Origin of the sequence: Pseudarthrobacter sp. NKDBFgelt (assembly GCF_046097905.1) — a bacterium.
Taxonomy (GTDB): domain Bacteria; phylum Actinomycetota; class Actinomycetes; order Actinomycetales; family Micrococcaceae; genus Arthrobacter; species Arthrobacter polychromogenes.
Window position 1 is genome coordinate 1 of the sequence record NZ_JBJURL010000022.1, and the last position, 51,298, is coordinate 51,298.

Annotated in this window: 46 protein-coding genes; 18 read left to right on the forward strand and 28 right to left on the reverse strand. The window is 66.7% G+C overall.

The window, feature by feature from the left end; genetic code table 11:
- A partial coding sequence (locus tag ACKAE7_RS08025) for a hypothetical protein (protein WP_408978888.1) occupies positions 1–514 on the forward strand: 514 nt, incomplete at its 5' end.
- Between the two features lie 133 nt (positions 515–647).
- Here ACKAE7_RS08025 and ACKAE7_RS08030 read toward each other — a convergent pair.
- Positions 648–2,237, reverse strand: coding sequence for an alkaline phosphatase (locus ACKAE7_RS08030; protein ID WP_188809104.1), 1,590 nt, complete (start codon positions 2,235–2,237; stop codon positions 648–650).
- A gap of 162 nt (positions 2,238–2,399) precedes the next feature.
- On the opposite strand from ACKAE7_RS08030, the gene ACKAE7_RS08035 reads away from it, so the two are divergent.
- Positions 2,400–3,638, forward strand: a complete 1,239-nt coding sequence (locus ACKAE7_RS08035) for a S8 family serine peptidase (RefSeq protein WP_408978889.1) — start codon at positions 2,400–2,402, stop codon at positions 3,636–3,638.
- 20 nt (positions 3,639–3,658) lie between these two features.
- On the opposite strand, the gene ACKAE7_RS08040 is transcribed toward ACKAE7_RS08035, so the two are convergent.
- Positions 3,659–4,078: a hypothetical protein gene (locus tag ACKAE7_RS08040; RefSeq protein ID WP_229666298.1), complete on the reverse strand. Its 420-nt coding sequence runs from the start codon at positions 4,076–4,078 to the stop codon at positions 3,659–3,661.
- Between the two features lie 41 nt (positions 4,079–4,119).
- Complete coding sequence (locus tag ACKAE7_RS08045) at positions 4,120–5,445, reverse strand: GAF domain-containing protein (RefSeq protein ID WP_188809105.1); 1,326 nt, start codon at positions 5,443–5,445, stop codon at positions 4,120–4,122.
- 172 nt (positions 5,446–5,617) lie between these two features.
- Between ACKAE7_RS08045 and ACKAE7_RS08050 the strand changes: the two genes are divergently transcribed.
- The 3 genes from ACKAE7_RS08050 (at position 5,618) to ACKAE7_RS08060 (ending at position 10,394) form a co-directional block, all read left to right on the forward strand.
- A complete protein-coding gene (locus tag ACKAE7_RS08050) occupies positions 5,618–7,417 on the forward strand; it encodes an NAD(P)/FAD-dependent oxidoreductase (RefSeq protein WP_408978890.1) in 1,800 nt (599 codons plus the stop codon).
- A gap of 15 nt (positions 7,418–7,432) precedes the next feature.
- A complete protein-coding gene (locus ACKAE7_RS08055) occupies positions 7,433–8,488 on the forward strand; it encodes a 2,3-butanediol dehydrogenase (RefSeq protein ID WP_408978891.1) in 1,056 nt (351 codons plus the stop codon).
- 70 nt (positions 8,489–8,558) lie between these two features.
- A complete protein-coding gene (locus ACKAE7_RS08060; protein WP_408978892.1) occupies positions 8,559–10,394 on the forward strand; it encodes a gamma-glutamyltransferase family protein in 1,836 nt (611 codons plus the stop codon).
- A 38-nt stretch (positions 10,395–10,432) separates the two neighbouring features.
- On the opposite strand, the gene ACKAE7_RS08065 is transcribed toward ACKAE7_RS08060, so the two are convergent.
- The 10 genes from ACKAE7_RS08065 to ACKAE7_RS08110 form a co-directional block, all read right to left on the reverse strand.
- Positions 10,433–11,902 carry a multicopper oxidase family protein gene (locus ACKAE7_RS08065; protein ID WP_408978893.1) on the reverse strand — a complete coding sequence of 490 codons (1,470 nt, stop codon included), beginning with the start codon at positions 11,900–11,902 and terminating at the stop codon, positions 10,433–10,435.
- On the reverse strand, positions 11,902–12,171 hold the full coding sequence (locus ACKAE7_RS08070; RefSeq protein WP_190610944.1) for an SHOCT domain-containing protein: 270 nt from the start codon (positions 12,169–12,171) through the stop codon (positions 11,902–11,904). Before ACKAE7_RS08070 ends, ACKAE7_RS08065 begins: the two co-directional genes overlap by 1 nt.
- 124 nt (positions 12,172–12,295) lie before the next feature.
- Positions 12,296–13,582, reverse strand: a complete 1,287-nt coding sequence (locus ACKAE7_RS08075; protein WP_190610943.1) for a DUF3322 and DUF2220 domain-containing protein — start codon at positions 13,580–13,582, stop codon at positions 12,296–12,298.
- Positions 13,572–17,009 (reverse strand): ATP-binding protein, encoded by a 3,438-nt coding sequence (locus tag ACKAE7_RS08080; protein ID WP_408978894.1) that lies wholly within the window; start codon positions 17,007–17,009, stop codon positions 13,572–13,574. Before ACKAE7_RS08080 ends, ACKAE7_RS08075 begins: the two co-directional genes overlap by 11 nt.
- Positions 17,006–17,653 (reverse strand): DUF4194 domain-containing protein, encoded by a 648-nt coding sequence (locus tag ACKAE7_RS08085; protein WP_408978895.1) that lies wholly within the window; start codon positions 17,651–17,653, stop codon positions 17,006–17,008. The genes ACKAE7_RS08080 and ACKAE7_RS08085 overlap by 4 nt, the downstream gene beginning before the upstream one ends.
- Positions 17,650–19,092 (reverse strand): DUF3375 domain-containing protein, encoded by a 1,443-nt coding sequence (locus ACKAE7_RS08090; RefSeq protein WP_408978896.1) that lies wholly within the window; start codon positions 19,090–19,092, stop codon positions 17,650–17,652. The genes ACKAE7_RS08085 and ACKAE7_RS08090 overlap by 4 nt, the downstream gene beginning before the upstream one ends.
- Positions 19,093–19,191: 99 nt before the next feature.
- Complete coding sequence (locus ACKAE7_RS08095) at positions 19,192–19,593, reverse strand: type II toxin-antitoxin system VapC family toxin (protein WP_188730513.1); 402 nt, start codon at positions 19,591–19,593, stop codon at positions 19,192–19,194.
- Complete coding sequence (locus ACKAE7_RS08100; protein ID WP_190610935.1) at positions 19,590–19,853, reverse strand: type II toxin-antitoxin system Phd/YefM family antitoxin; 264 nt, start codon at positions 19,851–19,853, stop codon at positions 19,590–19,592. The genes ACKAE7_RS08095 and ACKAE7_RS08100 overlap by 4 nt, the downstream gene beginning before the upstream one ends.
- 49 nt (positions 19,854–19,902) lie before the next feature.
- Positions 19,903–20,670 carry an alpha/beta fold hydrolase gene (locus tag ACKAE7_RS08105; RefSeq protein WP_408978897.1) on the reverse strand — a complete coding sequence of 256 codons (768 nt, stop codon included), beginning with the start codon at positions 20,668–20,670 and terminating at the stop codon, positions 19,903–19,905.
- A 47-nt stretch (positions 20,671–20,717) separates the two neighbouring features.
- Positions 20,718–21,992, reverse strand: coding sequence for a flavin-containing monooxygenase (locus ACKAE7_RS08110; RefSeq protein WP_408978898.1), 1,275 nt, complete (start codon positions 21,990–21,992; stop codon positions 20,718–20,720).
- 315 nt (positions 21,993–22,307) lie between these two features.
- On the opposite strand from ACKAE7_RS08110, the gene ACKAE7_RS08115 reads away from it, so the two are divergent.
- Positions 22,308–22,511 carry a cold-shock protein gene (locus ACKAE7_RS08115; protein WP_066274236.1) on the forward strand — a complete coding sequence of 68 codons (204 nt, stop codon included), beginning with the start codon at positions 22,308–22,310 and terminating at the stop codon, positions 22,509–22,511.
- A 400-nt stretch (positions 22,512–22,911) separates the two neighbouring features.
- Complete coding sequence (locus tag ACKAE7_RS08120; RefSeq protein WP_408978899.1) at positions 22,912–23,760, forward strand: esterase/lipase family protein; 849 nt, start codon at positions 22,912–22,914, stop codon at positions 23,758–23,760.
- A gap of 8 nt (positions 23,761–23,768) precedes the next feature.
- On the opposite strand, the gene ctaD is transcribed toward ACKAE7_RS08120, so the two are convergent.
- Both ctaD and ACKAE7_RS08130 read right to left on the reverse strand, forming a co-directional pair.
- Positions 23,769–25,523 (reverse strand): cytochrome c oxidase subunit I, encoded by a 1,755-nt coding sequence (gene ctaD / locus ACKAE7_RS08125; protein WP_190610926.1) that lies wholly within the window; start codon positions 25,521–25,523, stop codon positions 23,769–23,771.
- 142 nt (positions 25,524–25,665) lie between these two features.
- The gene (locus ACKAE7_RS08130) at positions 25,666–27,495 is read right to left on the reverse strand and encodes an SARP family transcriptional regulator (RefSeq protein WP_408978900.1); all 1,830 of its coding nucleotides are present in this window, start codon (positions 27,493–27,495) and stop codon (positions 25,666–25,668) included.
- Between the two features lie 118 nt (positions 27,496–27,613).
- On the opposite strand from ACKAE7_RS08130, the gene ACKAE7_RS08135 reads away from it, so the two are divergent.
- Complete coding sequence (locus tag ACKAE7_RS08135) at positions 27,614–27,775, forward strand: hypothetical protein (RefSeq protein ID WP_188730503.1); 162 nt, start codon at positions 27,614–27,616, stop codon at positions 27,773–27,775.
- A 157-nt stretch (positions 27,776–27,932) separates the two neighbouring features.
- Here the strand turns inward: ACKAE7_RS08135 and ACKAE7_RS08140 are convergent, their stop codons facing one another.
- A complete protein-coding gene (locus ACKAE7_RS08140; RefSeq protein ID WP_408978901.1) occupies positions 27,933–28,667 on the reverse strand; it encodes a FadR/GntR family transcriptional regulator in 735 nt (244 codons plus the stop codon).
- Between the two features lie 187 nt (positions 28,668–28,854).
- Here ACKAE7_RS08140 and ACKAE7_RS08145 point away from each other — a divergent pair, with 187 nt between their 5' ends.
- Both ACKAE7_RS08145 and ACKAE7_RS08150 read left to right on the forward strand, forming a co-directional pair.
- The gene (locus ACKAE7_RS08145; RefSeq protein WP_188730499.1) at positions 28,855–29,400 is read left to right on the forward strand and encodes a gluconokinase; all 546 of its coding nucleotides are present in this window, start codon (positions 28,855–28,857) and stop codon (positions 29,398–29,400) included.
- A gap of 41 nt (positions 29,401–29,441) precedes the next feature.
- On the forward strand, positions 29,442–30,845 hold the full coding sequence (locus tag ACKAE7_RS08150) for a GntP family permease (protein ID WP_188730497.1): 1,404 nt from the start codon (positions 29,442–29,444) through the stop codon (positions 30,843–30,845).
- 150 nt (positions 30,846–30,995) lie between these two features.
- Here ACKAE7_RS08150 and ACKAE7_RS08155 read toward each other — a convergent pair whose 3' ends face one another.
- On the reverse strand, positions 30,996–31,790 hold the full coding sequence (locus tag ACKAE7_RS08155) for a GAF domain-containing protein (RefSeq protein WP_408978902.1): 795 nt from the start codon (positions 31,788–31,790) through the stop codon (positions 30,996–30,998).
- A gap of 176 nt (positions 31,791–31,966) precedes the next feature.
- Positions 31,967–32,350: a TfoX/Sxy family protein gene (locus ACKAE7_RS08160; protein ID WP_408978903.1), complete on the reverse strand. Its 384-nt coding sequence runs from the start codon at positions 32,348–32,350 to the stop codon at positions 31,967–31,969.
- A 162-nt stretch (positions 32,351–32,512) separates the two neighbouring features.
- On the opposite strand from ACKAE7_RS08160, the gene ACKAE7_RS08165 reads away from it, so the two are divergent.
- Positions 32,513–33,334 carry an SDR family NAD(P)-dependent oxidoreductase gene (locus tag ACKAE7_RS08165; protein WP_408978904.1) on the forward strand — a complete coding sequence of 274 codons (822 nt, stop codon included), beginning with the start codon at positions 32,513–32,515 and terminating at the stop codon, positions 33,332–33,334.
- A 101-nt stretch (positions 33,335–33,435) separates the two neighbouring features.
- Here the strand turns inward: ACKAE7_RS08165 and ACKAE7_RS08170 are convergent, their stop codons facing one another.
- Positions 33,436–34,065 (reverse strand): FMN-binding negative transcriptional regulator, encoded by a 630-nt coding sequence (locus tag ACKAE7_RS08170; protein WP_408978905.1) that lies wholly within the window; start codon positions 34,063–34,065, stop codon positions 33,436–33,438.
- A 9-nt stretch (positions 34,066–34,074) separates the two neighbouring features.
- A complete protein-coding gene (locus tag ACKAE7_RS08175; protein WP_408978906.1) occupies positions 34,075–35,043 on the reverse strand; it encodes a DMT family transporter in 969 nt (322 codons plus the stop codon).
- On the opposite strand from ACKAE7_RS08175, the gene ACKAE7_RS08180 reads away from it, so the two are divergent.
- Positions 35,042–36,454 (forward strand): PLP-dependent aminotransferase family protein, encoded by a 1,413-nt coding sequence (locus ACKAE7_RS08180; RefSeq protein ID WP_408978907.1) that lies wholly within the window; start codon positions 35,042–35,044, stop codon positions 36,452–36,454. The two genes, ACKAE7_RS08175 and ACKAE7_RS08180, sit on opposite strands and share 2 nt — an antisense overlap.
- Here ACKAE7_RS08180 and ACKAE7_RS08185 read toward each other — a convergent pair.
- Entirely contained in the window at positions 36,451–36,954 is a 504-nt protein-coding gene (locus ACKAE7_RS08185) for a hypothetical protein (RefSeq protein ID WP_408978908.1), read from the reverse strand. The genes ACKAE7_RS08180 and ACKAE7_RS08185 overlap by 4 nt on opposite strands.
- A gap of 238 nt (positions 36,955–37,192) precedes the next feature.
- On the opposite strand from ACKAE7_RS08185, the gene ACKAE7_RS08190 reads away from it, so the two are divergent.
- The 3 genes from ACKAE7_RS08190 to ACKAE7_RS08200 all read left to right on the forward strand — a co-directional run bounded on the left by ACKAE7_RS08190 (position 37,193) and on the right by ACKAE7_RS08200 (position 42,706).
- On the forward strand, positions 37,193–40,153 hold the full coding sequence (locus tag ACKAE7_RS08190; protein ID WP_408978909.1) for a BTAD domain-containing putative transcriptional regulator: 2,961 nt from the start codon (positions 37,193–37,195) through the stop codon (positions 40,151–40,153).
- Between the two features lie 191 nt (positions 40,154–40,344).
- Entirely contained in the window at positions 40,345–41,778 is a 1,434-nt protein-coding gene (locus tag ACKAE7_RS08195; protein ID WP_408978910.1) for an amino acid permease, read from the forward strand.
- A 160-nt stretch (positions 41,779–41,938) separates the two neighbouring features.
- The gene (locus ACKAE7_RS08200) at positions 41,939–42,706 is read left to right on the forward strand and encodes an IclR family transcriptional regulator (RefSeq protein WP_408978915.1); all 768 of its coding nucleotides are present in this window, start codon (positions 41,939–41,941) and stop codon (positions 42,704–42,706) included.
- On the opposite strand, the gene ACKAE7_RS08205 is transcribed toward ACKAE7_RS08200, so the two are convergent.
- The 3 genes from ACKAE7_RS08205 to ACKAE7_RS08215 form a co-directional block, all read right to left on the reverse strand.
- A complete protein-coding gene (locus ACKAE7_RS08205; RefSeq protein ID WP_408978911.1) occupies positions 42,703–43,467 on the reverse strand; it encodes an IclR family transcriptional regulator in 765 nt (254 codons plus the stop codon). The two genes, ACKAE7_RS08200 and ACKAE7_RS08205, sit on opposite strands and share 4 nt — an antisense overlap.
- Before the next feature lie 188 nt (positions 43,468–43,655).
- Positions 43,656–44,408, reverse strand: a complete 753-nt coding sequence (locus tag ACKAE7_RS08210) for a cyclase family protein (RefSeq protein ID WP_408978912.1) — start codon at positions 44,406–44,408, stop codon at positions 43,656–43,658.
- Positions 44,405–44,884 carry a hypothetical protein gene (locus ACKAE7_RS08215; protein WP_408978913.1) on the reverse strand — a complete coding sequence of 160 codons (480 nt, stop codon included), beginning with the start codon at positions 44,882–44,884 and terminating at the stop codon, positions 44,405–44,407. The genes ACKAE7_RS08210 and ACKAE7_RS08215 overlap by 4 nt, the downstream gene beginning before the upstream one ends.
- Before the next feature lie 98 nt (positions 44,885–44,982).
- Between ACKAE7_RS08215 and mmuM the strand changes: the two genes are divergently transcribed.
- Positions 44,983–45,948, forward strand: coding sequence for a homocysteine S-methyltransferase (gene mmuM, locus ACKAE7_RS08220; RefSeq protein WP_408978916.1), 966 nt, complete (start codon positions 44,983–44,985; stop codon positions 45,946–45,948).
- A gap of 28 nt (positions 45,949–45,976) precedes the next feature.
- On the opposite strand, the gene ACKAE7_RS08225 is transcribed toward mmuM, so the two are convergent.
- Both ACKAE7_RS08225 and ACKAE7_RS08230 read right to left on the reverse strand, forming a co-directional pair.
- Positions 45,977–46,228: a hypothetical protein gene (locus ACKAE7_RS08225; protein WP_190610890.1), complete on the reverse strand. Its 252-nt coding sequence runs from the start codon at positions 46,226–46,228 to the stop codon at positions 45,977–45,979.
- A 39-nt stretch (positions 46,229–46,267) separates the two neighbouring features.
- Complete coding sequence (locus tag ACKAE7_RS08230) at positions 46,268–46,819, reverse strand: dihydrofolate reductase family protein (protein WP_190610887.1); 552 nt, start codon at positions 46,817–46,819, stop codon at positions 46,268–46,270.
- Between the two features lie 210 nt (positions 46,820–47,029).
- Between ACKAE7_RS08230 and ACKAE7_RS08235 the strand changes: the two genes are divergently transcribed.
- Entirely contained in the window at positions 47,030–47,440 is a 411-nt protein-coding gene (locus ACKAE7_RS08235) for a hypothetical protein (protein WP_188809136.1), read from the forward strand.
- Between the two features lie 23 nt (positions 47,441–47,463).
- Here ACKAE7_RS08235 and ACKAE7_RS08240 read toward each other — a convergent pair whose 3' ends face one another.
- Positions 47,464–49,680, reverse strand: a complete 2,217-nt coding sequence (locus tag ACKAE7_RS08240; RefSeq protein ID WP_408978914.1) for an EAL domain-containing protein — start codon at positions 49,678–49,680, stop codon at positions 47,464–47,466.
- A 173-nt stretch (positions 49,681–49,853) separates the two neighbouring features.
- Positions 49,854–50,123 carry a GlsB/YeaQ/YmgE family stress response membrane protein gene (locus ACKAE7_RS08245; protein ID WP_174175383.1) on the reverse strand — a complete coding sequence of 90 codons (270 nt, stop codon included), beginning with the start codon at positions 50,121–50,123 and terminating at the stop codon, positions 49,854–49,856.
- Between the two features lie 225 nt (positions 50,124–50,348).
- Between ACKAE7_RS08245 and ACKAE7_RS08250 the strand changes: the two genes are divergently transcribed.
- Positions 50,349–51,215, forward strand: coding sequence for an HAD family hydrolase (locus ACKAE7_RS08250; RefSeq protein ID WP_188730466.1), 867 nt, complete (start codon positions 50,349–50,351; stop codon positions 51,213–51,215).
- The last annotated feature ends 83 nt before the right edge of the window (positions 51,216–51,298 follow it).

Below are 51,298 nucleotides of genomic sequence, written 5' to 3' on the forward strand. Positions count from 1 at the left end.
GGCCCCGCCCTCCACAGCCGCCGCCCCGCCGTCGTCCGCCCCCACAAGCCCGCCGCCCACAAGCCCGCCGCCCACCGAGGAACCTGCCCCGGGAGGGCTTCCGGAACAGGTGGCCCCGCTGACCATCTATTACGTTGCCGTGGACGACAACGGCGTCTCCGGTCCCTTGATCGGCTGCGGCGACAGCCTCGTGGCCACCACCACGGCGCCGGTCCGCTTCACGGACCAGGTGCGTCCCAGCGTCGAGGCCCTGCTTTCGAACAAGAGCCGCGACGTCGGCCTCTCGGGGCTTGTGAATGTCCTGTACCAGTCCAGCCTTACCTACGCCGGCGGGGAGCTGGCCGGCAGCACCATCACCATTTACCTCACCGGGCAGTTCATGCTGGGCGGCGTGTGCGACATTCCCCGTGCGAAGGCGCAGCTGGAGTACACGGCCATGGCCGCGGCCGGGGCCACGAGCGCCCAGGTGTTCGTCAACGGCCGCCCCATCGACGAGGTACTGAGCCTCAAGTAATGCCCGCAGAGGGCGCAGGGCGGTGACGCTCACCGGGCAGCCGGCGCAGAAGCCTTCACGCTGACTGCACACAGGCGGCGGGGCGGCCAGCAGAAATGCCGGCCGCCCCGCCGTCGTACGTCCTTCTCAGAGGCTACCCCCGCGCCTGCAGCCCCGGAACCCCGTCCTGGATGGCAAAGGACGCCTTCGTCGAAACCGGTGCGCCCGGCGTCGTGACGTAGTCCAGCGTGCGGAAGTCCGCCGTCATCGAGTCGCGGGTGATGCGCGTGTTCACGTAGCCGCGGTTGTCATTGAAGAACTTCAGGTGCGGGTTCCACGCCATGACCGGATCGGCGGTGGAGCCGGTGCCGTTGCCGGTGGAGGTGATGGACGTGCACACCAGTTCTGAACCCACCACGGGCGAGGCCGGATCCTTGTAGTCCACCTTGAGGTCATTGGCCCAGTTGCGGTGCACATCGCCGGTGAGTACGACGGCGTTGCGCACCTTCGCGTCCAGCCAGCCCTGGGTGATGCGGCGGCGGGAGGCGGCGTACCCGTCCCAGCCGTCCATGGAGACGTCGTCAATCTCCAGCGCCTGCGCGCGGTCACGCTCGGCGAAGAACACCTGCTGGCCCAGGATGTCCCAGCGCTGGGTGGAGTTCCGGAACCCGTCCAGCAGCCACTTCTCCTGCTCCGCGCCGGTGATGGTCCGGTTCTCCGCGAGCCGTTCGGCCACGTTCTTCTTCCAGCCGTCGCCGGCCAGCTGGTCGTCGCGGTACTGCCGGGTGTCCATCATGTGGAAGTTGGCCAGCTGGCCCCACTGGATGGTGCGGTAGATCTTCATGTCGAACCCGGCCGGCACGGAGGACCTCCGCAGCGGCATGTTCTCGTAGTACGCCTGGAACGCGGCGGCGCGGCGCTGGCGGAACCGCTCAGTGGTGTCGTTGAGCTGGCCGGCGTCCCTGTTCTCCGGAATTTCGTCCGCCCAGTTGTTGTCCACCTCGTGGTCATCCCACACCACAAGCCAAGGTGCCACCGCGTGCGCGGCCTGCAGGTCGGCGTCGGACTTGTACTGCGCGTGCCGCTGCCGGTAGCCCTGCAGCGTGGTGGTCTCCGGGCCCTGGTGGTCGCGCGGGTTGCCGCCGCCGATCACGTAGCTGTCCTTCTTGTACTCGTAGAGGTAGTCGCCCAGGTGCAGCACCAGGTCCGGCTGGTCCTCGGCCAGGCGCGTGTAGGCGGTGAAGTAGCCGTGCTCATACTGCGAACAGCTGGCGAACGCCATGGCCAGCGCGGCCGGCGTCTCGTGCGGCGCGGGGCTGGTGAGCGTGCGGCCCACCTGGCTGAGGTGGCGTCCGCTGCGGAAGCGGTAGAAGTACTCGCGGCCGGGCTTGAGGCCCTGGAGCTCCACGTGGACGGAATGGGCGGTTTCAATCCGGGCGTGCTCGACGCCGCGGGCTACTACGGCGCGCATGCCCGCGTCCTCAGCCACTTCCCAGGCCACGGGGACCTGGCGTGCGGGCATGCCGCCGAGGCCGTCCTCGGCCAGCGGGTCCAGTGCGAGGCGCGTCCAGATCACGAAGCCGTCCGGCCACGGCTCGCCCGACGCTATGCCGAGCATGAAGGGATCGGTGCGGAGGCCGGCGTCGTCCGCTGTGGAAACGGCGACGGCGGCACCTGGCAGGGCGGCGACGAGTCCGGCACCCAGGCCGGCGGAAATCAGGGATCTGCGGGAGATGTTGTCCATGCGTTCGAACCTAGGGACGGCGGTTGGACAGGTCCTGAGGGGAATATGAATCAGCGGTTAACTGCGTGGCAAGAGATGTTATTTGTCCGGAATCACTCGGCTTAGTCCACCTCTCCACGAAGGGCCCTATCCAGCCAGGGCTGCGAGGAGCAAACTGACGGGATGAAAAGACTCCTGACGGCAGGTTTCGCAGCGGCCGCGATGGTGCTGGGCGGAATCACCCTGGCAGCCCCCGGCACCGCAGCCGAACCGTCCCACATCGCCGGGCAGATCATGGTCAAGTTCCGGGACCACGCCGCGGCGGCCGCCGTTCTGCGGGGGTACGGACTTAGTAACGGACCTGAAATCGGCGGCACCGGCGCCCGCCTGATCAAGGTCCCTGCGGGCAAGGAACTCCAGCTCATCGAAGCGCTGGACCGCAACCCTGCCGTCGACTACGCCGAGGCAGACGAGATTGTTACGGCCGCGTCAAACGACCAGTACTTCAGCCGCCAGTACGCCCTCAACAACACAGGCCAGTCGTTCACGAACACCGCCGGCACACTGACTATCAGCGCGGGCAAGGCAGACGCTGACGTGGACGCCGTCGAAGCGTGGGGCGTCACCAAGGGCGCCGGCGTCAGGGTTGCCGTCCTCGACTCGGGAGTCGCCAGCGACAACCCGGACATCGCACCGAAGGTTTTGGCACGGGCCAACTTCAGCGGTGCCAGCACCGGCGAGGACAACTACGGCCACGGCACGCACGTGTCCGGAACTGTTGCCGCCACCGCCGGCAACACCATTGGCGTTGCCGGGGTGTGCCCGGGGTGCAGCATCCTGGACGGCAAAGTCCTCAATGACAGCGGCGTCGGTTCGAGCTCAGGCCTCGCGAACGGGATCAACTGGTCCGTCAATAACGGGGCGAAAGTGATCAACATGAGCCTTGGGGTGCGGGCATCACGCACTCTCGAAACAGCCGTCAACAACGCGTGGAACAAGGGCGCCGTGCTGGTGGCCGCTGCCGGGAACGGCGGGAACCAGACCAAGATCTATCCGGCCGGGTATCCCAACGTCATGGCCGTCGCCGCCACGGACAACTTCGACGCCAAGGCATCCTTCTCCACCTACGGGGCAAGCTGGGTGGACATCGCCGCCCCCGGCGTCAACGTCTACTCCACCTTCCCGAACCACAAGTTCTACCTGGGAACACAGAACAACCGCTCGCTGGGCTACGACGTGGGCAACGGCACCTCGATGTCCTCCCCGATTGTGGCTGCCACCGCCGCGCTCGCCTGGAGCGTCAACCCCGGAGCTGACAACAAGGCCATCCGGGAGAAGGTCCAATCAAGCGCCGACAAGATCTCCGGCACCGGCACCTACTGGGCCAACGGCCGCGTGAACGCGAACAACGCAGTCCGGTAAGTGCGCCCGCAGGGTGAAACCTAGGACCCAGTTGCCCGTCCGCGGCGGAGGTTTTTCAGGTGGAGGTAGGCCATCAGCACCAACAGGGGAGTGTGGATGGCCGGCAAGTTGTGGGCGAACCACCGGGGCAGGTAGATGTCCGTGACCGAGCCGGACTCGGCGCCGTACCGCTTGGCCAGGCCAGTGAGGGGGCAGCGGAACCCGTTTCCGGCGAACACCAGGGTCTCGGCGGTGACCACTGCAGCGGCTACGCCCGCACGCTTGTCGGTGCGCCCGGCCAGGCCGGTGATGAGCAGATAAACAACGCACGACTCAATCGACAGCCACGCCAGGGTATGGACTGCCTTGATGGCGACGACGGCAGCATGGTTGGTCTTTGTCCCATTGCCGGCAGCGTCACATTGCCGCAGCCGGAGGCTCCGCCGGGGTGTCCTGCTCACCCCTGCAACTTCCCACGTGATCCCTCGGGTGCGGAAGTGCCTTAGGTCCCGCCCATGGCGAGTTTTGCTTCTGCCGCTGCCGCTCCCGCGCTGAATGACAGATACCGTGCATCGCTCCTGCCCACCAGTTTCCCCAACGCCTCCACCGCCTGCATGTCCGCCGAGCCCATGTCCGTGGACAGCCAGCGGATGATCAGCGCGGGGTCTGTGCTGGCACGAACGGCCGCTCCCAGGGACAGCTCCAGCCGGTCCCGCAGGAGCTGTACCGCCATGTTTCCGGACCGGCTGAGCAGGGGAGCGCGGTAGGCTTCCAGCGCGGCAGCCACGTTGCCCCCGCGGAGCAGCCGCAGCACCTGGCCGGCATCCGATTGCCCGGTGAGCCCCTTATCCATTCGGTAAGGGTTGGACGCTATGGCATCGCCCAGCAGGGACCGGACCCGGAACATTTCCGTCCGGATGGACGCTGCGATACCCGCGTCACCGTGGAGCTCGTAGGCCAGTTCCTCGGCGCTCCAGCCCTGCGTCCGCGAATCCAGCAGCGCCAGGATCTCCGCCCGCCGCAGGGTCAGCGGCACCCGGCTGCCGTTCCGGAACACCGCCGCCGGCTGGTCGCCGAGCAGTTCAAGAGACTCGACTGCCGCCGAAGGCCGCAGTGCGGCCCTCGTCCGGGAAGGCGTCCGGGAAGCAGGAGCCAGGGAAGAGGCACCCAGGGACGCGCCGCCGTCGGACGTCCTCAACAGCGCCTCCGCCATGCTCACCGCGCACCGCACCATGCGCAGCGTGTCCGCAGTAAGGGACTCCAACGGCCCGGAGACGTCCAGCACGCCCAACAGCCTGCCGGTGGAAGGATCGGTGATGGGCGCCGCGGTGCAGGCCCACTCGTGGTGCGTGCGGACTAGGTGCTCGGCGGAGAACAGCTGCACCGGACGGCCGGTGACCAGAGCCTCGCTGATGGCGTTGGTGCCGATTCCCGCCTCGGACCAGTCCGCGCCCTCGGAGAACTCCAGCCGGTCCGCCCGCCGGAGCACCTGGGCGCTGCCCACCCGCCACAGGATCTCGCCGCCTGCGTCCGTCAGCACCAGGAGGTGCCGTCCGTCGCTGGAGTCATCGGCCAGGAGCTCGCTGAGCGCCGGCATGACCTGCTGCAGCCGGTGCTCCCGCCGCAGCTCCAGGACCTCGGACACCTCATGCAGGTGGCGGGGGCTGTGCTGGTCAGGGCTGATGCCCAGCGCCATGGAGCGGCGCCACGAGCTGGCCAGCAGTTCCGGGATTTCGGGCCGCGGAACGCCGGAGATCACCAGTTCATGGGCGCGGCGCAGCACCCGCGAATACGCCGCCGGGTCCGAGAACTTCAGGCCGTGGTCCATGGCTCCCTTCCACCGCCGTCGCCTTCGCCCGGCGGTGTTGCATGCAACGCTGCTGTAACCCCCACTGCGTTTCACTGGGGTGACGCAGCTCACGCCCGCCCAGCATATCGCAGGGTGCAGGACGGAAACGGGGCCGCCCCAACACCACGGACCATCACACAAAGGAGTGGACATGACCGAATCACCAACGGCCGCCGCGCAGGCCTGGCTGACGTCACTGGATGAGGCCCTGCAGCGGCGCGACGTGGAGGCGGCGCTGGAGCTTTTCGGGGACGACAGCTACTGGCGGGACTTCGTGGCCTTCACCTGGAACATCAAGACGCTCGAAGGCAAAGCCGACATCCGGCGGATGCTGGAAGCCACCCTTGACCGGGTCCAGCCCGCCAACTGGGCCCTGGCCGAGGACGCCACGGGCAGTACGGGCGTTGATGGAACCGTGGAAGCCTGGATAGCTTTCGAAACCGGCGCTGCCCGCGGCTACGGCCACCTGCGGCTGCGGGACGGCAAGTGCTGGACGCTGCTCACCACCATGCAGGAACTCAAGGGCTTCGAGGAGAAGAAGGGCCCGCGCCGCGACCAGGGGGTGGCGCACGAGATCGTCAGGGGGCGCCGGTCCTGGCTGGAGCTCAAGGAGGAGCAGGAGGCGAAACTCGGGTACGAAGGGCAGCCCTACTGCGTGATCATTGGCGGCGGGCAGGGCGGGATCGGCCTCGCGGCGCGGCTGCGGCGGCTGGGTGTGCCCACCATCATCATCGAGAAAAACCAGAAGCCCGGGGACTCCTGGCGGAACCGCTACAAGTCCCTGCACCTGCACGACCCCGTCTGGTACGACCACCTGCCCTACCTGCAGTTCCCGGACGACTGGCCCGTCTTCGCCGCCAAGGACAAGATCGGCGACTGGCTGGAGCACTACACCCGCATCATGGAGCTGAACTACTGGTCCGGCACCGAGTGCGTGGACGCGGAGTACGACGACGGCACACAGGAATGGGCGGTCAACGTCCTCCGCAACGGCGAACCTGTCACCCTCCGGCCCAAGCAGCTGGTGTTCGCCCTGGGCGTCTCCGGCTACCCCAGCATCCCCACGTTCGACGGCGCCGAGAGCTTCCTGGGGGAACAGCGGCACTCCTCGCAGCACCCCGGCGGCGGGGACTGGACGGGCAAGAAGGCCGTGGTGATCGGCTCCAACAACTCCGCTCACGATATCTGCGCGGACCTCTGGGAGCACGGCGCCAACGTCACCATGGTCCAGCGCTCCTCCACCCACATCGCCCGGAGCGAATCCCTGATGGACCTGGCGTTGGGCGGTCTGTACTCGGAGAAGGCGCTGGCCAATGGGATCACCACCGAGAAGGCAGACCTCCTGTTCGCCTCGCTGCCCATGCGGATCCTGCCGGAAACCCAGGTCCCGGTGTACCAGCAGATGGCCGAGCAGGACGCGGAGTTCTACTCGCAGCTGGAGGCCGCCGGGTTCGATCTGGACTTCGGCGTGGACGGCTCCGGGCTCTTCGTGAAGTACCTGCGGCGCGGCTCCGGCTATTACATCGACGTCGGCGCCTCCCAGCTGATCATCGACGGACGGGTCAAGCTGAAGTCAGGGCAGGTCTCCAAGATCACCGGCAACGCCGTGGTCATGGCGGACGGCACGGAGCTGGAGGCCGACCTGATTGTCTACGCCACCGGCTACGGCTCAATGAACGGGTGGCTGGCTGACCTGGTCTCGCCCGAAGTAGCGGACCAGGTGGGCAAGTGCTGGGGATACGGCTCAGACACGCCAAAAGACCCTGGTCCGTGGGAGGGGGAGCTGCGCAATATGTGGAAACCAACCAACGTTCCCAACCTCTGGATCCACGGCGGCAACCTGCACCAAAGCCGGCACTACTCCTCCTACCTGGCCCTGCAGCTCAAGGCCCGGATGGAAGGGCTGGAGACGCCGGTGTACGAACTGCAGCCCAGCCACCACACCCGCTGAAAGGTAGAGACCATCATGAAGGCAGCACGTTTCCACGGACGCAAGGACATCCGCATCGAGGACATCCCGGAGCCGCAGCTCCGAGCTGGAGCGGTAAAGATCGACGTCGCGTGGTGCGGCATCTGCGGTTCAGACCTGCACGAGTACCTGGAAGGCCCCATCTTCGTCCCGGCGCCGGGCCATCCGCACCCGCTGTCCCACGAGGAGGCGCCGGTGACCATGGGGCACGAATTCTCCGGGACTGTCTCCGAAGTCGGCGAAGGCGTGGAGGGGCTGGCAGCGGGTGACAACGTCGTCGTCGAACCCTACTTTGTGGACGGTGACTGCGACATGTGCCAGGCGGGCAGCTATCACCTGTGCCGGCAGATGGGGTTCATCGGGCTCTCCGGAGGTGGCGGAGGCCTTAGCGAAACCATCGTGGTGGACAAACGGTGGGTGCACCCCATCGGGGACATCCCGCTGGACGAGGCGGCGCTGATCGAGCCGCTGTCCGTGGCGCACCACGCGGTGGAGCGCAGCGGCGTGAAGGCCGGGGATACGGCGCTGGTGGGCGGATCGGGGCCGATCGGGCTGCTGACCGCCGCGGTGCTCAAGGGCATGGGCGTGACCACGATCGTCAGCGAACTGACCCAGGCCCGGAAGGAGAAGGCCACGTCCAGCGGCGTGGCAGACCATGTGCTGGACCCCAGCAAGGAGGACGTCCCGGCGCGGGTGCGGGAGCTCACCGGCGGGACCGGCGCGGACGTCGCCTTCGAGTGCGCGGGCGTAAACGCCGTGCTGGACACCATGCTCGACGCCGTCCGGCCAGGGGGCGTGGTGGTCAACGTGGCCATCTGGGGCGCGCCGGCCACGCTGGACATGCAGAAGCTTGTGCTCAAGGAGATCGACCTGCGCGGCACCATCGCCTACGTCCGCGACCACCCCTCCGTCATCAAGATGGTGCAGGAGGGCAAGGTGGACCTCAAGCCGTTCATCACCGGGAGGATCGCGCTCGATGACCTGGTGGAGCAGGGGTTCGACACCCTGATCAACCACAAGGACACGGCAGTCAAAATCCTGGTGCATCCGTAGCGGACCCCGGCCGGGAGGCGGGCGTGGCGGTCACGGCCGCGTCCCCGCCGGGTCCCTAGGATTGCACTCCATGGCGTACACACCGGCAGGCAGCTTCACCACCCGCCCCACCCTCCAGGGCACGTTCGGCATGACGGCCTCAACCCACTGGCTGGCCACGGCCTCGGCGCAGGCGGTGCTGGAGCGCGGCGGGAACGCGTTCGACGCCGCCACCGCCGGCGCGTTCGTCCTGCACGTGGTGGAACCCCACCTGAACGGCCCGGGCGGGGACATGACGGGCGTGTTCGTCACTGCCGCCAATCCTTCCGAACCCGTTGTGCTGATGGGGCAGGGACCCGCCCCGGCCGCGGCAACCCGTGAGCACTACCTGGCCGAGGGGCTGGAACTGGTGCCTGGGGCCGGTGCGCTCGCCGCCGCCGTGCCCGCCGCCGTCGACGCCTGGCTGCTGCTCCTCCGCGACCACGGCACCTGGGAGCTGGCGGACGTGCTCTCTTTCGCCATCGGGTACGCCCGGAACGGGCACCCCGTCCTTAACCGCGTGGCCAGCACCATCGCCTCCGTTGCGGGGCTGTTCAGGGAGCACTGGCCGACGTCGGCCGCCCTCTGGATGCCGGACGGGAACGTACCGGCAGGGGGAGACATCGTGAAGAACGTGGCGTACGCGGACGTCCTGGAGCGGCTTATTGCCGCCGGCCAGGGTGTGGCGGACGACGGCGGCACGCCAGCGCCGCGGTCAGCGCGGATCGACGCCGCGCGGCGGGAGTGGCGGGAGGGTTTCGTGGCCAAGGCGGCGGTCGCGTTCCTGGCCGAACCGCACCGCCACTCGTCCGGCACGGACCATGCCGGCGTAATGACGGAAGCGGATTTTGCGGGATTCTCCGCCGGGTACGAGCCCGCCGCCACCCTGGAGTTCCGCGGCCACACCATTGCCAAGACCGGTCCGTGGGGGCAGGGGCCGGCGCTGCTGCAGACGCTCGCGATCCTGGACGGGTTCGACGACGAGTACCTGGATCCCTCCACCGAGCTCGGCGCGCACACCATCCTGGAGGCGCAGAAGCTGGCCATTGCGGACCGCGAGGCGTACTACGGCGACGCCGCGGTGCCCCTGGACTACCTGTTGAGCAGGGAGTATGCCGCGGAGCGCCGGCAGCTGATCGGGGAGAAGGCCTCGCACGCGTTCCGGCCCGGCGGGGTTCCCGGCCACACGCCCTTCCTGCCGCCGCTGCGCACGGAGTACCTCCCGCCGTCGCTCGCTGCCCGCGGGGAAGGCGCGTTTGCGGGCGTGGGCGAGCCGACGGTGCAGCCCACCGGGGAAACCCGCGGCGATACCTGCCACATCGACGTGGTGGACCAGTGGGGAAACATGGTCTCAGCCACCCCGTCCGGCGGCTGGCTGCAGTCTTCCCCGGCGATCCCCGAGCTTGGCTTCTGCCTGGGATCACGGCTGCAGATGACGTGGCTGGAGGACGGCGCCCCGTCCACCCTGGCCCCCGGCAAGCGGCCGCGCACCACACTGACGCCCACGCTGGTGCTCCGGGACGGCCGGGCGGTGGCGGCTCTCGGGTCGCCGGGCGGCGACCAGCAGGACCAGTGGCAGCTGCTGTACCTGCTACGGACGATCGTGGGCGGGTATGAGCCCCAGCAGGCCATCGACGCGCCCGCCTTCCACACCACATCCATCCCGGGCTCCTTCTGGCCCCGCACCTGGACGCCGGGCGGCGCGGTTGTCGAGGACAGGATCGGGGAGGATGTGATCGCCGGGCTCGAGTCGCGCGGCCACGTGGTGTCCCGGGCGGGGGACTGGTCCCTCGGGCGGCTGTCGGCTGTGATTCGCGATCCGGAGACCGGCGTGCTGAAGGCTGCGGCCAACCCCCGGGGCGGGCAGGGCTACGCGGCCGGGCGGTAGCTCATGGCGGTCCCCGGCGCCGTGGGTTGGGGCCTGGCTCAACGGACCTCAATGACTCCCATCATGCCCTGGTCCTCGTGGTCCAGGATGTGGCAGTGGTACACGGAGCGGCCGGTGAAGCCCGTGAAACTGACCCGGACTTTCACCTGGCCGTTGGCGGGGATGTTGACCACGTCCCGCCAGGTCAGCGCGTCCGGGGCGGTCCCTGCTTCCTCGATGACCTGCATGGGCCAGACATGCAGGTGGAAGGGGTGGTCCATGGGGCTGGGGTTGAGCAGCGTCCACTCTTCCACCGTCCCTGCAGCCACAACGGTGTCCGTCCGGTCCGGATCGAAGGTCCGACCGTTGATGGTGAATGACATCATTCCCATGCCCATCCCCATGCCCGTGCCTGTGGCGAGGGTGAGTTGCCTGCGGGCTGCGACCACCGCGGTCCGCAGGTCCTCCGGTGCCGGCCGGGCGGGCGGCGGCTCCGCCGGCGGCGTGGTGGCCGGGGCTCCGGACACCGAGAACGTTGCCAGCACCAGGTCCCCGGTGCCTCCGGCATCCGGTCCGCGGCCGGCCCGTCCCATCATGCCTGCCATGCTTCCCCGGTTGTAGTAGCCGGACCTGAGGGCGGACACACCAGCGGTGGCTGTGACCAGGACATTCGCACGGTTGCCCGGCGCAAGCAGCACCTCGTCCACCGTCTGCGGTGTGGGGAAACGGGCCAGGTCAATGCCCAGCAGCTCCCACTGCTGTCCGTCCAGCCGGAGCCGCAGGTAGCGGGCAACGCAGGTGTTCACGATCCGCCACCGCTCGCGCTCGCCTGGCCGGGCGGAAAGCTCCGGGTTGCTGTGGCCGTTCACCAGAACCAGCCGGCCTTCGCGCCCGAGCATCCGGTCCATTGGTGTGGCCTCCGCCAGGGCACCTGAGCCGTCCAGGGTGATGTCCGAAACCACCAGGATGCGTTCCCGGCTGACGGCGGGCGCATCCTCTTCTTCAACGATGATGGCGCCGAAAAGGCCGGCGGAAACCTGGTCTGCCACCATGCCGTGGTGGTGGGGGTGGTACCAGTACGTTCCGGAAGGGTGGTCCGCGGGGAGGCGGTGCTCATAGCTGAACGACTGGCCCGGCGGGACCATGACGAAGACATTGTCACCATTGCCCTGGGGTGAGACGTGGAGGCCGTGGACGTGCAGGTTGGTGGGGACCCCCAGGTTGTTGACCAGCTCGATCTGGAGTGTGTCTCCGCCCCGCACCCGCAGTGTGGGGCCGGGGACGCTTCCGTTGTAACCCAGGATGGATGCCTGCAGGCCGCCGAGGGGCACCGATACGGGCGAAGCCTCGAGCCGGACCTTCAGTTGTCCGTCAGTGCTGCGCAGCTCCTCCGGCTCGGCGAACCCACCGCCGGCTTCGGGGGAGAAACGGGACGTGGCCGTCCACCAGAGTCCGGCTCCGCCGGCCACCGTGGCCGCCGATCCCAGGCCTCCCAGCAGCAGCGCCCGCCGCCGGCTCATGGCACGCATCAGGGGCCCTCGCCGAGGACCCTCAGCCGCTCGCGGTATTCCTCCTCCGCGATTTCACCCCGGGCAAAGCGTTCATCGAGGATCTGCTGCGCCCGGGTCCGGCCGGCATCGGGTCCTAGCAGTCCCCGCGGTCCAGGATGGCGTTCTGACGTCCTCCCGGTGCCTGACAACCGGACGGCCACCAGTACCAGCAGGGCGATGCCCACCAGCAGGAGGAGGCCCCAGAGCCACATCATCCAGCCCATGTTCGAGCCGTAACCCCACATCATGACCGGCGCCCTTTCGCCCGCAAACCGCTGATAGGGCGATCCTCCGCCGGTACCCTCCCGGCCGCCAGAGTCCGAAGTCCTTTCAGGCGCGGTTTGTCCAAAGTCCCGGTCAACCCAATCCCGGTTAACCCAACAGGCGTGCCAGCACCCAGTCCCAGCGGACGAGTTCCTGCTCCAGCCGGACAGCTGTTCCATATGCGTCGTTTTGCAGTCTTTTGTAGAGCGCCGCCTCATCGGCAGTCAGCCGGCCAAGGGCCGCCGTGGATGGTGCCGGCTCGCTACCCCACACGTCCCGGTGCGCCAGGAGCGTCGCTTCGTCCATCAATACGCTCACCACATGCGGGTGGACTGCCCTGAGCTGGTCGAGAATCTGGAACCCGTGGGTATCCAGGTCGCCCCAGTACAGGACGTTGCAGTCCCGCAGCCACGATGCATCCCGCAGTGCCGAGAAGCCGTACCCGCCGCCGTAGATCGCCAGGGTTCCGGGCTGTTCCGGGACCGCCAGGAAGTTCACCAGGTTCTCCGTGACCAGCACTCTTGTGACGGGCAGGCGCAGGGTGCTGAACGCCTCAGCCGTCACCGTGACATCCCGGGCGCTGCCCAGCAACGGCACAGCAGCATCCAGTGAACGGAACCGCACGAGCTCCGGAGGGTGCAGGAACCCATGCCGGACGGCAAATCGAGCGGCGGGAGTCCGCGGGGCCGGCTGCCCCAGGAGCGAGCCGGCTTCAGCGGCCACCCCGGCTACCTGCTCTGCGTCAGCCACCAGCTCCGCGGCAGCCTCCGGGGCATCCCTGGCCGCCGTTTCCGCGGACAGCGCTCCGAGCAATTCATCGATCACCGTCCGGTTGCCCTCAATGAACTTGGTATGCACGCCGGAGAGGCTCAGCTGGCGGACGTAGACACCGGGCTCCGGGTTGTCCCGAAGCCACAGTGCAACGCGCGCTGCGGTAAGGGCATCCCCACCGAGGTCCAGCAGCTTCAGTGGACGCCGCAGCGCCCAGGTGCGGAATGCAGGATCCAGCCCGGCCAGCCCCTCGGCCAGGGCCACGAACCAGGCGGCATCTCTTGCCTTGCCTGCGAACGAAATTTCATCCTGTGCCGAAGCGAAGAGCACTGCGGCCGGCAGATGATTGGCCCCAATGGTGTTGCGCCCCACCTCGGTAGTTTCCAGGGTGAAGGGCCCCGCGGCGGCAAACAACCCGGCCGCCCAGGCGCGCGCCGCCGCGTAGTCACGGAGGAGGGCCGCCGCCGTCGGCCGCTTTAAGGCACGACGGCGGGGGTAGGCCCCGCTGGGATCCAGCAGTTCGCGGAGGAGGGCGCCGCTGCTCCAGGCCTTCAGCGTCAAGGTGCGAAGGTCCGCCGGCGTGGTCCATCCCTGTGCCCGGCCCGCGGAGCTGTCAGCCGGCATGCCGGTCGCGCTCGTCCCGGTACTCCTGGATGGTCATGTTCCTCAGTTTCGAATCGTTGCCATTCGTATTTGCCACGAAGCCCACGTGTGCCACAAACGGCTCTATCACGTGGATCTTCTGCAGGGGAGTGACAATAAGTAACTGCAGCTTCATGCGCTGGAACAGCTCCAGGCCGTAGCGTGCAGACTCGTCGGAGCCGCGCCCAAACGCTTCGTCGATCACCACAAAGCGGAAGCTGCGGCCCTTACCCGCGCTCGTCCCGGCCCCGGCAGGAGCCTGGTTGGCGCCCAGCCCGAACTGGAACGCCAGCGCTGCAGCCAGGATGGTGTAGGCCAGCTTCTCCTTCTGGCCGCCGGACTTGCCGCCGGAATCGGTGAAGTGCTCAAACTCCTCGCCGGTCTCGGTCCATTTCTCGGAGGCGGAGAACGTAAACCAGTTCCGCACGTCCGTTACTTTCGAGGTCCACCGCTCGTCCAGGGCGGTGAAGCCGTCCCGCCCGCGGAACCGTTCAATCAGGCGCTCCACCTGCAGATACTTCTGTTCGGAGTACTGGTCCTCGTCGCCGATGGTTCCCTCCGAACAGGCCCGCAGGTCCGTTCCGAACTGCCGCACGTCCAGGTCCGTGGTGTTCTGGTGCTCCAGCTGGATGTGCCGGCCACGGTTGTACTCAATGGTTGCCAGGGACTCGTTGATTTTGTTGATCCGGCTGACGATGTCCTGCCGGCGGCTGTCCAGGAACGCATTAAACGCCACCACCTCGTGGATGGTGTTCTGGTTCAGGGACTCCTTGAAGTGCGCCTCGAACTTGGGCAGGTCGTTCTTTTCCAGCTGCTCGAGCAGGCGGCTGTAGTCTCCGGCGGCATCGAGTGAAGCGTCGATCTCCGTGGTTTCGTTCGGATACTTGTTCCGGAAATCGGCCATTAGGCGCACCGTGCCGGCCTCCGCCGTGGCCAGGCGCTTGGACAGCGCATCGATGGCCTTTGTCAGCTCCTGCCGCACCGCGCTTTCCACTGCGACCGTGTTCTTGTAGGTGAGGACTCTTTCCCCGGGCGCGCCGGCGGCGAGGCCAGCCACGGATGCCAGCAATCCGGGGTCGTCCGTCAGCGGGTCCTCCGCCAGCACAGCACGGCACTCGGCGATGGCCTCCGCGAGGTTCTCGGTGTCCTTCTCATTGGCTCCGAGCCGCTGCTGGATCTTGCCGGCCCGCTCTTCGAAACGCAGCAGGTCAGCCTTCAGGACAGCCTCCCGGGCAGCCAACTCCTGGAGGATGTTGCTGGCTGACTCCAGCGCCCGCCGCTCCTGCTTGGACTCCTCGATCCGCCGGGCGGTGAGCTCCCAGCTGACCTCGCCGAAATCCGCCACCGAGCGCACGGTGCCCAGTTGCTGGTTCTTCCGGCCGAGGTCGCCCAACTGGCGGTCGACGCTGGCCAGCTGCGTGGCGGCCACCTGGAGCTGGCCTTTTGCCTCGTCCAGCTCGGCCAGGAACCTATTGACCTTGTCCTGGTTGTCCCAGCCCAGCACGTAATTCCGCCGGTCCGCGATGTCCTTGCGATCATCCTTCTCATGCCGTCCCCTGCCGCCCTTGAGCTGCCCGTTGGCGGTGAGCGCCTTGGGAAAGCGCCGGAATTCGGCCAGCGTGTCACAGCAGACGTAGTCGAACCGGCCGGCCAGTTCCTCCAGCAGGAAATCGCGGAACGGCGTGCCCTGCTTGATGGCGATCTTGGCAGCCAAGGTTCCGGGTTCGGCGGTCCGGGCGGAGTACGAGTCAGCCACCTTCAGGTAAACGAGCTTGCCCTTGAGGTTATTCGAGTCCACCCAGCTGCTGACCGCAGCGTAGTGCTCGGCCGGCACCAGCAGGGACAAGGCGAAGCCCCTGAGGGTCCGTTCGGCTGCGCCTTCCCAGGCGGCTTCGCCGTCGCGGACGCGCAGCAGCTCGCCGACGAACGGCAGCGCCTTCTCCGGCACGCCGGTTCCATCGCACAGCCGGCGGCGGATCCCCACCTGGTCCAGCGGCAGCAGGTTCCGCCGGGATTGGAGGCTGGTGAGTTCCGCTGTGAGGTCTGCAGCGCGTGCGGTCTGGACGGTGCGCGTCATGGTCAGCTCGGTGCGCTGCTCCTGGAGGTCCCTGTTCTGTTCCGCCAGCCCGGATTCGACGGCTCCCAGACCGTCCCGGTTGGCGTCGAACAGCACCCGGTCCTCCGGTGCCCGCAGGTCCAGCTCCGCGGCGGCGGCAGCATAGGCCTGGTACCGGGTCCTTTGGACGGCTGCTTCCCGCTCGAGGCGGGCGATCTCAGCGTCGATGGCCGCGAGCCGGCCGCCGCCGTTGGACCGGATGTCCTCGGCAACCGCGCTCAGATCGTGCCGGAGTTCGGTGATGCGGGAGGTGACAGCTGCGTTGTCCTCGCGGAGCCGCTGCCCGGTGCTGTCAAGCTCGGCGGCATGCTCGAGGCTGAGGATCAGCTTCTGGTTGGTGAACCAGGGGTGCAGCTGGTCCCGCTGGTCCCTGGCTTCCTGGTCCTCATGCGTGAGCTGGGCATGCCGGGCGGCGCCTTCTCGGATGGGAGCCAGCATGGCGATCTGGTCCTTGGCGCGCAGCACAGCGCCATGGGCCTTCTTGAGGTCGTCAAAGTGGTGGATCAGGTTCTTGATCCGGCTCTCGACGTCGTCCTCGTCCAGCATGTTGGTGCGCACGAAGGAGGTGATGTTCTCCACCTGCTTCATGGACACCGTCCGGTGGAACAGCTCCATGGCCTGGTTCCCGCTGATGCCGAACTGGCGCTTGAACGCTGCCGCGTAGGGCTCGAAGGTGTCGTGCACCGCGGCGCCGGCAGCCTTGAGCTTCTTCTTCAGCTTGAACGGGTCCTGGCCGAAGTTGGCGAAATCCGCTGCGATGCTCTGGTCCGTTTCCGCGAGTGAATAGAACCGGTTGGGCTGGCCTGCCTCCTGGACCGCCCACAGGGTGACGGCCAGCGTGACCGACTTGTCCAGCACAGCATTGCGGAAGACGGCGAGCACCACGGTAAGCGAACCCGTGCCGCGCAGCGACACAGGTTTGGAGTTCTCACCGCCGGTGCTGCGGGTGCTCTTGTGGTACCCCCGCACGTAGGACATGAGGGTGCGTTCCTTCTTCTGGGCACCCGCAGCCTTGTTGTATTCGATCTTGTTTGCGGGCAGCAGGAGCGTGGTGATGGCATCCACCACCGTTGACTTTCCCGAGCCGATGTCGCCCGTCAGGAGGCTGTTCGCCCCGTCCAGGCGGAACGTGCGCACACCCTGGTGGAAGGTGCCCCAGTTGAGCAGCTCCAAACGGTGCAGCCGGTAGCCCGGGGGAGTGCCGGCGTCGTCCTCTGTGTTCTGTTCCGGCGACTCTGGCGTCTCCGCGGGGTCCTCGAGGCTGAACAGGCTGTCCTGCAGGTCCGCGGTCACGGCAGTTCCCCTTCCGTGGTGCTTTCAGGCGTTTGCGGTGGGGCGCCGGAGGGTTCCTCCAGGGACGCCCGGTAGTCAGCGAGCCTCGCGTCGAACTCTTCCAGCCACTGGGCGTCGACATAGGCCTTCAGGATCCTGGCGACCTCGTAGGTGTCCGACTGGCCGCGGAGCCTGCGGAGGAAGCCTAGCTCAACCACCTTTTTGATGGTGGCGCCCAGCTTGTCCAGGATCTTGGCCTGGTTGCTGGACTCCGGCAGGAAAACCGCCACCATGTCCACGATGTCCTGCTCCGTCATGATGAGGCGGAGCTCGCTGCTGTTGGTGTCGAACTCAAGCATCCGGCCGCGCAGCAGGGCCAGCAGGAGGCTGACGTCGAACGTGAGCCGGCGGCGCGGGATCAGCCGGGGCAGGTTGCCTTCCGGGTCCTCCCTCGACCGCAGGAACGCGTAGCCCTCGGACTCGTCCAGGATCAGGTCCAGCCCCAGCACGGCCACATAGTCCCGGGCCTGGGATTCCAGCGTGAGCAGGGACTGCCACGCTTTCTCGTCCGATTCGGCGTAGAGGACGCCGCGGAAGAGGCGGGTCACGACGCCGGGCAGTTCCTCGGGCGTGCGGGCGGTTTCCATCATTTCACTCGGGTTCATGCCGGCCTCACAAAGATGATCTGATCGATGGTTGCTTCGCGGGTGCTGCCGTCGGGAAGCTTCCACTGCAGCTGCTGGGGAACGTCGTCATGGATGCTGGCCCATTCGGATTCGCTGGCCAGCTGGTAGTACGCCACGATCTCGGCGAGCCCCTGCTGCAGCGGATGGGCCTGGGTCACTTCAACGAGCGTGGCCTGCTCGGCGCCGGCCAGGACGGCATCCACATTCGCCTGCAGGCGCTCCTTATCCACGTGGAACTGGCTGAACAGGGCGCCGGCGTCCACCTTCGAATCATCGGCGGCCAGCACGTCGTCGTCCACCATCATCTTCCGGCTTGGCTCGTACAGCGGCCGTTCGAAGGGCAGCGCGACATCCACCGACTGCGCGGCGATCTCCATGAAAACGCCCGACGGCGGCGCCTCCCGGGTGCCCAGCGCACCGGATTCGATGCTCCGCACCAGCCGCATGATGCGCTTGTTTTCGAGGAAGACTTTGTCATCCAGGAGCCGGCGCATCTGTTCGGAGAGTTGGCGGACGGTGCCCTGTGTCTGGTCGACGGCGGGCAGCCAGTCCTGGTGCAGCCTTGTCACGGCGTGCAGGTCCTCCACGCCGGAGAGCGCTTCGATTTCCGTGGCACGCTGCAGCAGGTCCTGCAGCTCGGTGCGCAGCTGGGGCGACATCAGGTAGTCCCAAAAACCTTGGAACGTGCGGCCCTGGAGTGAACTGCTGATGCCCTGCTGGTTGGCGAAGATGGTCTCCAGAAGTTCGCCCTGGGTCCCGTCCCAGGTGGCGATCTGTTCGCGTACCTGCCGGTCCAGCTTCCGGAAGTTCTGCTCCACCTCCCGGAAATCCGACAGCAGATCCTTGGCGAGGGTGGTCAGCTGCTGGAAGTGGTCCAGCGCCTCAGGACCGGTCATCACCCTGATGTTGCCGTCCCTGATCCGCTGTATCTCGGCATCGATGCCGTCCCGCTGGCGCTGCAGCTCGGCGAGCCGGACCTCGGGGTCCGTCTCCGACTGCTGCACCAGGGCCTTCAGGACCGCGAAGATGCTGGTAAGCCTGGACTGGGTGGCCACGAAGTCCCGCCCGCGAAGGTTCTCCACCCACCGGACCACGTCCTCGGCGGCGGGGGTGAGGTCGTAGTGCGGTTCGTCCTGGCCGGGAACGTAATACTTCCGCAGCCAGGCCTTTTCTGGCGAAGCCCAGTCGTCCAGGTACTCCCCGGCGGGCCGGGGGAACTTGTCCTCGCCGTAGACGTCCCGGAGGCCGAACAGGACGTCGTCGAGGTGGTCGATGAGCTGCTGCCGGCCGATATCCCTCTGGTTGGGCCCGGTGAAGGCCTTCATGAAGAAGGACAAGGCCAGCGGCGCGTTCTGCGCCCGGAGCAGGGACCATCCGGCGTGGTTCTCACGCAGGCTGTTGATGGCGTAGAAATCCAAGGCGTCCTCAGGGGGCTTCCGGCGGCGGAATGACTTATGTGCCCAAGCTACACGGAGCCGCCGACAATTGCGGCGGAGGAATGGTGAGCCAGGTCCTCGTTACGGCCCGGTCCGCATTCCCGGGGACAGGACGTTGATGCCGGCATCAACCGCTGCGGTGAGGAGTTCGACGTCGTACGAGACAAGAACGTCAACCTGCAGACGGATAGCAGTGGCCAGGTGAATGGCATCCGCGCTGCGAAGCCTGCCCGGCAGAGCCGCTGCGTACATGAGGTCCGAACGTACAAGATCGACCAGGTTGATGCCGCCGAGCGCTGCATTGACCAGTTCGCCGTGTATCGCACGGCGGCGAGCTGCGCAGTGGAGTTCTGTGTAGAGGAGCATGGAGGCAACCAGGCTGTGGGTCTGGGACGCTGTTGACAGGTACGCCGCCAGGGTGGGCGATTCCTGCTCCTCCACCACGAGTTTGAGGACTGCCGATGTATCCGCGTAAATGATCAACGGTCACCGCGAAGGTCGTCCAGAATCTCCTCCGTGCTGGATTCCAAGGCGACCCGGTGCAGGGCGGTGAAGTCGACGGGTCCACTTGCCGGGCGTACCTGGCCTGCCAGCAGCAACCGTTCAAGGGGGGAAGCTGACGGCGGGATGAGTGTAGCGGCGATTTCGCCGTTGTTGGTGACGTCGATTGTCTCCCCGTTCTTCACGCGTTCGAGGATCTTGCTGCTTTCGTTCCGCAGTTCACGGTGTGGAATAGTTGTCATAACGCACCTCCGTAGCAAGTGTAGCAACCCATGCGGTCCGGGGGAAGGTTCAGCCGCGGCCTTCCGCCTGCTCCCAGTGCCGTAACAGCAACTCCGCCAGCCGGACGGGCTCCATCCGGTGGGGCGGGTCGAAGTGGTGGCGCTTGGGGAAGACTTCAAGATGGAAGTCCGGGAAGAAGACCCGCGCCAGCCGGCCGGCAATCTCGCCGTAGTCATCCGGGTTGCTCAAGCCGCCGAGGGCGCAGAACACGGGCGGGCGGAACGCCGCCAAGCGTTCCCGTTCCAGGTCATAGCTCCGGAAGGTGCGCAGGAACGCCTTGATTCCAGCGGGCCGCCTGGCCATCCACGGCGGCGGGGGACCCGGCGGTGGTGGCGGCAGGACGACGTCGGGCCTGACTCCCAGCCTCATGAAGGCGGGCATGAGCTGCTCCGGAGGGAGGGTCTCCAGCATTTCGTACTTCTTCCAGACCTCCGCGTGGGCGGGGCTCCAGTCCCAGGTCCCGGCCCAGGCCGGCTCAAGCAGGGCCAGGCTGAGCAGCCGTTCGGGGTGTTTCGCGGCGAAGGCCAGCGCCGCAGCCCCGCCGCCGGAATAGCCCACAAGGTGGAACGTTTCCCATCCGAGGGCATCGGCCTCCCGCAGCACGCCGCCCACCTCCGTGTCCAGGCTCCAGCCGGGCGGAGGCTCTTCGTCCACATAAAGCTCCAGGTCCTTGGCCACGGCCTGGACATCCGCTCCCAGGGCTTCAATCAGGGCGCCGTACGCATCCTGCGCGGGGAGGACAGCGCCAGGAAGAAGGATGGCCCGCATCGGTTCCATGGAAAGAACCCTACGCCGCGGCCGGACGTTGGCAAGGGCCACCAGGCTCAGCGTCCCGCGACATGCTCCGCGACGTATCTTGCGTCTTCGCCCACCAACGCCAGCGTGGCTGAGAGGTGCCTGGTGAGCCATGGCAGCCCGACGGCGTACAGGCCGGGAACGTCTGTGACGCCGCGGGTGTGCCGCGGATAGTTCCATTCATCCAGCACCGGCATGTCCAGCAGGCTGAAGTCCAGCCCGTACCCGGTGGCCCAGATGACAGAGGTTATGTTTTCCGCGGCCAGGTCCAGCCGTGCGCCGGACTCCCCGGGCAGCCAAGGGTCGTCGGGGCGCGCTTCGGCCGGCGGCGCATCTATGCCCGCTGCCTCGATGTAGGCGTCCGCCATCAGTTTCAGGCGCTGGCTGAACCCGGCCTCAACCATGGCGAGGCGTCCGGGGAGGTCGTCGCTGAAGACGAGGACGCCGTTGTCCGTTCCTTCAAAGTGGCCGTGCAGCCGCACCCCGCGGCGGCCGAGTTCCCGCAGGTGGATACTGTGTCCGCCGTCGTTGCCGGAGAGGAGCGGATTGCACATGAACCGGGCTGCGGGGGAGGGGAGCTGTGCCGCCTGGAGTCCGTTGATGCCGTACTCGGGGCCGTGCACGTTGACCTGCAGGATCCAGTGGAAGATGTCCCGGCCGCGGTAGCGGCGCGGCGCCTCCGGGCAGGCGGACACGGACAAGTGGACCACGCGGCCGGCGTCCAGCAGGTCCTCCGTGATCTGGCCCCCGGACTGGCCGGTGCCCACCACCAGCACGGCGCCGTCCGGGAGCTGGCGGGGGCTGCGGTAGTGGTGGCTGTGCAGTTGCAGGACGTTCCCGGGGAATCCGGCCGACGACGGCGGGACGCGGGTGCGCTGGAACGCGCCGTTCGCCAGAACCACGTTCGCCGCGGCGAACGTTCCGCCGGAGGTTTCCACGCGGAAGCGGCCATGTGCCGCCGCGATGCGGGTGGCTTCCGTTCCCATCTGTACCGGGGCGGCGATCCGGGTTGCGTAATCGCGGAAAAGGTCGATGACGGCGTCGCGGGGGAGGAACGCGTCCGGATCGGGGCCGTCGTACGTCAGGTCCGGCAGGAGGAATGAGAAGTTGGGCGTGTTCAAGTGGAACGAATGCCACCGGTCCTGCCATGCGCCGCCCAGGGTATCCCGCGCCTCCAACAGCAGGTGCTCCACCCCGCCCTGGGCGAGCCAGTAACTTGCGGCCAGCCCGGCCTGCCCGGCGCCGATCACCAGGGTGTTGACCTCCTGCGGAGCTGTCTTGCCTGTGGGTGCGGGCATCTCCATGATTCTTCTCCCGCGGCTCGGGGCGGAGTTGGACCTGCTGGCAGGATATGCCTGCCGCGGGCCTGCGTACAGGGGCCGACGGCGGTGCCCGGCCCGGGTGCCTGGGCCCGGCCTCGGGGCCTAAAGGTGGCACTGGTAATTGCTGTCCGGAATCTCCTGTAGAGTAGATCCTGTTGTTGTGTTTATGCAGTTCGTAGTTCAGGCAGTACGCACGGTCGAAAGCCCGTGTTCTTCTGAAGCAGCGGTTTTGAGCACCCCAAACAGGAGGACCCGAAAGTCGGGACAGTTCCTCCACCTTCACGAAGGACAAAAATAATGGCTACTGGTACCGTCAAATGGTTTAACGCTGAAAAGGGCTTCGGCTTCATTTCCCCCGATGACTCCTCACAGGACGTTTTCGCACACTACTCTGCGATCGCTTCCTCCGGCTTCCGCTCACTCGAAGAGAACCAGAAGGTCTCCTTCGAAACCGAGCAGGGCCCCAAGGGTCCCCAGGCCGTAAACATCCAGTCCCTCTAATTCCTTAGAGAAACTGGGGCCTTAGGGTTTCAAAGTTTGAAAAGCTGGGCCGGTCACTGACCGGCCCAGCTTTTGTTTAACCAGCCTGTGCCAGCACACCCTGCAATGCGGCGGCGCCGGTACCGGGTGTGAACGTTTGTGCAGCCGCCGTGAACCGCCGGCCAGGCCCGGGCACCGCCCGGGCGTTCCGCGCGCTGCCCGCAACTAGCTACTGACCAGTAACAACACGTGCTGAGCGCGCCAGGCGGTCCACGTCCTGCCGTCTTGCAGTCTGCTCTAAAAGTGGCGCACGTCCGTGCACTTCACGCCGCTGCCGCACCCGCCGTGCCTAGCATGAAAACCGGGCCCGCCACCAGGCTTTTCGGCCCTGCACCCGCTGACACAAAACAAAGAGGTTTCCATGTCGCTGCTCACCAGAACCCTGTCCATCGCCGCCTCCGCTGTCCTGGCCGGATCCCTGGCCGTGGCACCCGCCCAGGCGGACGTCGTCGAAATTTCCCCTCCCGGCGCGAATGATTGGTCCTGCAAGCCAACCGCCGAACACCCCTATCCGGTGGTCCTGGTGCCGGGGACCTTCGAGAGCATGGTGAAGAACTGGTCCACCCTCTCGCCCTACCTCAAGAGCCAGGGCTACTGTGTGTTTGCCCTGAACTATGGCGAGACGAACGGCGTTTACGCCACGGCACCTGTCGCGGACTCCGCAGAGGAACTCGCCCCGTTCGTCGACGCAGTCCTGGCTGCCACCGGCGCCAGGAAGGTGAACCTGGTGGGCCACAGCCAGGGCGGCATGATGCCCCGCTACTACATGGGCTTCCTCGGCGGGGCCAGGAACGTCAACCAGCTCATCGGCATCGCGCCCTCAAACCATGGCACCGAGGGCGTGATCATCCCGCCGCCGGAGCTCCTGGGCGATCCGGACTTCGCCGCCCTCGGCTGTGCCGCCTGTGCCGACCAGCAGGCCGGCTCGGCGTTTATGCAGGAGCTCAACTCCATTGGCGACACCGTGGCCGGGCCGTCCTACACCGTCATCTCCACGGTCTACGACGAGGTTGTGATTCCCTACAACAGCCAGTTCCTCGCGGGCCCGGCCCGGCAGGTCACCAACATCACCATCCAGGACAAGTGCCCGTTGGACGTCTTCGAGCATGACCAGACACCCAACGACCCCGTGGTCCACCAGATCGTGGCCCACGCCCTGGGCAGGAGCTCAGGCCCGGCTGACCCGGCCTACCAGCCCCGCTGCATCTAGCCTTTTTGTTACTCGTCCGGACTTGGGCTGCGGACGTCCTTCTGGCCAATATCGGCTGCGCCCAGTGCTGCCGCAGCAGGGCCGTGCGTAGTGTCGTGCTCGCGGACCCGGAGCTCCGGGTGGTGCAGGTCCAGCGCCGGCCGCTCCGAACGGATCCGGGGCAGCGAAGTGAAGTTGTGCCGCGGCGGCGGGCAGGACGTGGCCCACTCCAGCGAGGCGCCAAACCCCCAGGGATCGTCCACGGTGACCTTCTTCCCGGTCCGCCAGGTGATGTAGACGTTCCAGAAGAACGGGAGCAGGGACGCTCCCAGGAGGAAGGACGACATGGTGGAGAACTGGTTCATCCACGTGAAGTTGTCCTCCACCAGGTAGTCGGCGTACCGGCGGGGCATGCCCATGACGCCCAGCCAGTGCTGGATCAGGAAGGTGCCGTGGAAGCCCAGGAACAGCATCCAGAAGTGGATCTTTCCCAGGCGCTCGTTGAGCATGGTGCCGGTGAACTTGGGCCACCAGAAGTAGAACCCGGCGAACATCGCAAACACCACGGTCCCGAACACCACGTAGTGGAAGTGTGCCACCACGAAGTAGGTGTCCGACACGTGGAAGTCCAGCGGCGGGGAGGCCAGGATGATGCCGGTCAGGCCGCCGAACAGGAACGTGACCAGGAAGCCGATGCTCCAGAGCATGGGGGTCTCGAAGGTCAGCGAACCGCCCCACATGGTGCCGATCCAGTTGAAGAACTTCACGCCTGTGGGCACCGCGATCAGCATGGTCATGAACGCGAAGAACGGCAGCAGCACCGAGCCGGTCACGTACATGTGGTGCGCCCAGACGGTCATGGACAGTGCGGCAATGGCAATGGTGGCGTAGACCAGGCCCTTGTAGCCAAAGATCGGCTTGCGGCTGAACACCGGGAAGATCTCCGAGACAATGCCGAAGAACGGCAGCGCGATGATGTACACCTCGGGGTGGCCGAAGAACCAGAACAGGTGCTGCCAGAGGACTGCGCCGCCGTTCTCCGGATCATAGATATGGGCACCGAAGCGCCGGTCGGCACCGAGCGCGAACAGGGCTGCGGCCAGCGGCGGGAAGGCCATGATCACCAGGATTGAGGTGACCAGGGTGTTCCAGGTGAAGATCGGCATCCGCCACATGGTCAGTCCCGGGGCGCGCATGCAGATGATGGTGGTGATGAAGTTGACCGCGCCCAGGATGGTCCCGAAGCCGGACAGCGCCAGGCCGAACACCCAGAGGTCACCGCCGATGCCCGGGCTGAAGGTGGTATCCGAGAGCGGCGCATAGGCGAACCAGCCAAAGGACGCTGCACCCTGGGGCGTGATGAAGCCGGACATCGCAATGGTGGATCCGAAGAGGAAGAACCAAAAAGCCAGCGCATTGAGCCGCGGGAATGCCACATCCGGAGCACCGATCTGCAGCGGCATGATGAAGTTGGCGAACCCGGCGAACAGCGGGGTGGCGAACATCAGCAGCATTGCGATGCCGTGCATCGTGAACAGCTGGTTGTACTGCTCCTTGGTCTGCAGGATCTGCATGCCGGGCTCGAAGAGTTCCGCCCGGATGAGCAGCGCCATGACGCCGGCCAGGCAGAAGAACGCAAACGACGTTATCAGGTACATGTACCCGATGGTTTTGTGGTCGGTGGTGGTGATCCAGTTGACCACCAGGCTGCCTTTGCGGCGCCGCGTGACGGCAGGCGCGGCGGTAGCGGCAAGTCCTTCAGCTGAATGTTCTGTAGTGGCCATCTTCCACCTCACCGAATCTTCCCTATGGCGCGGCAGGTCCTTCATGGGCCCTACTTTGAAGGCTACTCAGGATCATGGCCTCCGGGAAGGGGATCTTTCAGCCGCTGTTATCCGTCGCGTTCCTGCACGGCCCAGCTTTTGCTCAATGCGGCAGTGCCTGCCGCAACGGGCCCACCCGGTGGCGCTCCGCCAGGAACGCCGCCAGTGCGGGGTTATCGATCTCCCTCGCCAGCCAGGGAACTGCCTGTGCCGCAGCTTCGTCGCCGAGGACAGCCCGGTGGGACTGCCCCCGCACCACGAATTCCCGCATCCCGCTCCGGCTCGCCAGCTCTACCAGCTGCTCCACGAACGCGGCCGCACGGGGAGACCGGCTGGCAATGGAAACCTCCGCCGCCGTATCCAGAAGCCGGGCGGAGTACCAGAGGTACCAGGGTGTGGGTTCGAGGCCCCGGTCTATCCAGTGCTCGGCTGCTGCCAGATCGCCGTGCACCATCAGGAGCCGTGCTTCGGCTCCGGCGGCCAGGGCCATGTAGCAGTGATCGCCGGCGAGCTCCGCCATCACCCACGACCGGTCAACCAGGGCCGCGGCCTTCTCCACCTGCCCTGCGGCAAGGTACGTCTCTCCCCGCACGCCGGCAACAAACGGTTCAAACGCCGTCCAGTGTTCCTCCGCAATCCACGCCTGCGCCCGGTCCAGGGAGTCAGCCGCCTGCTCCAGTTCCCCGCGGAGCAGCCGTACCCTGCCCAGCAGTGCCTCGCTGAAGGCCTGCTGCCGGCGGTTCCGCACGGCCTTCGCCAGCTTTCCGGACTCCGTCAGGGCCGTCACGGCGTCCCCGTACCGTGCGGTGTCTGAGGCCAGCATGCCCTGGATGGCCAGGATTCTCGCCTGTTCGTCGGGGAATCCCCTGGCCGCCAGCATGGCCCGGTCCAGCCACCCGGCAGCCCGGTCCGGCACACCCCTTTGGACGGACAGGTAGCCCAGCTCGCGGTATGCGGCGGCGGCCGTTCGGGAGGCGCCGTCGGGCCCTTCCGCCTGGAGTGCACGGTGCAGGAAGTCCGCCACCTCGGCGCCGCGGCCGCCCGCCTGATGGATCAGGGCGCCGGACAAGGTGACCAGGGACTCGGCGATCAGGTGAGCGTCGCCAATGCGCTGCGCCAGCACCACCGCGAGCCGCAGCTGGTCCAGCCCCCGGTCCACCGCACCCGCCCACAATGACGCGCCGCCGGCGTCGAGGTAGGAACGCACCGTCGCCGCGGTGGCCGGCATTCCAGGGTCCGTCTCCGGCGCAGCAGCGGACAGCGCACGCCGGATTTCCGCGGGCAGCGGCAAGCCCAGCTCCTGCCGGTAGAGGGCGCCGCACGCGCTGACATGCCTGCGGGCCCGGCGGTGCTCACCCAAAGCCACCAGCGCCTTGACCAGGACAGCGTTGCAGTCCGCATGGAAGGGATCCCGGTGCAGAGCCAGGGTGGCCAGCTCAGCGGCCTCGCCGGGAGCATCCGACGCCAAGGCGGCCAGCGCGGCCTCGTACAGCAGGGACTGGACCACATTGTCCAGCCGGAAGCGCTGGTCCGCCAGCCAGGAATCGAAGACGGGGCAATCGGCGAAGGACAGTCCCTCCAGCAACTGGCCGGTGAAGCCGCGGGGGTCCAGGCCGGGCTTGGCGGCCGAGCCCACCACTTCGAGTGCGTCGCAGCGCCACGGCGGCTGAAGCACCAGCCGCAAAGGATCGCCGGCCACTGTGACGCCGTCAAGGGTCCGCCGCAGCTCGGACAGGTTCCAGCGCAGGGCACCGAGCGGGTCGGCGGCATCCGGAAACAAGAGCGACGCCGTGCGGGACCGGCCGGTGCCCTCGGCCTGCAGCGCGAGGTATGCCAGCACCGCCCAGGCCTTGCGGCCTCTGGGCTGCAGAAGAGCTGCGTCGGGGGACTCGACCGCGGGCGGACCAAGGAGCCGAATCAAATACTCGGCCATACGGCCCATGGTACGCCGCCGGAACAGCGGCGTCTGCGGGCCTCACACGCTTGGTCACACGCGGCCCGCACACACTGAAATCGCCCAACCGGCACACCATCACGAGAGGTACAAAACCATGGAATTGCTCGGCATCCTGCTCTTTGGACTCTGGGTTCTGATTGTCACTGTCTGCGTTGTCCTGACCGACGGCCGGGGCCACACGCCCGAGATCCGGTCCACGGATCCGTGGTCCGTAGGCAACCTTCCCAGTGAGCCATACGCGTCGCTGCGGATGTAGGTTCCACAGTCCCAGCCACCGGGAACAATGCGTCCATAACCACCAGGGCGCTCACCATTCGCGGTCCTGGTCCGTACAGACGGTGCTGGCAAGCGCCGTCTATGCGGGCCAGGGCCGTCCTTGTGGGAAGTCACCCGGGCAGCTCCAGCGCAGGGACTTAAGCCAGGCCCATCGCTTCCCGCACTTCATCCAGGATGTGGTGCATGGCCGATTCAGCCACGGCCGTATCTCCGCGCGCCACTGCTGCCGCCACGTCCTCGTGCGCCTGAAGTGCCTCGTCCCGGGGCTTGAACGGCATAAGTCCCTGCTGGGTCCGGCTGGTCAGCACTTCCGCCACCATGCCTTCCAGCGCCTGGAACATCTCGTTCCCGCAGCTTCGCAGGAGCAGCTGGTGGAACTCGATGTCCGCGGCCAGGAACCCCCGGAGGTCGCCGGCTTCACCCAGCCGCCGCAGCTCAGCCCCGAGGGCAACGAGCTGGGCCCGTTCCGAGGCGCTGGCACGCCGGGCCGCACCGGCGGCGGCGATGGGTTCGACGGCGATGCGCAGCTCGGTGAGGCTGCTGTACTGGAGCTCGCGCCGGTCTGACGCCAGCCGCCAGCGCACCAGCTTCGGATCAAAAACGTTCCACAGGGACCGGTCCTGGACCACAATGCCCACGCGCCGCCGCGAGTAGACCAGGTTCATGGATTCCAGGACCTTCATGGTGTCCCTGGCTACGGTCCGCGATATCCCGTACTCCTGCTGCAGCCCTTCAAGGGTGAGCCGGCTGCCGGGGGCCAGGTTGCCGGAAGCGATGGCAACCCCCACCGCCTCAAGGACCCGCTCATGCATCGCGGGGGAGGCCCCGCCGTCGTGCGCTTTATCCGCGCCCTCATCTGTCGCCGTCGACATTCTGTCCGCCTCTCCTGCGCCGCAGCGCCTTCCCAGAATACCGGGAAAGCGAGGAAAGGTATGACCTGTAACACGAAAAGATAGTATCTTTCCGGCAAAAGGTGATACCTTATGGCGTAGCCCACTTCTTGACGGGCCCACAGCGAGCTTCTTCGAAAGCCAAAGACGTCTTCTCCGGAGGTATGACATGCAGTATCCCCCCACGCACCTTGTGGTCATGGGCGTTGCCGGCTCAGGCAAAACCACCCTCGCGGCCGCCCTGTCCTCGCAGCTGGGCTGGGCGTGCGCCGAAGCGGACGAGTTCCACCCTGAAGCCAACATCACCAAGATGACGCAGGGCATTGCGCTCCAGGACGAGGACCGCTGGCCCTGGCTGCAGGAAATCCGCACCTGGATGACCGCCCAGGCGCAGGCCGGCTGCAGCACCGTCCTGACATGCTCCGCCCTCAAGAAGAGCTACCGCAAGCTCCTCTCCGAAGCGGAAGGCCGCGTGGTCTTCCTCCACCTCGACGGCGGCGCGGACCTGATCGGCCAGCGCATGCAGGGCCGGGCGGGCCACTTCATGCCGCCCACCCTGCTGCCCAGCCAGCTTGCCACCCTGGAGCCGCTCAGCCAGGAAGAGCTCGACGCCGGCAGCCTCCGCCTGGACATCTCGCAGTCGCCTGAGCAGCTGGTCGCCGCCGTCGTGCAGGCTCTGCAGCTTCCCACCGGCCAGGCGCCCTGCGCGCCCTGACCGCCCCCTAAACCCCCAAAGTACTGTTTCAAAGGAGAACCATGACCATCGAAGGATGGACCCAAACACTGGGCGCAGGACCCCTGCTGCTCATCGCGGGAGCCGCGATCCTCGTCCTGCTGTTCCTGATCATCAAGCTGCGGATGCACGCCCTGATCGCCCTGATCCTCATCAGCCTCGCCACCGCCTTCGCCACCGGCATTCCCGCCAACCAGGTGGTCCCGGTGCTGATCAACGGTTTTGGCACCACCCTCGGCACGGTGGCACTCCTGGTGGGCCTGGGCGCCATGCTCGGCCGCATCGTGGAAACCAGCGGCGGCGCCAAGGTGCTGGCCGACTACCTTATCGGCGTCTTCGGTGAAAAGCGTGCCCCCTTTGCGCTGGGCCTGGCCTCCCTGATCTTCGGCTTCCCCATCTTCTTCGACGCCGGACTGGTGGTCATGCTGCCGGTCGTCTTCGCAGTGGCCCACCGCCTGGGCGGGGGAGTGCTCCGCTACGGCCTGCCCGCCGCGGGCGCGTTCTCCGTGATGCACATCTTCCTGCCCCCGCACCCGGGTCCGGTTTCCGCGTCCGCGTTCTTCGACGCCAACATCGGCCTGGTCACCCTCGCCGGCCTGATCGTCGCCATCCCCACCTGGTACGTCACCGCCTACCTCTTCGGCCTCTACACCGGCAAGAAGCTGGTCCTTCCCGTGCCGGAAATCCTGGGCCACGCCTCAGCCGAAGCGGAATCCAACCCGCCGCGCTTCCGCACCGTGGTGGGCCTGCTGCTCCTGCCGCTGGTCCTGATCTTCATGAACACCGGGCTGAACACCCTGGCTTCCTCCGGCGTGCTCGCCGAAGGCGTCAAGGACGAGCAGTGGTACCAGGTCCTGCGGACGCTGGGTGAAACCCCGGTGGCGCTGCTGATCTCGGTGCTGGTGGCCCTGTTCGTGCTGGGCAGCAAGCGCGGCAAGGACGCCGGAGCCCTCGAGAAGCTCCTCGAATCCTCGCTCGGCCCGGTCTGCTCCGTCATCCTGATCACCGGTGCCGGCGGCATGTTCGGTGGCGTCCTGCGCACCTCCGGCATCGGCCAGGCACTCGCCGACGTCCTGGGCGACCTGGGCATCCCGCTCATCCTGGCCGGCTTCCTGATCTCCAGCATCCTGCGCATCGCCCAGGGATCCGCCACCGTTGCACTGACCACCACCGCGGGCCTGATCGCCCCGGCTGTGGCCCTGGCCGGACTGAACGGCATGCAGGTGGCCGCCATGGTGATCGCCGTGGCCGCCGGCTCCGTGGTGGTCTCCCACGTGAACGACTCCGGCTTCTGGCTGGTGGGCCGCTTCTTCGGCATGGACGTCAAGACCACGCTGAAGACCTGGACCGTTATGGAAACCCTCATCGGTGTGATGGGCTTCGCCATCGCGGCCGTGATCTTCCTGGTGGCCGGAGTGGCGGGCTAGCAGCATTCCCATCCACGGCTGACTGGACAACAGCGGCGGGGCGGGCAGCAGAAATGCTGGCCGCCCCGCCGTCGTCGTACCTGGAGACTTTAGGCCGAGCCGCCCGGGGCGGGGTGGACCGGCTAACTGGGCCAGGCGGGGTGGGCGGTGCTAGGTGCGGGCGTCGATGTCCTTCTGGACTACCGCGGCGAGTGTCCGCAGCACCTGCTGGTCGGACGGGGAGAAGGTCCTGGGCTGCTGGTCAATGACGCAGAGCGTTCCGATGTTCCAGCCCCGCGGCCCGTGCAGGGGGTAGCCGGCATAGAAGCGGATGTAGGGCTCGCCTGTGACCAGCGGATTGGAGGCGAAGCGGTCATCGGCGAGGGTGTCGTTGATGACCAGCATCGAGTTCCGCTCCACCGTTTCCGTGCAGAGGGCAATGACGCGGGGAGCCTCCTCGCGCAGCGGCCCGACGGCCGACTTGAAGAACTGGGCATCCTCGGCGATCAGGGATAGCGATGCGGCGCCCACGCCGAAGAACTTCCAGGCGGCGGCAACAACGCGGTCGTACACTTCCTCCGGGCCGGTGTACAGAAGGTCCGTCTCGTGGAGTGACTTCAGGCGTTCCGCTTCTGCCCGCTCCGGGGAAAGCAGGGATTTGCCGGCGGCACCCAGGGCGGCAAGCGCGTCTTCTTTGCCCGGTTTCTGGCCCGCCGGCGGGTGTCCGGGGTTGCCACTCTCAGGCTTCACGGGGCGGAGCCGCCGCCGTCCTGCCTTGAGTTCCTTCACTGCATCAGGCCCGCGTTCGATCGCTGGCAGGGCCAGGGCTTCATGAAGGTAGGCGTCCAGTTCGAACGCAGAACAGGGCGACCTGCCGAAGTAGGAAGGCCAGAGCTTCTGTGGATCCAAGCCGATTGTGGCAGCGAGTTCGAGCCGCCGCTTCACCTCTTTGTCGATTGCGTCCACCTCCCAGATGACGCGTTACTGGGGTCCGCGTACTCTGTAGTTGCAAAAGCCATGTTGATAAGCTTACTTAGTAATTGCGGTCCCGGCTACCTGGGAGGTTCGGGGGCTTTCGGGGTGCCGCAGAAACGACACAGCTGCGCCGGCGCCACGCCGCCGCCTATGGCCGCGTTGCAGGGCTACTTGCCGGGGGTACGGGTCTTGCTCTTGGGTTCTTTCGGCGGCATGCCCGCCACGTGCTCATAGGCTTTGTGGATCCATGCTTTGGCGCGGGCGTCGTCGCCGTCGCCTTCCTCGTTCCAGATCTCCGGGAGGCCGGTGTACTCGCGCATCGGCCGGTCCGCCGGGCCGAACGGGACGGTTCGCTCGCTGCTTTCGAGCTGCTGCCTGTTCTCCGGGGAGAGCCGGATGCCGATGGTGCCCCCGAAAAGCCCTGCGAACATGTTGCCGTTGACGAACGCGCCCAGGTTGCCGAACATCGGCTTCACCGACACGTCCGGTACGTCCGGGACCAGGGACCGGAAGCGCTCCTTGTCAGCGTCCGTCGCTTTGGGCATCTCCATTGCTTCCCCCTGGGATCGGACGGCTGGGTGCGGTGCCTGCTGGTGTGTGCAGGATATGCCCTGCGGGGTGGGCCGGGGAACACCCGCCGGTCCGCCGTCGTTGTGCCGGTAGGCAGCGCGCCCACACCGGGCGCCGGACGTTCCCCAACCAAAGGACACCCCTTGACCCCTCGCACCATCGTGATCACCGGCGCCAGCGACGGCATCGGCGCAGCAGCCGCGCGTACCCTGGCCAGGGCAGGGGACCAGGTGGTCGTCGTCGGCCGCTCGGAGGAAAAGACGCGGGCCATTGCCAAGGAGCTGGACGCCGACTACTTTGTCAGCGACTTCTCCGAGCTCGCCCAGGTCCGCACCCTGGCCGCGCAGCTGGAGTCCGACTACCCGCGCATCGATGTCCTGGCCAATAACGCCGGCGGTATCATGGGCAAGCGCACCCTCACCGTGGACGGCAACGAATCAACGTTCCAGATCAACCACCTGGCGCCGTTCCTCCTCACCACGCTGCTGATGGAGACTCTGGTTGCCAGCAATGCCAAGGTGATCAACACCTCCAGCGGAGCCAACAGCTTCGGCAAGCTGGACCTGTTTGACCTCAAATCCGAGCAGGGGTACTCCACCAACCGCGCCTACGGCACCGGCAAGCTCGCCAACATCCTCTTCACGTCCGAACTGCACCGCCGCTTCGGCGAGCAGGGAATTACGACGGCGGCGTTCCACCCCGGCGTTGTGCGCACCAACTTCGCGGCGGACTCTACCAGCCCGTTCCGGCACGCTTACAAGACCCTGCTGAACCGCTTCATGCTGACCCCGGACCAGGGTGCCGACACCCTGCTGTGGCTGATCAACGGCACTGCGGGCAAGGACTGGATCTCCGGTGCGTACTACTACAAGCGCGCGCTGGCCAAGGCCAACCCCCAGGCTTACGACGCCGAGCTGGCCCGCCGCCTGTGGGAGCAGAGCGAGGAACTGGTCAAGGCCGATTAAGTTCTAGCCCTCGCAGCCGGTGACGTCACGGAGGTGCTGGGGATAGTAACTGGGTAGCGCTAAGTGTCGTTATGGGTCGTCAAAACGACACTTAGCGCTACCTAGTTGGGCCGGGGGCGCGCCTGCTCTACATCCGCCGCGGCCTCCGTCTGACCCATGGCTATGAGGCCCGCCACTACACCGTCCACGTCCGCTTCCGGCCGGTTCTGGCTCAGCTTGGCCTTGGCCTCAATCCGGGTGATGACAAGTTCCAGCCCCACGATGGCCCGCAACTGCCCGGCAATGAAGCGCTCCGGTGCGTCGTCCACGTCCCAGGGGTGGTCGAAGCCGGACTCGTGCACTCCGGTGAGCCGCCGGACCTGCCGGTCCAGCCAGGCCGGATCGTCATGGATCACCAGCCGCCCGTACACGTGCGCTGTGGTGTAGTTCCAGGTGGGGACAACCCGCCCGTGCTCGGCCTTGGAGGCGTACCAGGACGGGGAAATGTAGGCATCCGAACCTTGAATAATGGCGAGGGCCTCCCCGACGGCGGGCGCGGACCACTGCGTGTTGTTCCGCGCCACGTGTCCCTGCAGTGCGCCGAACTCACCGGCGTCGGGGTCGTAGACAAACGGCAGGAGTGTCGCCACGAGGCCCTCCGGGGTCATGGTGACCAGGTTCGCCGCACCCGGCCTGGTGAGCAGGTGCTGCACGGTTTCAGGGACAGCGGCGAAGTGGGCTGGAATGTACATGGGTTAGTCCTATACTGGCTGGCTTGATGCGGGATGAAGTTCGGGGGATGAGGTCGGGGCGGGCTTGAGCCGAACCCGGACAGCGGCGGCGGCACACAGGATGACGGCCAGCCCGCCCAGGACCGTGGACCAGGTCAGGGCCTCACCCAGCAGGACGGCCGCCCAGCAGATGGTGAGGACGGGCTGGATGAGCTGGATCTGGCTGACCCGTGCGATGGGGCCGATGGCCAGGCCGCGGTACCAGGCGAAGAATCCCAGGAACATGCTCACTACGGCGAGGTACCCGAACGCTGCCCACTGCGCGGGGGTTGCTGACGGCGGCTGCTGGGCAGCGGAGGCGGCAGCCAGGACCAGCATCAACGGCGAGGCGAGGACCAGCGCCCACGAGATGGTCTGCCAGGAGCCGAGTTCCCGGGCCAGCAGGCCGCCTTCCGCGTAGCCGATGGCGGCGGCCACCACGGAACCGAGGAGCAGCAGGTCTGCCCAGTGGAGGACGCCAAGGCCGCCGGACTGGACGGATGCGAAGACGGTCACCGCAAGGGCGCCCACACCGCTGACGAGCCAGAACGCCGCTGGTGGGCGTTCCCGCCCGCGAAGGACGGCCGCGGTGGCCGTCGCGGCAGGGAGCAGGGCGATGACAACGGCGCCGTGGCTTGCGGCGGTGCTGGTCAGGGCAAAGGAGGTGAGTAGCGGAAAGCCAATGACGACGCCGGCCGCCACGACCGCCACACGGAACCATTGCGTCCCGCGGGGGAGCGCCTGCCGGGTAAGTGCCAGTGCCGCACCCGCCAAAGCAGCCGCCACTACTGCCCTGCCTGACCCGATAAAGAGCGGCGCCAGGCCTGCGACCGCCACTTTGGTGAACGGGACCGTGAGCGAGAATGCCGCGACTCCAAGGAGACCGAGCCACAAGCCGGCTGAGCTGGAGTGGGATAACGCTGTACGCCGATGAAGAGTAGCGCTACTATTGTCTCTCATGGACAACGATAGCAGTTCGCGGATTGTGGCGCATCTGAGATCCTGGATGGCCACTGCGGCGCCGGGCGCGAAACTGCCCTCCACGCGGTCCCTGGTGGCCGACTATCAGGCAAGTCCCGTCACGGTGCAGAAGGCCCTGCAGACCCTCACGGCGCAGGGGCTGATCGAGAGCCGGCCGGGCGTCGGGACCTTCGTGCGGGCGGTCCGCATGGCACGCCCCTCCGATTACGGCTGGCAGACGGCGGCCCTGCGCTCCCCGCTGGCGGCACTGCCACCAGCCTCCTCCACCATGCGGGAGGTGCCGCAGGACGCGATTTCCTTCCATTCGGGCTACCCTGCCAGGGAGCTCCTGCCCGAGCGGCTGGTCCGGGCAGCGCTCACGCGGGCCGCCCGCGGAGACGCGGCGCTGTCCCGGCCTCCCGCCGCGGGGATGCCGGAGCTGCAATCGTGGTTCGCGCATGAGCTCGGCGCGTCCACGCCCGCTGGGATAACTCCGCCCAACCCGAGCGACGTCGTCGTACTTCCTGGCAGCCAGAGCGGACTGAGCTCCATCTTCAGTGCCCTGGTGGGCAGGGGGCAGCCGCTGCTGATGGAGTCACCCTCCTACTGGGGTGCCATTTTGGCCGCCGCCCAGGCGGGGGTGCGGGTGGTGCCGGTGCCCAGCGGACCGGACGGGCCGGAACCGGGGGAGCTGGCCCGCGCCTTCGACGAATCAGGCGCCAGGGTTTTCTATGCGCAGCCCAACTACGCCAACCCCACGGGCGCGCAGTGGTCAGCGGAGACGCGCGACCAAGTCCTTGACGTGATCCGTGCCAAAGGTGCGTTCCTTGTGGAGGACGACTGGGCGCACGACTTTGGCATCAGCTCACACCCCGTGCCGGTCGCCTCCCGCGACGACTCCGGGCACGTCGTGTACCTGCGCTCGCTGACCAAGAGCGTCTCCACCTCCATCCGGGTGGCAGCACTGATTGCACGCGGTCCGGCGCGGGAGCGCATCCTCGCTGACAGGGCCGCGGAATCGATGTACGTTAGCGGGCTTCTGCAGGCGGCAGCGCTCGACGTCGTCACGCAGCCTGGGTGGCAGACGCACCTGCGCAGCCTGCGGCACCAGCTGGAGTCACGCCGGGACCTGCTGGTCACCAGTGTCCGGGAGCACATTCCGCAGGCGCACATTGAGCAGGTGCCGAAAGGGGGGCTTAACCTGTGGCTGCGGCTGCCCGACGGGACTGACCTGCAGCGGCTGGTCCGGGACTGCGAAGCTGGCGGCGTCATCGTCGCCCGCGGGGACGAATGGTTTCCGGCGGAACCGGCGGGTCCCTTTATCCGGCTCAACTTCTCGGGCACGAATCCGGGCGCCTTCCCCGAAGGCGCCCGGATCATTGGGCAGATGCTGGAGCGGAACCTGAGCTAGGACACCGGAGCCAGCAACTTGCAGAGATCGGTCACTTTGCCTTTCCCGGTGAACATGTCACCGACTTCATTCCCATCGGCGTCAAGAATCCAGTTGACGGTTCCGGCCGTGTAGTAGACCCCTGCAGGATGGTCGTTGATCTCAGGCACAGTGATGACATTGGTTCCAGTCGCGGTAAAGAGTACGTTGCCCTTGTCCAGGGGCCGGGTTGTTGTTGCCCCAGTGGCGATGTAAGTCCGAGAGTCCCCATCAGGTCCAGTAACTGTGACTCGCAAGCCTGGAGCTGTATAGATGTTCCGACCACCGGGAAGGTTGATTTCGCCAACCTTTCCCACCGCTGTGAAGGACAAGAAATTATCCTCGGATCCGGGACAAGGCGCGGTGTACTCATAAACAATCGGTTGAGGAACGGGGGTAGCTGCGACCGCAGGCACAGGTGCGACGAGCGCTGCTGCGGCAAGGGCAGCGGGAGCCAATATGCGAGTGCTGCTGGTTTTCATCGGATCTTCCTTTCAGATGTACTCGGTGTGAGTGGCTCAAGAGTGGCCCTGGGGGCTTAATGGAGCCTTAATCCAACGGCTAACTCTGGATCCAGCACGGGCCCGGGAGCATGATGGGGGTGATGTCGCTCCTCGGGGCGCGTTAGGACGGGGCGGGCGCCAGGGGCCGCTGGTCGGAAAACGCCACGGGATAGGGCACAGCCCGATTCCGTGGCCGGTCAGTGAGGGGTGCTCGGCGATGGGCGCGCTGTGGATCAGGGCACTGGGTCCGTTGGAGGTGATCGCTGACGGCGTCCAGGTTCCCGTCAGCAGCCGCAATCTGCGTATTGTCCTCGAATGCCTGACGTTGCGGGCGAACTCAGTGGTACCCGCCGATTTCCTGGCTGAAGTCCTCTGGGACGGCCACCCGCCCTCTCGTCCGGGCCCGCAGCTGCAGGTGCACGTCGCGAACCTGCGGAACCTGCTTGAGCCCAACCGTCTTAAAGGGGTTGCTTCGCACCGCCTGGCCAGCCGGCCCGGCGGCTACCTCCTGGCTGTTGAAGACGACGAACTCGACCTGTTGCAGTTCCGCGCGCACGTTGCAGCCGGAGAACGTGCAGTAGAAGCGGGCCAACTTGCCGGCGGGGCGGTCCGCCTGCGCCAGGCCCTCGAATTGTTCGTGTGCCCTGCCTTTCCGGACCTTGCCGACATTGAGCTGCTGGTTCCAGACCTGGAAGAAGTGGAGGAGGCCCGGCTGGACACATACCAGGACCTCTTCGACGTTGAACTGGCACTGGGCCGCCACGCCACCGTTGTGGGGGAGCTGCACAGGCTGGTAACGCAGCATCGCTTCCGGGAGCGCTTGTGGGCGTCTTTGGTGCTTGCCTTATACCGCTCCGACCGGCAGGCAGACGCCCTTGCCGCCTGCCGGACGGCCAGGAAAACCTTTGCGGCCGAGCTGGGCATTGATCCCGGGGAACGCTTGCGGGAGCTGGAAACACTGGTGCTGCGTCAGGATGCATCCCTCGGGGCACCCGCCGTGAACGAAAAGCGCCGCGCCAGGCAGCGTCTCGACAACCTGCCTGCCGCACTCACCCCCATGGTGGGTCGGGATGCTGAACTGGGGGAGGTATGTTCGCTCTACCGCTCCGACGGATGCCGGCTTGTCACCGTCACAGGGGCGGGCGGGGCAGGGAAGACCCGTCTCGCGATGGCGGCGGCCGCACGCTTGGGTGAGCGCATGCCTGACGGCGCGGGCTGGGTTAATCTGTCCCCACTCACCCAGGTTGAGCAGGTGCCGGGGGCCATCGCGGCGGCACTCGGACTGGAGGCGCCGGCGGGCGAAGACCCGCTGAAAATCGCGTCCCGTTTTCTGCAAGCCCGCCGCCTGCTGCTGGTCCTGGACAACTTCGAGCACCTGGAAAACGCCTGGCCAGTGGTGCTGGACCTGCTCACCGCAGCCCCGGAGCTTCGGATCCTCACTACCAGCCGGAGGCGGCTGGGGTTGCGTCCTGAGTACGAATTTGAACTTGCACCACTTGAGCTGCCGCCCCTCGACCCGCCCCTGCCTCTGCACCGGTTGCGGGAGGTGCCTGCAATGAAGCTGCTCCTAAGCCGGGGCAGGGCGGTCCGCCCCCGTTTCACGGTGGATCCAGGAAACGCGACAGTCTTGACGCGGCTGTGCCACCGCCTTGACGGCCTGCCGCTGGCCATCGAACTGGCTGCAGCCCAACTGCGTCAGCTGAGCGAGCACGATCTCCTCGTTGACCTGGAAGCCAGCCTGGCCGCAGTGCCTGCCGCCTTCCGTGACCTTCCCGACCGGCAGCGAACTCTCACGGCCACAATGGAGTGGAGCTACCAGCTGCTGGAGGACCCGGAGCGCCTGTTCTTCGTCCAACTCGGAGTTTTCGCCAACGATCCGACGACCGAAGCGATTGACGCCGTGCGAGTCACCCTTCCCTTTGGCGCGCTTTCCACCGAAGAGCTGTTGTCCGCGCTCGCCCGCAACAGCCTGCTCCGGCGCTACACCGACCATGCAGGACGGCGGCGTGTGTCGCTGCTGCAATCCATCCGTGAATTTGCCCGTAACCGGCTGGCGCTGCTTCCCGAGCAACACGACGTGCGCCGGCGGCATGCCGAGTACTACCTTGCCCTGGCTGAGAGATTGGGTCCGCTATTGTGGGGTGCTGGCCAGGTGGAGGCGTTCCGAGTGCTTCACGCCGAAGCCCTCGACCTTCGCGCGGCACTGCTTTGGGCAGCAGGGCCGGGTGGTTCGACGGAACTGGCACTTCGGCTGGTGGGAGAGCTCTGGCATTACTGGGAACTCACTGGAGACGTTACCGAGCAGCAGCGAATAGCCGTGGAGCTCGTGGAGGCAACACCGGATGCGGCGCCGCAGCTTAGAGCACCAGCGCTTAGCGGAGCAGCCACGCTGACATGGACCCTGGGCAGGTATAACCAGGCGGCCCACCTCCACCGCCGTGCCCTTCAAGCGTTTGAAAAGTCCGGCAATAGCCCGGGTGTTGCGTGGACCATCCTGTGTCTGGCCGTGCAGGCAGCACAAAGTGGTGATTTCCCTACTGCCGAGCGGCTTACAGCGGAGGCCGTGTCCTATCCCGGCGCCAGTCTTCGGGTCAGAATTGGGTCGCTGGTTGTCCTGTCCCGTCAGGCTTACTGTGCCGGGGACCATCCGCGGGCACTCGAACTGTGCAGGGCGTGCGCGGAATTGACCCGCCGCCTAGGGGACCGGTGGCTCCTGGGCGTTGTGCTTACCAATCTTGCAGAGAGCACCGAACAGGCCGGCGATTACGACGGTGCCGAGCTCCTGCTCATCGAAGCTATCAGCGCCTCACTCCAGCTAGGGGCGGAGGGCAACCTGGCCGCTTTCCTTGACTCATTGGGCGGCGTCTATGCGTCACAAAAACGCTATGACTTTGCCCTCCGCCTCCTCGCCACGGCGGACTCCTACCGTACACACCGCGGTATGTCGCTGGATCAGGCAGAACGACGACGAGTTGATGCCATTATCGACAAAGCCAGGGCTGAAGCCGGTCCCATCCGCTTCGGCCTTGCCTGGGCTGGCGGAGGCAGGCTTACGGTTCGGCAGGCGGTCAACGAGGTGCTCCAGCGCCAACCCGGACTCTCCGGCACCGTCGGGGGTTCAGCCCGATCAGCTTCCCCCGCCGTGGAATGCGCCACTGACCCGGCCCCGTGGTCCTGACGCCCGGCTTCGTGCCAATCGCAACCGCGTAACAGCGTGCAATATAAGCATGACCTCATGTATTTGATGACTATGAATTCGGCAGCCGTGCTACTTTCAACACTGCCGCCGCGCATATCTTCGGTGCCAAGGACCGGGACCAGGGGACTGCGCGCGCTCCCATTGCTGAGTCCGACCCTTTGGAGACGCCCGTGGAACCCACAACAGACGTGAAGCTGGATGCCCAGCCGGCCAGGCCCGCCGTGGCCGACTCCGGACTCCGCCGGTCCATGGGCCCGCGCCATCTGGTGATGATTGCCATGGGCGGCGTGATCGGCTCCGGACTGTTCCTCAGCTCCGGTTACACCATCTCCCAGGCCGGCCCGCTCGGCGCGGTCATCGCCTACCTCATCGGCGCCTTCGTGGTGTACCTGGTGATGGCCTGCCTGGGCGAACTCGCCATTGCCTACCCGGTGTCCGGTGCCTTCCACATCTACGCCGCCCGCTCCATCGGCCCCGCCACAGGATTCGCCACCGCCTGGCTGTACTGGCTGTGCTGGGCAGTGGCCATCGGCTCCGAGTTCACCGCCTCCGGCCTGCTCATGCAGCGCTGGTTCCCGGACGTGGAGGTCTGGGTATGGTGCCTGGTCTTCGCGGCCGTCCTCTTCGGCTTCAACGCCGTGTCCTCCAAGTTCTTCGGCGAGTCCGAGTTCTGGTTCGCCATCGTGAAGGTCGCTGCGATCATCGGCCTCATTGTTTTGGGTGGTGCGGCCCTGTTCGGTTTCCGGCCCCTCGGCGGCGGGGGCGAGCACCCCTTCCTGTTCGAGAACTTCGCCACCGAGGGCGGGCTGTTCCCCAACGGCTTCACCGGCGTCCTGGTCACCGTGCTCGCGGTTTTCTACGCCTTCTCCGGCTCGGAACTCATTGGGGTAGCTGCCGGCGAAACCAAGGACCCGGCCACCAGCATTCCCAAGGCCCTGCGCACCACCGTGATCCGCCTGCTCATCTTCTTCGTTGGAGCCATCGCCGTCATCGCCGCCACCATTCCGTACAACGAGGTAGGCCTGGACGAGAGCCCGTTCGTCACCGTCTTCTCAGCGATCGGCCTGCCGTTCGCCGCTGACATCATGAACTTCGTCATCATCACCGCGCTGCTCTCCGCCGGCAACAGCGGCCTGTTCTCCTGCGCCCGCATGCTCTACTCCCTCGCCGACGAAGGCCACGCCCCCCGCGCCTTCAAGAGGCTGACGCGCCGCGGCATCCCCCTCATAGCGCTCTCGGTGAGCATGGTGGGCGGCGTCGCATCGCTGATCAGCAGTGTGGTGGCCCCGGAAACGGTCTACCTGGTGCTGGTTTCCGTCGCAGGCTTCGCCGTGGTGGGCGTGTGGATGTCCATCACCGCCTCGCACTTCTTCCACCGCCGCGCGTTCGTCCGCAGCGGCGGTGACATCAGCACCCTCGCCTACAAGGCGCCGCTGTTCCCGCTGGTGCCCATCCTGGCGTTCTCGCTGTGCGTGATCTCCCTGATCGGCATCGCCCTCGATCCCACCCAGGCCGCCGCGCTCTACTTCGGCATCCCCTTTGTGGCCGCCTGCTACGCCTGGTTCCACTTCCGCTACGGCCGCAAGGCCGCTGCGGCGAGGTAGGCGCAGTAAAGGAGCGGACGACGGCGGCTGCCGGAACAGGTGCGTTGCGCACCTTCCCGGACGGGCGCCGTCGTCCTTTCCGCCGCAGGGCCCCACCGCCCCTGAGAGGCGGGGCGTGGAAGAATGGGACGTTGTGACCGGCCGGGAGGGGCAGATAAGCGTGGATTCTTCCGCTGAGGCGTCGTCAATGGCGCAGGGGCTCCGGATTGTCCGGCTGGTAGCTGATCGGGAGAAGCTGGGTCGCCAACTGCTGGGCGTTTCACAGCTGGCTGCCGAACTGGACATGGAGCAGAGCCGCGTCTCCCGCCTGGCGCAGGAACTGTGCGATCTCGGACTGTTGGAGCGCGTGGACCGCGGGCCGTTCCGGACAGGTCCGCGCTTTTTCAGCCTGGCCGCGGCACTGAACACGGGCTGGGTCCGGGAGGCAAAGACCGAACTTGAGGCGCTGGTCGCGGCGCTGGGACTGCGCGCCCGGCTTTCGGTCCGGGACGGCTACCGCGTGATCCTGGTCCGGGCCTCCAGCAACGACGCCATCCCCGGCAGCTTCGTCAAGCCCGGCATGGTGACTCCGGCCTGGTGCACCGGCGCCGGCCGGGCGCTGCTGTGGGACCTTGACCGGCCAGCGCTGGATGCCCTGCTGCAGGATGTGAACTACATCGGCATCGGGGGACCGGGGGCTGCCCACTCCACCGACGGGGTCTGGGACCTCATGGTCCGCGACCGTGGCGCGGGCTTCATCACCGCAGCCGAGGAATTCGAACACGACGTGCTGGAACTCGCAGTTCCTGTCCGCGACGCCGGCGGTGCCATCCTTGCCTCGCTGAGTGTGCTGGGCAGCAGCTCCGGAATCGGTCCGGATGCGGCAGCTGCGGCGGCTGCGCTCACCAGCGCTGCGGAACGGCTCAGATCCCGCGCGGGCGTCCGCTAGGGCTGCCGGTACCCGAGCCTCTGCTCAAGCCACTTTCCCCGGGCCACCAGAGCGTCCGCGCATGCCTCCCGGCGCGGTTCCAGGCGGTCCCTGATGCCAACGATCTGCAGCGCGGCCACCACGTCGCCCTTGAAATCCCGGACGGGGACGGCCAGGGAGTAGAGCCCCGGCTCGGCCTCCTCGTCCACGATCGAGTAGCCCCGCTTCCGGGCAGCTTCGCGCCGCGCCAGGAAATCGTCCACGCTGGTGGGCGTGTTGGGGCCGTGCCGCACAAACGCCACTTCCGCGAAGACGGTCCGGACTTCTGCTTCCGATGCCTCCCACAGCACGGCCTGCCCGGCGTCACTGCAGTACGCGGGGTAGGGCCGGCCCAGCCACGAGCCCACCAGGTTGCTGCTGGCCGGGACGCTTTCGCCGATGGTCACCGTGCTGTCCCCGTGAAGGACCCCCAGGAAACATGCCTCATCCGTTTCTCCCGCCAGCGCGTCCAAGGCGGTGCCGCCGTCGGACGCTAAACGGCGTTCGGTCAGCAGCTGCGCGTCAGTAAGGACGGACCAGTCCAGGCTGTAGGTGCGCTGGCTGGTCTTCCGGAGGAAACCCTCCTGTTCGGCGCTGCGGAGGCTGCGCGAGACCTGGCTGCGGTCCTTGCCAAGATCGGCGGCGATGTCCGCCACGGTTCCTCCGGGATACCCCGCTGCATGGCGTGCACCCAGGGCAAAGAGGGCCATGATTCCGCGGCCCATGCTGGAGGTTTTTGGCATGGAGTCGAGTCTAGTGGAGGTGCTTTCCCTGGCGGGGCTGCCGGGTGCTTCGCCGCTGGAGCGCCGGAATCGCCGGAACAGTGCCGGGACGCCGGAACGCCCCGGCGAGCACGCACACTTCCGGCGACTTCGGTGCAGGCCCGCGACGTCGGCTGAGGGGAGCCGAGGACAAGGCCGGCCCGCCGGGCTCAGCAGATGGCAAACACCCGCGCCGGGAAGCCGCTGCCGCCGAGGGGCTTTGGCCAGGAAGCGACGACGGCGGCGCCGGACTCCGGGAGTCCGTCCAGGTTGGCCATCAGTTCGATCTGCCAGCGGCCCTGGTCCAGGACGTACGTTTCCAGGCTGAAGTCCTGCCGGGACGTGGCCAGGCCGGGGTCGGTGTCCGTCTGCTCGTGGCCGACGGCGGCCACGGCACGCTGCTCAACCAGGAAGGAGAGCACTTCCCGGGACCAGCCGGGCGTGTGGCTCACGCCGTCGCTGTCCCGGTTGGCCATCGCCTCCGGATCGGGCCAGCGGCGGCTCCAGCCCGTACGGAGGGCCACAAAGGAACCCGGTGGGACGGTGCCGTTCCGGATCTCCCAGTCCTGTACGTCCTGCAAGGTGGGGGTGGCGTCCGGGTTGCCGGCCACCCGATCGCTGATGTCCAGGACCACCAGCGGAAGGATCATTTCCTCCACCGGAATCTGGTCCAGCGTCCGGCCGCCGCGGATGAAATGCGAGGGCGGATCCACGTGGGTTCCCCACTGGCCAACGATCGTGTAGCGGTGGGCGGTGAAGCCGTCACCCTTGTCCAGGTCGAAGAGGGCTTCGCGCTGCTCATCCGGAAAAGCGGCGAAGTGGGGCTGGCCCGGGTGGAACGCGTGCGTCAGGTCCACGAACTGCCTGCCGGCGATCACCGCCTGCAGGCCCTCCCAGAGCGAGGTGGTGCTGGTGTCCGTCATGATGCTGCGGCTCCTTCTGCCATGTGCGCTTCAGTCTTTGGTGCTTCTGTCACCGGTGCCAGTGCGGTACTGGAGACGCTGATGGGGCCGGTCACTTCAATGACCGGGACTTCCCAGGGGTGGATGTCCACGAGGTGGCGCATAAAACGTTCGACGGCGGCGTCCTCCAGTGAGGCGTCGAAATAGGTGGTGAAAACGAAGGTTGGCGAGAGGGTCTGCTCGCCCACGCGTCCCAGGGTGGGGTTGGCGCCCTCCGCAGTAGTGAAGCCCTCGAAACCGAGGCTGGACTCAAACACGTGCTTATAGTTGCCGAAGTCGCCGAGTTCCCGGAATTCGGCCAGGGCCTGCAGCAGGAGCGCGATGCCCGGGTCATCCCGGAAGGCGTCCGGCTCGCCCTTGGACAGTTGCCCGAAGGTGGTGCCGCTGATGGGCCAGTGCACGCGCAGCTTGCGTACCGGGTGAAGTTGAACGTCCAAGAACCCTGCCTCTTTCCTCCGCCGGGTGACGGCTGCCAGCCATCGTGACAGAAAGAAATAATCATTACAAGCATAGGCAAATGCGTATTATGACTACTATGCCTTCGACCATGCAGCTCTCGTCCTTGCTGGAATCCGGGGAACACCTCGTGACCGACGGCGCCCTGGCCACGGAACTCGAGGCCCGCGGCTGCAACCTCGACGATCCCCTGTGGTCGGCCAAAGTGCTGCTCGAAGACCCGCTCCTGATCAGGGACGTCCACCGCGACTACTTCTCCGCGGGTGCCAGGATTGCCACCACCGCCAGCTACCAGGCAACGCCGCAGGGATTTGCCCGGCGGGGGATGAGCGGGCAGGATGCCCTGGAGTTGGTGGCGTTGTCGGTCCGGCTGGCGGATGAGGCCCGCCGCGCCCATCTGGCTGCCACCCCGGGCGCAGGCGCGCTGCTCATCGCCGGGTCCGTGGGTCCTTACGGCGCCTACCTGGCAGACGGCTCGGAGTACCGCGGCGACTACATGCTGGGGAAAGAGGAGTTCATGGACTTCCACCGGCCAAGGGTCGCCGCACTCGTCGCTGCCGGTGTGGACTTCCTGGCCTGCGAGACGCTCCCGTCGTTCGCCGAAGCCGAGGCGCTGGCGGCACTCACAGAGGAGTTCGGCGTCGAATCCTGGTTCTCCTTCTCCCTGCGGGACGGCGCCCATGTCAGCGACGGCACCCCGCTCACGGCAGTGGCAGGTCTCCTTGACGCACACCCCCTGGTGGCCGCGATTGGCGTGAACTGCGTGCCGCTTCACCTGGTCACCCCCGCGCTCGCCGCCCTCCACAGCGCGACGGACAAGCCGCTGGTTGCCTACCCCAACTCAGGCGAAACCTATGATCCCGTCACCAAAACCTGGGGCCCAACCACTGCGCCCGGAGGGGGAAACGGGGACGCGCACCCCGTGGACCCCGCCGGCGGGGCCGCCACCTGGCTGAACCATGGCGCCCGCATCATCGGCGGATGCTGCCGCACGACGCCAGCGGACATCGCCGCCGTCGGACAGGCCATTGCCGCGCAGCGCTGAATCTGGGAGGCGCTGGACCTGACGGTCCTTAGCCGCCCTCTTCCTTGGTGTCCTTTTGATTGGTGTCCTTGTCCGGGGTGTCCTGTTCCTCCGCGTGTTCAGCCTTCTCCCGGGCCTCCTGCTGGTGCTGCTCAAGTTTCGCTTCGGCGTCCCTGCGCCGGTACCCGATGGACCGGGCCTGCTCCGGGGTGGGATGCCGGTGTTCCCGCTCCCAGGCATGGTCATTGACGCCAGTGCCGGGCACGGCCTCGTCGTCAGGCCCAATAATGTCTTTACCCATATCCAAACCCTGTCACAGTCGCGGGACGGTGAGTAGGGCCTACGCCCCAAGCCGCCCGTAGGTGCTGATCACGTTGCCCTTGCTGGTCCGGGACTGGTCCAGAAGCACAAGCCTTGTGGTGGGGTCGCCGTCCTGGAAGAGGCGCCGGCCGCTCCCTGCCACCACCGGGTGGGTCATGAGCGTCAAGGAATCCAGCAGGCCGGCGAACAGCAGCTGCCGCGTGATCGAGATGCTGCCGCACACGGCAATTTCCCCGCCGTCGGGCTCCTTGAGCCCCGCGACGAACTCCTCCAGCGGCGCGTCCATCAGCCGCGAGTTCTGCCACTCGAGAGGTTCCGCCAGGGTCCGCGACGCCACGAACTTCTCCACCGGGTTGATGAAGGCGGCAAAGTCCTCGTCCACGGGCGCGGTGGGCCAGTACCCGGCCCACTCCTGGTAGCTGATCCGGCCCAGCACCACCGTGTCCACCGTTTCCATCATGGTGGTCAGGCCGGCTCCCAGCTCGTCGTCAAAGCTGTCGAACTGGAACTTATAGGGATCGGACACCACGCCGTCCACGGAGTGGAACAGGCCGGCAGTGACTTTGCGCATGGGGACCTCCTGCAAGGCTTTGTGAGCGGACACGCCCCACGCTAGTGCGCCCCTTGAACCAGCGGAAGATCCCTGCAACAGCGGACGACGGCGGCCGCGCCAGTAACGTTCATCACTCGCCGAGGCGTCTTGCACGGTTTGGCTGATCCTGAGCCCCATACTTGTGGTGAGCGGCTGTTGCCGTACCCCGGCCAGGCAGGAGGAAAGTGCATGGAAACCCTGAAAAAGATCGTGAGCAACCAGTATTTTCCGGCCGCCGCAGTCCTTACTGCCGTGCTGCTGTTCTGGGCCGTGGGACTCCTGGGCGGGCTGTCCCTCCTGCACAACAACCAGCCTCCGCTGACCACCCTGACCTGGATGCTGTTTGTCTACGCGGCTGCGGTCCTCACCCCGCTGGCGGGCATCCTGGCCGCCGCCGACCTGCTCCGCCGCTGGCGCCGCAACCGCGACGCCGAAACGGCCTACGCCGGGTACCTGGAAGACCAAGATTCAATCGTCCAGCAGGTGGTGCCCGGGCATGCAGGCGAAGAACCGGCAGTCCAGCACGCAGCGCCGCCTGCACCCGCAGCATCCCAGCCGAAGAAAACCGCGAAACAGGCTGGCCGCAAGCAGGCCGCTTAGCCGGCCTCCCGCCGTCGTCCTTCCTACCGTTCCTTCAGTGCGGTGAGGGCTTCCTCCGCCTGCTGCAGCGCCTTCTCCATCCGCCGGCCCGGCTGCGGCAGCGAAAACAGGTATCCCTGCAGCGAATCGCACTCCAGGGCCGCAAGGTAATCCGCCTGCGCCGCCGTTTCCACACCTTCCGCGGTAACGGTCAAACCCAGGCTGTGGGCCATGTTGATCATGGAGCTGAGGATGGGCAGCCGCTCGCTTCCGGTGCGCACCATGGAGATGAAGGTCTTGTCGATCTTCACCGTGTCCACCGGCAGGTCCTGCAGCCTGCCCAGGGAGGAATAGCCGGTGCCAAAGTCGTCCAGGGCAACCCTGGCTCCCTCATCCCGCAGCGTGCTGAGCTGTTTGATGAGGCTGCAGTCGGCGTCGAAAAACACGCTCTCGGTGACCTCAAGGACCAGCTGGTAGGCGGCGACGCCGCTGGCTTCCGCAAGCCGGAGGACCGTCTGGGCAAACAGGGGATCCTGCAGCTGGACCCCCGAAACGTTCACGGCGAGCGACCGGGAAGGGTCCTCGCTCAGCCACGGTGCCAGCTGCACCATGCCCAGCGCCATCACTTCAGCGCCGATTTCGTTGATGAGCCCCGTGCGTTCGGCCAGAGGGATAAAGACCGACGGCGGGACGCGCCCGCCGTCCCTGTCCCACCGGGCCAGTGCCTCGAACGTGACCACCTGGCCCATGCGGTGGGAAACTATCGGCTGGAAATCCACCGTGATTTCGCCCCGGGCCACGGCCAGCTGCAGGCCGGCCTCCATGTGGGTCCGCTGCACCAGGGCCGTCATCATGTCCGGATGGAACCGCAGGAACCGGTTCTTGCCGGCGGCCTTCGCCGCATACATCGAGATGTCCGCCTGCCGGAGCAGCTCTGAGGCGCCCACGCTGTCCCGGCCCAGCGACGCGAGCCCCAGGCTGAGGCTCGGCCGCAGGACCGTGCCCTGGATGGTGACGGGAACGTGCAGGCACCGGACGATGCATTCGGCGATCGCATCCGCATCCGGGCAGGCGGTCAGGAGCACCACAAACTCGTCTCCGCCCAGCCGGGCCACCACATCGGCCGTGGGGGTGCAGCCACGGAGCCTCCGGGCCACTTCAACCAGCATGTCGTCGCCGGCCTGGTGGCCAAGGATGTCATTGACTTCCTTGAAGTCGTCCAAATCCAGGAGCAGGACGTCAACGGCCTTGAGCCGCGGTTCCCGCAGGGCATTAGCCAGGGCGTCGTTGAACACCGCCCTGTTGGCCAGTCCCGTCAGCGGGTCCTGGAACGCCATCGCCCGCAGCTTCTCGGCCTGCGCGGCCAGGTCAATCATGGCCTGGTGGGCTTGTTCCTGGGCCTGGCGCCGTGGCGTGACGTCCCGGAAACTCCACACCCGCCCCACGATTTTGTCGCCCACCCGCTGCGGCCGCGAATACCGTTCAAAGGTTCGCCCGTCCGTGAAGTCCAGGACGTCGTGGCTTTCTGCTGCAGGGTCATCCTCCAGCGCGCTCACCCGCGTGAGGAAGCCGGCGGGATCCGCAACCTGCTCGATGATAAGCCGCATGATGGGCTCTTCAGTGTCACCTTCCATGAGTGCCGGCGGGATGCCCCACATGGTGAGGAACTGGTCATTGAAACCGGCCACCCTGCCCTCAGAGCTCATCACCAGGATGCCGTCCGCGGTGGATTCCAGCGTGGCGGTCAGCAGGGACATCGCTTCCCGCAGGTCGGCGTCCGCGGCCTGGCGGTGGGAAGTGTCCCGGACCGAGAGCAGGAGCAGCGGATGCGCGCGGTCGCCGTCGTCCGGTCCCGGCTTCCCGTCCGGAGCTTGCCAAGCTCCCTCAGCCTGCGGAGGTGCTGGAGGGAAAAGCGGTGCCGCATCCCACAGCAACAATGATCCCGTTGCCTCGGCAGGGAATTCCGTTCCGTTGCTGTGCAGCCCGTAGATTTCCCGCGGCGGCGGATGGTCCCCGGGCAGGGCACGGAGCCGGGCGAAAAGCTGGTCCGCTTCGCTGCGGAAGCCTTCAGCGAGAAGTGTACGGTGGTCCCGCCCGGTTAGGTCGCTGGCCGTATAGCCGAACAGCCTCCCGGCTGCGGCGTTGGCCATCGCGATGCTGCCATCCGCCGCTATGGCCAGCAGCGCGTCCGGGCTCGCATCCAGGACAGTTCCGAAAGTTTCTGCTGCCGCACCCGTGCTGTGGTTCCAAGAATCAGTCAACACACCACCCCCCTCGGACATCATAGAGCGCAGAAGCTGAAATGGGGCCGGCTGCCCGGAACCGGTTCCGGGCGGACTGCTGCGGGCCCATTGGCGGTCCTTGCAGCGCCAACGCAAAAGCGCTGCCCCCGCATGGAGGACAGCGCTTTTTGGTTGTATGAATAAAGGGGCCGCTATGCCCGGCGGGAGCTGCGGTTAGTGACTGCACCATAAACCAGCAGCACGATGATTGAACCAAGAATTGCCAGCAGCCAGGTGCGGATATCGAAGAACTCGGCCAGGCCTCCGCCGAAGATCAGCGAACCGATCCAGCCGCCCAGGATGGCACCGACAACGCCGAGGACCAGGGTGACCACCCAGCCTCCGCCTTGGCGGCCGGGCAGGATGGCCTTTGCAATGGCTCCGGCGATCAGGCCCAAAATGAGAAATCCGAGAATGCCCATGTTGTCACTCCTTGTCAGTAAGTTGTGCCGGGCCCCCATTTCCGGTTCCATAATTCAATCAGCGTGCTTACTGCTCTGCAAGAGTTTGATTATCACGGGATGACTGTCAGTTTTGCCGGCTGGAATGCACCACTTCCGCTTATTGGTTGTGAATTCCCGCCCGGGCAGCAGGGGATCGGCTTCGATAGGATTGACTGTCCCCGCAACAAACCAAGGAGTTCCGGCATGTGCAGCCAGCAGACCACTCGGCCACGTGCCATCTTCCTCGACATCGACGGCACCTACGCGGACCACGGACTGGCGCCTGCCGCGCACGTCGACGCGGTCCGGACAGCACGCCGGCTGGGACACCTGGTTTTCGTCTGCACCGGGCGGCCGCTGTCCATGGTCCCAACCCACATCCTGGAAGCCGGCTTCGACGGCAGCATCACCGGCGCCGGCGCCCGGGTGGAGCTCGGGGGAGAAGTCCTGAAGGACACCCGCTTCGACCCGGACCTGGCAGCCCTCATCGTGGAAACACTGGACGCACATGGTGCCGCCTACATCCTGGAAGCACCCGAGGCGCTGCACGGCCGGACGGGCGTGGACCAGAGGCTGCGGGAGGTGCTCGGCCCTATCTTCGCCGGGCGCCCGCAGCACGACGGGGTCCTCAGCACCGATGTTGATCCCCTGGAGGACATCCTGGGGCCCATGCAGTACAGCGACGACCTCCGCTCCACGTCCTACGCCAAAATATCCTGCTTTGATTCCCCGGTTCCGCTGACGCAGCTGGTGGCGGGGCTCGGGCCGCAGGTGGGCCTGATTCCCAGTTCGTTGTCCGCCCTAGGCGACCGGGCCGGCGAGATCTTCATGGCCGGAACGCACAAGGCCGTGGGCATCCAGGTGGTGGAGGAGCACCTGGGCCTTGACCGCGCGGACATTGTGGCCATTGGGGACAGCGCCAACGACATTGAGATGCTGGAGTACGCAGGTGTGGGCATCGCCGTGGAAGGCGGACACCCTGCGGTGCTGGCCGTCGCGGACCGGACCACCGCCGGGCCGGCAGGCAACGGCGTGGCACTCGCTTTTGAAGAGCTGGGGCTGCTGGGCTGACCGGACTTCCTGGCGCGGGCCGTCAGGAAGTGAGCGGTGCGGGTTCGTGCACGGGCGCGTGTGCCGCAGCGCTGCCCGTGCCC

Coding starts and splice junctions, on each gene's coding strand:
- ACKAE7_RS08045 (WP_188809105.1), bottom strand. CDS start 5,445: ATGGACCACGGCCTGAAGTTCTCGGACCCGGCGGCGTATTCGCGGGTG.
- ACKAE7_RS08060 (WP_408978892.1), top strand. CDS start 8,559: ATGGCGTACACACCGGCAGGCAGCTTCACCACCCGCCCCACCCTCCAG.
- ACKAE7_RS08055 (WP_408978891.1), top strand. CDS start 7,433: ATGAAGGCAGCACGTTTCCACGGACGCAAGGACATCCGCATCGAGGAC.
- ACKAE7_RS08225 (WP_190610890.1), bottom strand. CDS start 46,228: ATGGGTAAAGACATTATTGGGCCTGACGACGAGGCCGTGCCCGGCACT.
- ACKAE7_RS08075 (WP_190610943.1), bottom strand. CDS start 13,582: ATGCCGGCTGACAGCTCCGCGGGCCGGGCACAGGGATGGACCACGCCG.
- ACKAE7_RS08250 (WP_188730466.1), top strand. CDS start 50,349: ATGTGCAGCCAGCAGACCACTCGGCCACGTGCCATCTTCCTCGACATC.
- ACKAE7_RS08035 (WP_408978889.1), top strand. CDS start 2,400: ATGAAAAGACTCCTGACGGCAGGTTTCGCAGCGGCCGCGATGGTGCTG.
- ACKAE7_RS08110 (WP_408978898.1), bottom strand. CDS start 21,992: ATGGAGATGCCCGCACCCACAGGCAAGACAGCTCCGCAGGAGGTCAAC.
- ACKAE7_RS08030 (WP_188809104.1), bottom strand. CDS start 2,237: ATGGACAACATCTCCCGCAGATCCCTGATTTCCGCCGGCCTGGGTGCC.
- ACKAE7_RS08130 (WP_408978900.1), bottom strand. CDS start 27,495: ATGGCCGAGTATTTGATTCGGCTCCTTGGTCCGCCCGCGGTCGAGTCC.
- ACKAE7_RS08135 (WP_188730503.1), top strand. CDS start 27,614: ATGGAATTGCTCGGCATCCTGCTCTTTGGACTCTGGGTTCTGATTGTC.
- ACKAE7_RS08145 (WP_188730499.1), top strand. CDS start 28,855: ATGCAGTATCCCCCCACGCACCTTGTGGTCATGGGCGTTGCCGGCTCA.
- ACKAE7_RS08050 (WP_408978890.1), top strand. CDS start 5,618: ATGACCGAATCACCAACGGCCGCCGCGCAGGCCTGGCTGACGTCACTG.
- ACKAE7_RS08160 (WP_408978903.1), bottom strand. CDS start 32,350: ATGGAGATGCCCAAAGCGACGGACGCTGACAAGGAGCGCTTCCGGTCC.
- ACKAE7_RS08180 (WP_408978907.1), top strand. CDS start 35,042: ATGGACAACGATAGCAGTTCGCGGATTGTGGCGCATCTGAGATCCTGG.
- ACKAE7_RS08150 (WP_188730497.1), top strand. CDS start 29,442: ATGACCATCGAAGGATGGACCCAAACACTGGGCGCAGGACCCCTGCTG.
- ACKAE7_RS08115 (WP_066274236.1), top strand. CDS start 22,308: ATGGCTACTGGTACCGTCAAATGGTTTAACGCTGAAAAGGGCTTCGGC.
- ACKAE7_RS08170 (WP_408978905.1), bottom strand. CDS start 34,065: ATGTACATTCCAGCCCACTTCGCCGCTGTCCCTGAAACCGTGCAGCAC.
- ACKAE7_RS08185 (WP_408978908.1), bottom strand. CDS start 36,954: ATGAAAACCAGCAGCACTCGCATATTGGCTCCCGCTGCCCTTGCCGCA.
- ACKAE7_RS08085 (WP_408978895.1), bottom strand. CDS start 17,653: ATGAACCCGAGTGAAATGATGGAAACCGCCCGCACGCCCGAGGAACTG.
- ACKAE7_RS08105 (WP_408978897.1), bottom strand. CDS start 20,670: ATGGAACCGATGCGGGCCATCCTTCTTCCTGGCGCTGTCCTCCCCGCG.
- ACKAE7_RS08100 (WP_190610935.1), bottom strand. CDS start 19,853: ATGACAACTATTCCACACCGTGAACTGCGGAACGAAAGCAGCAAGATC.
- ACKAE7_RS08065 (WP_408978893.1), bottom strand. CDS start 11,902: ATGCGTGCCATGAGCCGGCGGCGGGCGCTGCTGCTGGGAGGCCTGGGA.
- ctaD (WP_190610926.1), bottom strand. CDS start 25,523: ATGGCCACTACAGAACATTCAGCTGAAGGACTTGCCGCTACCGCCGCG.
- ACKAE7_RS08205 (WP_408978911.1), bottom strand. CDS start 43,467: ATGCCAAAAACCTCCAGCATGGGCCGCGGAATCATGGCCCTCTTTGCC.
- ACKAE7_RS08175 (WP_408978906.1), bottom strand. CDS start 35,043: ATGAGAGACAATAGTAGCGCTACTCTTCATCGGCGTACAGCGTTATCC.
- ACKAE7_RS08210 (WP_408978912.1), bottom strand. CDS start 44,408: ATGACGGACACCAGCACCACCTCGCTCTGGGAGGGCCTGCAGGCGGTG.
- ACKAE7_RS08120 (WP_408978899.1), top strand. CDS start 22,912: ATGTCGCTGCTCACCAGAACCCTGTCCATCGCCGCCTCCGCTGTCCTG.
- ACKAE7_RS08140 (WP_408978901.1), bottom strand. CDS start 28,667: ATGTCGACGGCGACAGATGAGGGCGCGGATAAAGCGCACGACGGCGGG.
- ACKAE7_RS08230 (WP_190610887.1), bottom strand. CDS start 46,819: ATGCGCAAAGTCACTGCCGGCCTGTTCCACTCCGTGGACGGCGTGGTG.
- mmuM (WP_408978916.1), top strand. CDS start 44,983: ATGCCTTCGACCATGCAGCTCTCGTCCTTGCTGGAATCCGGGGAACAC.
- ACKAE7_RS08245 (WP_174175383.1), bottom strand. CDS start 50,123: ATGGGCATTCTCGGATTTCTCATTTTGGGCCTGATCGCCGGAGCCATT.
- ACKAE7_RS08235 (WP_188809136.1), top strand. CDS start 47,030: ATGGAAACCCTGAAAAAGATCGTGAGCAACCAGTATTTTCCGGCCGCC.
- ACKAE7_RS08190 (WP_408978909.1), top strand. CDS start 37,193: ATGGGCGCGCTGTGGATCAGGGCACTGGGTCCGTTGGAGGTGATCGCT.
- ACKAE7_RS08070 (WP_190610944.1), bottom strand. CDS start 12,171: ATGATGTGGGGTTACGGCTCGAACATGGGCTGGATGATGTGGCTCTGG.